Here is a 56,142-nt window from a genome sequence, read left to right as displayed (position 1 = left end):
GACGACACGGAGCCGTACGCCGTGTGGTTGCGCGCCGACGACGGCGCCGACGTCGACGACCTCGTCGCCGACCTGGAGGCCGCCGCCAGCGGCAGCGGGGCCGGCGTCACCCCGCTCGTGCAGCAGCGGGACTGGGTCGACACCCAGCTCGACGTCGTGGTGATGGCGGTCGTGGGCCTGCTGGGCATCGGCGTGCTCATCGCGCTCGTCGGCATCGGCAGCACGCTCGGCCTGTCGGTGCTGGAGCGGGCCCGGGAGAACGCGCTGCTGCGGGCGCTCGGCCTGACGCGCCGGCAGCTGCGGCGCACGCTCGCCGCGGAGGGGGTGCTGCTCTCGGTGGTGGCGACGCTGCTCGGCACGGCCGTCGGGGTGTTCTTCGCGGTGATCGGCGTGCGCGTCATGGTGCAGCCGGCCATCGGCGACGCCGCGCTCGTGCTGCCCTGGGGCCAGCTCGCGGCCGTCGTCGCCGTCGCCGCCCTGGCCGGGCTCGTCGCCTGCGTACTGCCCGCCCGCCGGGCCGCACGCATCAGCCCCGCGGCGGGGCTGACGGCGGACTGAGGCGCGGGCCCCGCGTCTCGCCGTACCCCACCCGGGGCGGGGCCCGACGTAGTCCCTGACGTTCCCGACGTCCCGACCGGCGTGTCGCGACGGTTTCGTCAGGGACTACGGCGTCCCGTGGGCGGAGGCTCAGCCGGCGAAGGCGTCCTTGCCGGGGCCGAGCACGGGCTCCCAGGCACGGACGGTCTGCTCGACGACGACGCCGATCGTGACGAAGGGGTCCTCGGCGGTCATCGCGCGCACCTCGTCGGCGGAGCCGCCGCGGAAGAGCAGCAGGGCGCCGGGGGCCTCGTCCGCGCCCCACGGGCCGGAGACGACCATGCGGCCCTCGTCGGCGAGGCCCGCGAGGTACTCCCGGTGGGCGGCGCGGTGCTCGTCGCGCAGCGTGACGTCGTCGGAGTAGGCGTAGGTGACGGCGTAGATCGAGGTCGACATGGCTCGATCCTCACACGCCGGACCCGCCACCCGCCCCGTGGCTAGGATCGCGAGGTGCCCCCCGCCACGGTCCCCGACGCCACCCACTGGCGCGACGTGCAGCTCCACGTGGTCACGGGCAAGGGCGGCACGGGCAAGTCCACGGTCGCCGCGGCGCTCGCGCTCGCGCTGGCCTCCACCGGTCGCAGCGTCCTGCTCTGCGAGGTCGAGGGCCGCCAGGGCATCGCCCGGATGTTCGACGTCGACCCGCTGCCCTACGAGGAGCGCCAGATCGCGAAGGGGCTGCCGGCCACGCCCGGTGCCACCGCCCCGGACGGCTCGCCCCGGGGCCCGGCGGGCACGGTGCACGCCCTCCACATCGACGCCGAGTCGGCGCTGCTCGACTACCTGGCGATGTACTACCGCCTCGGTCGCGCCGGCCGCGCCCTCGACAAGTTCGGCGTCATCGAGTTCGCGACCACGATCGCTCCGGGCGTGCGGGACGTGCTCCTCACCGGCAAGGTCTTCGAGGCGGCGAAGCCGGGGCGCCGCGGCAAGGGCGCCCGCCAGTACGACGCGGTCGTCCTCGACGCCCCGCCGACGGGCCGCATCACCCAGTTCCTCAACGTCTCCGACGAGCTCGCCGGCCTGGCCAAGGTGGGTCCCATCAAGTCGCAGGCCGACCTGATGATGACGCTGTTCCGCTCCTCGCGCACCGCGGTGCACTTCGTGACGGTGCTCGAGGAGATGCCCGTGCAGGAGACGGCCGACGGCATCGCCGACCTGCGCCGCACCGGCCTGCCCGTGGGCGGCGTCGTCGTCAACCTGACCCGCCCGGACGAGCTCGACGCCGAGGACCTCGCCCAGGTCATCGCGGGCACCGCCGACCCCGCCGCGCTCGCGGGCGACCTGGCCGCCGCCGGCCTCGAGGGCTCCCCCGACGACCTGGGCGCCCTGGCCGAGCACCTGCTGGCCCAGGGCCGCGACCACGCCGAGCGCCGGGCGCTGGAGGACTCGCAGCGGGCCCTCGTGGCCGGGTACGACGTGCCCACCTACGAGCTGCCCCGCCTCGCCGGCGGCGTCGACCTCGGCGGTCTCTACGAGCTCGCCGCCCACCTGCGGCGCCAGGGCATGGCATGAGGCACGTGACGAGGGAGGACGCATGACGGTCAGCAGCACCGACCCCGGCAGCGCGGCCGCGCGGTCGGCGACCCACCGTCGCAGCAGCCACCGCGTGGGCCCGCTGGCCGGCACCGAGGGCCCCGCGCCGTACCTCGACCTCGACGCGCTCCTCGACGACCGGGGCACCGGGATCGTCGTGTGCTGCGGCTCCGGAGGCGTGGGCAAGACGACGACGGCGGCGGCGCTGGCGATGCGCGCCGCCGAGCGCGGCCGGAAGGTGGTCGTGCTGACGATCGACCCGGCCCGCCGCCTCGCGCAGTCGATGGGCATCGAGGAGCTCGACAACACCCCCCGCCCCGTCACCGGTCTCGACACCTCGGCGGGCGGCAGCCTCGACGCGATGATGCTCGACATGAAGTCGACCTTCGACGAGGTCGTCGAGAGCCAGGCCAGCCCGGAGAAGGCGCGGGCCATCCTGGAGAACCCGTTCTACGTCGCCCTGTCGAGCTCGTTCGCGGGCACGCAGGAGTACATGGCCATGGAGAAGCTGGGCCAGATCCACCGGCAGGCGGAGGCGGACGGCACCTACGACCTCATCGTCGTCGACACCCCGCCCTCGCGTTCGGCGCTCGACTTCCTCGACGCCCCGGAGCGGCTCTCCAGCTTCCTCGACGGGCGGTTCATCAAGCTGCTGCTGGCACCTGCCAAGGGTCCGGCCCGCGTGATGAGCATGGGCTTCGGGCTCATCACCAACGCGCTGACCAAGGTGCTCGGCGCCCAGGTCCTCACCGACCTGCAGACGTTCGTCGCCGCGTTCGACACCGTCTTCGGCGGCTTCCAGCAGCGCGCGCAGCAGACCTACTCGCTGCTGCAGGACTCCCGTACGGCGTTCGTCGTCGTCGCCGCGCCGGAGCGGGACGCGCTGCGCGAGGCGGCGTACTTCGTCGAGCGGCTGGCCGACGACCGCATGCCGCTCGCCGGGCTCGTCGTCAACCGGGCGCACCCGCACCCACCGGTGGAGCTCAGCGCCGAGGAGGCGCTGGCGGCTGCGCAGCGCCTGGAGCGCCGCCGCGACGACGCCGGGTTGCACGACCCCGAGCTGACCGAGGGCCTGCTGCGGCTGCACGCCGACCACGTCCGCATCACGGAGCGCGAGGCGGCGCTGCGGGCCCGGTTCGCGGCCACGCACCCGGAGGTGCCGACGGCGGTCGTGCCCGCACTGGCCAGCGACGTGCACGACCTGGACGGCCTGCGGCGCGTCGGCGAGCTGCTCGCCCCCGGCTGAGCGGGACGGCGAGGCCCGGGACGCTCAGACCGCGGCGGTGGTGTGCTCGTTGCGCGCCGACTCCAGCACGTCGCGCCACGACGCGGCCGGGCGACGACGCAGCAGGGCGCGGCGCTCACGCTCGGTCATGCCGCCCCACACCCCCCACTCGATCTGGTTGTCGAGCGCCTCCGCGAGGCACTCGGTGCGCACGGGGCAGCCCTGGCACAGCTGCTTGACGCGGTTCTGCTCGGCCCCCCGCACGAAGAGCTCGTCCGGCTGCGCCTGTCGGCACACGGCCTTCGTCGTCCACTCCTCGACCCACATGTGACGTCCCCACCCCGTTCACGCCCGGTGCACGGCCCCACGCCCCGCACCCGGCTCTCCAACCCAACGGGACCAAGGTAAAGAAGTCGCAAGGTCCGCGGCAGACCCATTTGCGTCAACCGTGGTAGTCGGAAGGGACTAGGCCGTTGGTCCCGGGTGGTCCCGTGACCGGGACCGGGACGGGGCGCGGGGCCGGCGTGCGGGACGGGTCGGGAAAGGCCCCGACCCCGGGGCGGTCCCGTACCCTTGGGGACCATGTCCCCCTCCGCACCCGAGCGTCTCACGGCGGGACGCGTCGTGAAGCACCTCCTGGTGATGCTCGCGGCCTCCGTCGTGCTGGGCGTCGTCGTCTCCGGCCTCGCCCTGCCCTTCGCGGGCATGGCCGGCATCTCGGCCCGCAACGTCTCCGAGAGCGTCAAGGAGCTGCCGGCCGAGCTCGAGACGCAGGCCCTGCCGCAGCGCAGCCGGATCCTCGACGCGAACGACAACGTGATCGCGACGATCTTCGACGAGAACCGCGTCAACGTGCCGCTGACCCAGGTCAGCCCGTTCATGCGCCAGGCCATCGTGTCGATCGAGGACTACCGGTTCTACGAGCACGGGGCGCTGGACCTGCAGGGCACCCTGCGCGCGCTCATCGTCAACCAGGCCAACAGCGGCGTCGTGCAGGGTGGCTCCTCGATCACCCAGCAGATGGTGAAGCTGACACTGGTGCAGCAGGCCGGCGACGACGAGCAGGCCCGCGCCGAGGCGACGGAGGAGACGTTCAGCCGCAAGATCCAGGAGCTGCGCTACGCCATCGCGATCGAGAACACCTACTCCAAGGACTGGATCCTGGAGCGGTACCTCAACCTCGCCTACTTCGGCAACGGCGCCTACGGCATCCAGTCCGCGGCCCGCACCTACTTCGGCACGAGTGCGGCGGACCTGACGCTGCCCCAGGCCGCCCTGCTCGCCGGCCTCGTGCAGAACCCCGTCGGCCTCGACCCGACGGTCAACCCCGACCGCGCGCTGCAGCGGCGCAACGTGGTCATCGACCGCATGGCCCAGCTGAACGTCGTGACCGACGAGGACCAGCAGGCGGCCCGCTCCACCGACCTGGGCCTCAACGTCCGCGCGCCGTCCAACGGCTGCGTGTCGTCGGTCGCCCCGTTCTACTGCGACTACGTGCTGCGCTACCTGCTGGCCGACCCGTCCCTGGGCGAGAGCGAGGACGCGCGCCGCTCGCTGCTCTACGAGGGCGGCCTGACGATCCGGACGCCGCTCATCCAGACCTACCAGGCCTCCGCCGACGAGGCGGTCGCCGACGCGGTCGACCCGACCGACAACGCCATCGGCGGGCTCGCCATGGTGGAGCCGGGCACGGGCTACGTCCGGGGCCTGGCGCAGTCGCGCCCCATGGGCACGAACATGGAGGCGGGCCAGACCTACCTCAACTACACGGTGCCCGAGCGGCTCGGCGACTCCAACGGCTTCCAGGCCGGCTCCACGTTCAAGACCTTCGTGCTCGCGGCCGCGCTCGAGCAGGGCATCCCGGTCTCGTGGGGCATCAGCTCCCCCGAGCAGATCGCCGTCCGCGAGTCCACGTTCCGCGACTGCGACGGCGAGCCCTACGGCGGTTCGACCGCGTGGGAGCCGTCGAACTCCACCGACTCGGGCTACATGACGATGACGACCGGGACCCGGCTCTCGGTCAACACGTTCTACGCCCAGCTCACGCAGCGCACGGGCCTGTGCCAGCCGTTCGAGCTCGCCCGCGCCATGGGCGTCGAGCTCGACAACCCCACGGGCGAGGAGCAGCCGGGCCGCCTGGCCGAGCGGGTGCCGTCCTTCGTGCTCGGCGTCGCGGACGTCAGCCCCGTCGAGATGGCCGAGGCCTACGCGACCTTCGCCGGCCGCGGCGTCCACTGCGACGCCCTGCCGGTCGTGCAGATCTCCGACTCGGGCGGCAACGTCGTCAAGACCTACGACCCGACCTGCGACCAGGTGCTCACGCCCGAGGTCGCGGACGCCGTCAACGAGATCCTGTCGGGCGTGCTGGCCCCGGGCGGCTTCGCCGCCGCGCAGAGCCTGGGCATCGACGACGCGGGCAAGACCGGCACCACGCAGAACGCACGCTCGGTCTGGTTCGCGGGCTACACGCCCAACCTGGCGACGGTGGCGATGATCGCCGGCGCCAACGAGGTCGGCACCCCGATCTCGCTCGAGGGTCAGCGCGTCGGCGGGCGCCGGTTCGGCAACGTCTCGGCCTCCCGGTTCGTCGCCCCCATCTGGGGCGACGCGATGCGCGGGATCCGCGACGAGCTGCCCGGCGACGACTTCACGCCGTACAGCGCCTCGGCCCTGCGCGAGGCCGTCGGCCCGCCGGACCCCCAGGGCTCCGTCGGTCTCGGCGGTCGCGCCACCACCCGCATCAGCGGGGACGACGACTGACCCCGGCTGACGCCCGTACGACGACACGAGGCGCCCGTCCCCCTCGGGGGGCGGGCGCCTCGTCGTCCGTCGGCCCCTCGCGGGGCGGACCTCACCAGCCCGCGTGCTGGCCCGTGAGGTTCACCGAGCCGCCGACGTCGCCGTCGGCCAGGGCGCGGACCTCGCCGGCCACCCAGGCCTCCACGCCGTGCTCGGCGAGCAGTCGCAGGGCGGTGTCGACCGAGCCGGGGTCGGTGAGCGCCACCATCCCGACGCCGCAGTTGAGCGTCGCCTCGACGTCGGCCTGGGGCAGGTCGCCCACGCGGCGCACCAGGTCGAAGACGGGCTGCGGGGTCCAGGTGCCGCGGTCGATGGTCGCGGTCAGCTCGGCCGGCATGACCCGCTCGAGGTTCGCCGCGAGGCCGCCGCCGGTCACGTGGGCCATGGCGTGGGTCGCGGTGCCGCGGGCCAGCGCGAGGGCGGGCTTGGTGTAGATCCTCGTCGGCGTCAGCAGCTCGGCGCCGAGCGTGCCGCCCAGCTCCTCGACCTGGCGGTCGAGCTCCCACCCGGCGCCGGCGAGGAGCACGTGGCGCACGAGGGAGTAGCCGTTGGAGTGCAGCCCGCTCGAGGCCATCGCGATGACGACGTCACCGGGGCGCACGCGGCCGGGCCCGAGCATCTGCTCCGCCTCGACGACGCCGGTGGTGGCGCCCGCGACGTCGTAGTCGTCGGGGCCCAGCAGGCCCGGGTGCTCCGCGATCTCCCCGCCGACCAGCGAGCAGCCGGCCTCGACGCACGCCTCGGCGATGCCCTTGACGATCGCCGCGATGCGCTCCGGCACGACGCGGCCGGTGGCGATGTAGTCGGTCATGAACAGCGGCTCGGCGCCGCAGACGACGAGGTCGTCGACGACCATGCCGACGAGGTCGAAGCCGATGGTGTCGTGCTTGTCCATCGCCTGGGCGATGGCCACCTTGGTGCCCACCCCGTCGGTCGACGTGGCCAGCACGGGGCGGTCGTAGGCCTTGAGCGCGCTCGCGTCGAACAGCCCGGCGAAGCCGCCGAGCCCCCCGATGATCTCGGGCCGCCGGGACTTCTCCACCCAGCCCTTCATGAGGTCGATGGCGCGGTCGGCCGCCTCGATGGAGACGCCGGCGGCGGCGTACGCGTTCTCGGCGGGGTCGGTCACGTCAGCTGCTCCTGGGGGCCGGGTGCGGGAGTGCAGGTGGTGCGGGAGTGGGTCGGGCGCCGGGTACGACGGTCAGGGCCGGCGCAGCGCGTCGGCGGCGCCGCCCCCGGCGAGGGAGGCGGCGAGGCCGTCGACGTCGGTCGTCGTCGCGACCGGCGGCGAGCTCGGCGCGGAGCGCTGGATCTCCAGGACGTCCTTGCCCAGGTGGGTGGAGTCGGGCAGGTCGATGGGGTAGACCCCGTCGAAGCAGGCCCGGCACAGGTCGTCCTTCGGCACCGCCGTGGCGTCGATGAGGTCGTCCAGGTCGATGTAGCCGAGCGAGTCCGCGTCGATCGAGCGGCAGATCTCGTCGACGGTCAGGCCGTTGCCGATGAGCTCGGCGCGGGTCGCGAAGTCGATTCCGTAGAAGCAGGGCCACTTCACCGGCGGCGAGGAGATCCGCACGTGCACCTCGCGGGCGCCCGCCTCGCGGAGCATGCGTACGAGCGCGCGCTGCGTGTTGCCGCGCACGATCGAGTCGTCGACGACGACGAGCTTCTTGCCCTCGATGACGTCGCGCAGCGGGTTCAGCTTCAGGCGGATGCCGAGCTGGCGGATCGTCTGCGACGGCTGGATGAAGGTGCGCCCGACGTAGGAGTTCTTGACCAGACCGGTGCCGTACGGGATGCCGGACGCCTCGGCGTACCCGATCGCGGCGGGGGTGCCGGACTCGGGGACGGGGATGACGAGGTCGGCGTCGACGGGGAACGTCTTCGCGAGGCGGCGGCCGATCTCGACGCGCACGCTGTGCATCCGCTTGCCCGTCATCACCGTGTCGGGGCGGGCGAGGTAGACGAACTCGAAGAGGCAGTGCTTCGGCGCGGGCTCCGCGAAGGTGCGGCTGCGCAGGCCGTCGGCGTCGACGGCGACGAGCTCGCCCGGCTCGATCTCGCGGATGAAGGACGCGCCGACGATGTCGAGCGCCGCGGTCTCCGACGCGACGACCCAGCCGCGCTCGAGGCGGCCGAGCACCAGCGGGCGGATGCCCTGGGGGTCGCGCGCGGCGTACAGCGTGTCCTCGGTCATCCACACGAACGAGAAGGCACCGCGCACCTGGGGCAGCAGCTCGACCGCGCGCTCCTCGACGGTGGTGTCGGGGTGGTCGGCGAGCAGGGCGGTGACGACGCTCGTGTCGTTCGTCGAGTTCTGCTCGGGGCGGTGGACCTTGAGGTCGAGCTCGCCGTCGAGGACGCTGCGGTCGCGGACCATCTCGGCCAGCTCGGCGGTGTTGATCAGGTTGCCGTTGTGGGCCAGCGCGATCGAGCCGTGCGCCGTCGGGTGGAAGGTCGGCTGCGCGTTGTGCCACGTGCTCGCGCCGGTGGTGGAGTAGCGCGAGTGGCCGATCGCGACGTGGCCCTGCAGCGCGTCCAGCGTCGACTCGTCGAAGACCTGCGAGACGAGCCCCATGTCCTTGTAGACGAGGATCTGGCGCCCGTTGCTCACCGCGATGCCCGCCGACTCCTGGCCGCGGTGCTGCAGCGCGTAGAGGCCGTAGTAGGTCAGCTTCGCCACGTCCTCGCCCGGCGCCCACACCCCGAAGACGCCGCAGGCGTCCTGCGGGCCCTGGTCCTGGGGGTCGAGTGCGGCGGTCAGTCGACCGTCACCGCCCTTGCGTGTGCTCACGGAGTTGGCCACCCGGCCATGGTACGGCGCGCCCCGCCCGCCGGGCGACGTCGCGCCGTACCCGGACGGGTCACATCCGGCGCTCGCCCGCCCGGACGGCCTCGCGGATGCGGGTGTAGGTCCCGCAGCGGCAGATGTTGCGGATGCCGTCGAGGTCCGCGTCGCTGATGGCCCGTCCCTCGCGCTGCACCTTCCTCACCAGCGCGACCGCGGCCATGATCTGCCCGGGCTGGCAGTAGCCGCACTGGGCGACGTCGCGCTCCAGCCACGCCTCCTGCATGGGGTGGAGCTCCGCGCCGACGGTGGCGGGCAGGCCCTCGATGGTGGTGACCTCGTCGTCGGGCCCGAGGTCGCCGACGGGGACGGCGCACGGGTTGAAGGCGCGGCCGTTGACGTGCGACGTGCACGCCTTGCAGACGTTGATGCCGCAGCCGTACTTGGGGCCGACGACGCCCAGCAGGTCGCGCAGGACCCACAGGAGGCGGACGTCGTCCTCGACGTCGACGCTGACGGTCTCGCCGTTGAGGCGGAAGGTCTGACGGGGCACGGGAGGCTCCTCGGGGGCAGTGCCGGTGGGGCGGGCGGGCAGACGGGCGGGTGCGTGGGTCGGGTACGTCGGGGCGACGGGCGGGTCAGTAGGTGAGGCGCAGGCCGTTGGTCGGCGAGGCCGGGACCGGCGGCTCGAACGACTTGGGCTCGAAGGCCAGGTCGTCGAGGTGGTTGACCGGGAAGTGGGTCGGCATCGTGCCCGTGGCCCGAGCGTAGGCGCAGGCGACGGCGGCGAACGTGGCCGCGACCCCGGCCTCGCCCGCGCCGCCCGGCTGCGGGCTGTTCGACGGCATGACGTGCACCTCGACCTCGGGCGGGGTGTTCCACTGCCGCGTGTAGAAGTAGTTGTCCCAGCTGGCCTCGAGGAAGTGGCCATCACGCAGGTGGAGGCTGGAGGTCAGGGCGAGGGCGATGCCGTCGTTGATGCCGCCCTGCATCTGCGCCTCGAGGCCGCGCGGGTTGATCGCCAGGCCGACGTCGATGGCGAAGACCACCTTGGTGACGCGGGGGCCGGTGACCGCGTCGCGGACCTGGCGGCCCACGGTGGCCGGGCGGCAGTCGATCTCGACGAGGCAGGCCGACGCGCCCTTGTACTCCTTGTGGATGGCGATGCCCTGGGCGGTGCCCGGCTCCATCGCCCGCCCCCAGCGCCCGGCCTGCGCGACCCGGTCGAGCACGGCGGTCACGCGGGCGTTGCGGGAGAAGGCCCGGCGGAACTGGTAGGGGTCGCGGCGCATGTCGGCCGCCAGCCGGTCGACGACGAGCTCGGAGGCGGCGCGCACGTCGGGCGAGTAGATGTTGCGCATGCTGCCGGTGTTGAACCGGCCGTCGGACTCGGTGAGCGTCTGCAGAACCGCGCCGAAGTTGTAGGGCATCTCCTGGGTCAAGGTGAAGACGGTCTCGGCGAAGCCCAGGTTGCCCAGGCCCGCCGGCAGGTCGGCGGCGAAGCCCGTGATGGCCTCGCCCAGGCCGTGGCGGAAGTCCGTCTCGACGCTGGCGTGCGACTGCTGGAAGGCGACGACCTGGCCGCCCACGTGGGCGGCGCGGATCTTCGAGGTGCACATGGGGTGGGTGCGCCCGGCGCGCGCGTCGTCGGCGCGGTGCCACATCAGCTTCACGGGCACGCCCATCGCCTTGCTGATGAGCGCGGCCTCCATGGCGCCGTCGAAGAACAGGCGGCGGCCGAACGACCCGCCGCTCTGCGTGACGTTGACCCGCACCTTGGACACCGGCAGGCCGATGGCGGCGGCGATCTGCTCCTGGGCGATGACCGGGGACTTCAGTCCCGACCAGATCTCGGCCTCGTCGGCCCGCACGTCGGCGATGGCCGAGTTGGTGTCCATCGCCGAGTTGCTGCGGAAGTAGAACGTGACGTCGGCGTTGACGGTGCGCAGCAGCGGCAGGCTGGGCAGCGACGGCAGGGGCAGCTGGTCGCGCTGCAGGCGGGCGAGGACGGTCTCGTCGGACTCGCCCGTGACGGTGCCCGGGTCCCAGTCCGCGCGCACCGCGCGCACGGCGTCGATGCACTGCCCGAACGTGCGGGCGCGCACGGCGACGCCGAAGTCCATGAGCGCGACGTGGGTGACGCCCGGCATCCGCTCCACCTCGGCCACGTTGTGCACCCGCAGGGCGCGGCCGTTGAGATTCGGGGCGCGGCAGACCATGGTCGGCAGCGCGTCCGGCACCTGCAGGTCGGTGGTGAACTGCTTGCGGCCCGTGACGGCATCGAGGGCGTCGATGCGGTTCTGCGGGCGGCCGATCACGGGGTGGGAGGTGCGCTCGGCGAGCTCGACCTCCACGCCGCGGCTCTGGGCAGCGGCAGCCGGGCCGGCCAGCTCGCCGTACGTGACCCGGCGCCCGTCGGGGGCCTCGATGACGCCGCCCAGCTTCACCACCAGCTGGTCGACGGCGTCCCCGAGCTGCACCGACGCCGCCTCCAGGAGCGCGCGCCGGGCGACGGCGGCGGCGACCCGGATGGGGGTGTACGTCGAGATCGTCGTGTTGGAGCCGCCCGTGAGCTGGTTGAGCAGCAGCTCGGGGCGCGCGGGGGCGAGGGTGACCTCGACCTTGTCGACGGGCAGGTCGAGCTCCTCGGCGATGATCATCGCCGTCGACGTCGTGATGCCCTGGCCGACCTCGGCACGGGGCAGGGCGAACGAGGCCGTGCCGTCGGCGTTGATCGTGATGGAGATCAGGTTGCTCGTCGACGCGCCCGCGAGGGTGAGGAAGTCGTTGAGGTCGAGGATCTCCGGTGGCTGCGGCACCGTGGGGATGCCGTCGGCGCTCGCCGGGGCGGCGCCCACACCGAGCGGAGCCGCGGCCACCAGCGTCGAGCCGCTGAGCACGAAGCCCAGGAACGTCCGGCGGCGCACGCCGTCACCCCCGGCGCTGGTCCCCTCCCCTGCTGCCTCCCCTGCTGCGTCGTGCGTCTGGTCGGTCGTCGGTCGAGCCACTGCGTCCTCCGGAGTGTCAGCCGGCCGAGGCCGGTGCGGTCACTCCCTCCCGCCGCCAACGCTCGCATCCCGAGCGGTCGGTCCCAACCCGGGCGCGCCCACGATGTGACGCCGATCACTGGGCAGTCTGCACACCGGCACTCCCCGGAGAGCGGCCTCAGCGAGGGCCGCCCCCCACGACCAGGCCGGTCCTGAGTACGGCGATACAGGACAGGAGTGCCGGTGCCGCCACCAGGAGCACCTCTATGTCGGGCGAGAGGGCCAACGGGAGGAGGACGACCGTCGATCCTCCTGCGACGAGAACGCTCGCCCAGGCCCCCGCCACCAGGAGTCGGTGGGTGCCGCCGCTGCGCAGGTGACCACGCCCCCACGCCACCCAGCCGGCGAGCGCCAGGTGGAGCACCCCCCACACCAGGCCCGCTGCCGCGAGGAACATCCCGGCGAGGACGTTGCCCACCACCGCGTGCGGTCCTGGGAACAGGTACATCTGCAGGCCCCACGCGAGGGCCAGCGCGTCCACACCGGCCGAGACGACGAGCCAGCGCCCCAGCAACCGGGCCCGGGCGAGGAGGAGGACCCGCGCCGCGCGATCCGAGGAAGGGGGCGTCCGGGCCGAGGTCACGGGTCGAACGGTCCTCCTCGACCGCCCCGTCGGCCATGAGCACGGATGCTCAGCGACGCCTCAGCCCGCGCCCCCGAGCCGGTACGCCGCGAGCGCGAGCGACAGCTCGACCGGGGGCGTCGCCGCGCCCACCCGGCCGCCCGTGACCTGCCGGACGCGGCGCAGCCGGTTGAGCACCGTGTTGCGGTGGCACGGCAGCGCCTGCGCGGTGGCGGTCGTCGACCCGCCGAGGCGCACCCACGCCTCGAGCGTCTCCACCAGCGCCCGGCCCTCGTCCCCGGGCAGGTCGAGCAGCGGGCCGAGCCAGTGCTCCACCAGGCGGGCGGCGATGTCGGGCGAGGCCAGCACGAGCGCGTCGGGCAGGGCGTCGTCGAACGCCACCGTCGGCACGCCGCGGCTGGCGGCGATGCGCTGCGCCGCCAGCGCGTGGCGGAAGGCCTCCTCCACCTGGGCGAACCCGACGGCCACCCCCGAGGTGCCCACCGGGCCGCCCACCAGCGCGCGCAGGCCCGCCGAGAGGTCGGGGGCGACGAGCGAGCCGGCCTCGACGAGGCCCACGAGGCCGACGGCGCGCCGTACCCAGCTCGAGCGGTAGCCCGCCGCCCGCAGGTTCGCCTCCGCGCTGCGCGCCGCGGCCGACGGGGTGTCGCCGTGGGCGACCACGACGACGCACGGGGCGCCCGGGTGGAGGTCGAGCAGGCGACCCGCCTCGGCGGCGAACACGGGGTCGGTGCCGCGCCCGGCGAGCAGGTCCTCCCACAGGGCGGTACGGCGCTGCTCGTGCGCGCGCAGCGCCCCGGCCTCGGTCTCGTGGTACGCCGCCGCGACAGCCGCCGACGTGCGGTCCACGACCGCCCACAGCGACGTGCCGATCTCCCGCACGTCGTGGGCGTCGAGGGTGTCGCCGGCGTGGTCGAGGAGGTCCTCCCAGATCAGCCGCCCGCCCATGCGGAACGAGCGCAGCACGTCGTCGAGCGGCAGGCCCTGCTCGGCGCGCCGGTGCCCGGTGGCGCGGGCCGCGTCGTACCGGTCGGGGCCCCCGGCGCGCGCCGGGTCGAGCTCGGCCTCCAGCAGCTCGAGCACGCGGGCGACGTTGTCGAGGCAGGAGCGCCGCAGGTCGTCGTCGGCGAGGACGGGCACGTCGGCGTACCCCGCGTTCTCGGCCCGGATGACGGCGAGCAGGGCCTCGGCGAGCACGCCGACCCGCTGAGCGCGGTGACGCTCGAGGAACGTCGCGGTCGTCGCGCGCACGAGCGGCTCCCGCCGGCCGGCCCCCGACCCGCCCTCAGGCCCCCCGCTCGGCCAGGCGGGCCAGCAGGAGCGTCTCGGCGAGCAGCACCCGCTCGAACTCCGCGAGGTGCAGGCCCTCGTTCGGTCCGTGGGCGCGGGTGTCGGGGTCCTCGACGCCGGTGACGAGGACGGTGGCGTCGGGGAACGCCTCGAGGAACTCCGCGATGAACGGGATCGAGCCGCCGACCCCCATGTCGACGGGCACCGTGCCGTCCCACGCCTCGGCGAACGCGGCGCGGGCGACGTCGTACACCGGCCCGGTCGCGTCGATCTGCGTCGCCTCGCCGGTGTCGACGACGGTGACGGAGAGCTGCGCGCCCCACGGCACGTGCGCCTCGAGGTGGGCGCGCAGGGCGGCCAGCGCGCTCTCGGCCGTGTCGCCGGGGGCGATGCGCATCGAGAGCTTCGCGCGGGCGGCCGGGACGAGGGTGTTCGAGGCGCCGTCGACCTTCGGGGCGTCGAGGCCGGTGACGCTGAGGGACGGCTTGGTCCACAGCCGCTCGACCGCGGACCCGGTGCCGACGAACGCGACGCCGTCGGCGACTCCCGACTCGGCGCGCAGCCGCTCCTCGGGGTAGTCGACGTCGGCGGCCGGGCCGGCGTGCAGGCCGGCGACGGCCACGTCGCCGGCGTCGTCGTGGAGGGTGGCGAGCAGGCGCGCCAGCGTCGTGATCGCGTCGGGGACGAGGCCGCCCCACATGCCGGAGTGCACCGCGTGCGTCAGCGTGCGCACCTCGACGTCGACGCGCACGAGCCCGCGCAGGCTCGTGGTGAGGGCGGGCACGCCGATGTCCCAGTTGGTCGAGTCGGCGATGACGATGACGTCGGCCCGCAGCGTCTCGGCGTGCTCGGCGAGCAGGGCCGGGAGCGTGTCGGAGCCGACCTCCTCCTCGCCCTCGACGAACACCGTCACGCCGACGCCCAGGTCGTCGCCGAGCGCACGCAGGGCGCCGAGGTGGGCCACGACGCCGGCCTTGTCGTCGGCCGCGCCGCGACCGAAGAGGCGCCGGCCACCGGGCGAGTCGGCCTCGGTGGCCTCGAAGGGCGGCGTCGCCCAGTCGGCGTGGTCGCCCTCGGGCTGCACGTCGTGGTGGGCGTAGAGCAGCACCGTGGGCGCGCCCGCGGGCGCGGGGCGGGTCGCGATGACGGCGGGGGCCCCGCCCTCGGCGCTGACGATGCGGGTGTCGAGACCCTCGGCCTCCAGGAGCGCGGCCACGGCCTCGGCGCTGCGCCGTACCTCGCCCGCCCGGGCCGGGTCGGCGCTCACCGACTCGATGCGCACCAGCGCCTCGAGGTCACGGCGCACGCCGGGCAGCACGGCGGCCACCCGGCCGCGGAGGTCGTCGGTGGTGAGGTCAGCCATGCGTCCGACCCTAGCCAGGGGCGCACGCGGTGTCGGGCTGGCCCGACACCGGACCGTCCGGCTCACCGGCTGCCGGGCGGGACGGCGTTTCCCTAGCGTCGTCGTCATGACCCAGACTCTCGACGTGCCCCTCGCCGTACCGCCCGACGCCGCCCTCCCCGGGGCGTCGGCACCCGCGGGGCCGATGGGTCCGGCGGGTGGCGCGGCTGAGCCCCGCCGCGGCCTGGCCGCCCGGCTGGCCGCCGAGACCGGGTACGCCGTGTCCGCCCTGCCGCTCGCGGTCGTCACGTTCACGCTCGTGCTGGCCGGCGTCGTCGTCGGCGTCTCCCTGTCGTGGCTCGTCGTCGGGCTGCCCGTCCTGGCCGGCGCCGTGCTGCTGGCCCGGGGGCTCGCCCACGTCGAGCGGGTGCGGATGCGCACGGCGCTCAGTCGCCGGGCCCCCTCCCCGACCTACGCCCGGGCGCGGGAGGACGCCGGGTGGCTGCGGCGGGTGCTGACCGTGCTCCGCGACCCGCAGTCGTGGCTCGACGTGACGTGGGCGCTGGTCTCGTCGGTCACCGCCGTGGCGCTCGCCGCCGTCACGGTCGGCTGGTGGGCCGCCACGATCGGCGGGCTGACCTACGGGTTCTGGCAGCGCTGGCTCCCCGACACCGAGGGCGACACGCTCGCCGAGCTGCTGGGGATGGGTGCGGGCCGCGGGCCCGAGATCGTGCTCACCACCGTGCTGGGCGTCGTCGCCCTGCTGCTGCTGCCGTGGGTCGTGCGCATCGCCGTGGCCGCCCACGCCGGGCTCGCCGAGGTGCTGCTGTCGAGCCGCGCCAGCCTCCAGGCCGAGGTACGCCGCGCGACCGGCGGGCGCGACGCCGCCCGCGACGCCGAGGCGCGCTCCCTGCGCCGCCTCGAGCGCGACATCCACGACGGCCCCCAGCAGCGGCTCGTGCGCCTCGCCATGGACCTCGGCCGCGCGCGCCACCAGCTCGACCAGGACCCGGAGCGGGCCCGCGACGCCCTCGACGCGGCGTACCAGCAGGCGCGAGACGCGATCGACGAGCTGCGGGCCCTCTCCCGGGGCATCGCGCCGCCGCTGCTCATGGACCGGGGCCTCGGCCCCGCGCTGGAGGAGCTCGTCGCCCGCGCCGAGGAGCACGTCGACCTCGTCGTCGAGCCCGCGCTGGCCCACGGCCTGCCGCCGCACGTCGAGACCGCCGTCTACTTCGTGGTGGCCGAGCAGATGACGAACGTCGCGAAGCACAGCGGCGCCGGCGTGGTCGCCGTCGACGTGCTCACGGTGCCGACCGCCGACGGCGAGGCCGTCCGGGTGCAGGTCGCGGACGACGGCGTCGGCGGCGCGCACCTCGGCAAGGGCTCCTGCCTGGCCGGGCTCGAGCAGCGCGTGCGGGGCCTCGGCGGCACCCTGGTGCTGGACTCGCCCGCGGGCGGCCCGACGATCCTGCGGGTGGAGGTGCCGCTGCGTGGGTGACCCGACCGGGCGCGGCGGCCTGCGGGTCGTCGTCGCCGACGACTCCGTGCTGCTGCGCGAGGGACTGCAGCTGATCCTCGCCGACGCGGGCCACACCGTGGTCGCGACCGCGGGCGACGGCCCGGGCCTCGTCGCCGCCGTGCTCGCGCACTCCCCCGACCTCGCCCTCGTCGACGTCCGCATGCCCCCGTCCCACACCGACGAGGGGCTGCGGGCCGCGGTCGAGGTGCGCCGGCAGCGTCCGGACGCTCGGATCCTCGTGCTCAGCCAGTACGTCGAGGTGTCCTACGCCGACGAGCTGCTGGCCGCCGGCGAGGGCGGCGTGGGCTACCTGCTCAAGGACCGGGTGAGCGAGCTCGGCTCGTTCCTCGACGCGCTGCGCACCGTCGCCGCCGGCGGCACCGTGCTCGACCCGCTCGTCGTCGGCCAGCTGATGCGCCGGCGCCGCGACCCGCTCGCGGCGCTCACCCCGCGCGAGCGGGAGGTGCTCGCGGCGATGGCCGAGGGCCTCTCGAACGCCGCGGTCGCCGAGCGCCTGGGCGTCAGCGAGGGCGGGGTGGAGAAGCACACGCAACGGATCTTCGCCAAGCTCGACCTGCACGCCGACGACGGCCAGCACCGGCGGGTCAAGGCCGTGCTGGCGTTCCTGCGCTGAGCAGGTTCAGCGGTACGCCGCGGGGTCGGCGCCCAGCGCCGCGACCTGCTCGACGAACCAGGGGCTGAGCGCCCACGGCGTGCGCTCGACGGTCGCCCACACGTCCTCGACGCGGGCCCACGCGTGCTCGGCCACCTCGTCCGGGTCGGGGCGCAGCACGTCGTCGGTGCGCGCGACGAAGACGGGACAGATCTCGTTCTCCACGACGCCGCTCGCGTCGACGGCGCGGTAGCGGAAGTCGGGCAGCAGGCTGCGCACGTCGTGCACGTCGACGCCGAGCTCGCGCCGCCCGTAGCGGCGCACCGCCTCGGTCATCTCCTCGCCCGGCCGCGGGTGGCCGCAGTAGGAGTTCGTCCACACGCCCGGCCACGTGCGCTTGACCAGCGCCCGCCGCGTCATCAGCAGGCGGCCGTCGCGGTCGATCAGGTGGCAGGAGAAGGCCAGGTGCAGCGGCGTGTCCGGCCCGTGCACACCGACGCGGGGCGCCGTGCCGCGGGGCGTGCCGTCGTCGTCGACGAGGACGACGAGGTCCTCCTCGGCCGGATCGGCGGCGGAGGTGGACGACGCGGGGACGGGCGCAGGGACGGGCGCAGGGACGGGCGCAGGCACCCCGCCATCGAACCAGGCGCACCCAGCCCGGTCCGTCGCATGCGGGCGAGGACGCGGGGGTACCGGCCATCGTGGAACCGTCCCCGCGCCCCAGCCCCCGCCTCGTCGCGGGAGCCGCGGCGGCCCTGCCCGTGCTGTCGGCCGGGCGCTTCGCCGTCCGTCTCGCCCACGGCTGCCTGATCGCCGGACGACGCCGCAGCCGGCGCCTCGCACCCCTCCCGCTACCACCCGTCCCGCAGACTGCCAGGGCGGGCGCACCGGACCGGTGGTCGGGGCAGGTGACCCGCCACCCGGCCGCGTCCGCGCCACGGTGAGGACGAGAGGAGAGCGATGAGCGCCTGGTTGCAGGGACCGCGGCGGGGGACGGTGCCCCGTCCCCACCTGCAGTACGACGAGGTGGCCGACGCGAGCGCGTCGCTCGTCATCTCCTCCTACTCCTCCTCCTTCGGCCTGGCGTCCCGCCTGCTCGCCGAGCCGGTGCGCAGCGACGTCCGCAACGTCTACGCCCTCGTGCGCGTGGCCGACGAGATCGTCGACGCCCCCCGCCCGGACCAGGACGCCGACCAGCAGCGCGCCGCCCTCGACACCCTCGAGGAGGAGCTGCACACCGCGCTCGCCTCGGGCGCGAGCAGCAACCTCGTGGTCCACGCGTTCGCCCGCTCCGCGCGCCGCTGCGGCATCGACGCGTCGCTGACCACCCCGTTCTTCGCCTCGATGCGCACCGACCTCGACCGCACCGAGCACGACGAGGCCAGCCTGGCCGTCTACGTCCACGGCTCCGCCGAGGTCGTGGGCCTCATGTGCCTGCGGGCCTTCCTGGCCGAGGACCCGCACCGCCTGGCCCGGTACGACGACCTCGCCCCCGGCGCGCAGCGGCTCGGCGCGGCCTTCCAGAAGATCAACTTCCTGCGCGACCTGGGCGAGGACAACGACGACCTCGGCCGGCGCTACCTCGTGGGTCTCGACCCCGACCGCCCGACCGACGCCGACCGCGACCGGTGGCTCGACGACATCGACGCCGACCTGGCCGCCGCCGCGGCCGTCGTGCCGGCCCTGCCCCGCAGCAGCCGCGTCGCGGTGTGCACCGCCCACGACCTGTTCGCCGAGCTGTCGGCCCGCCTGCGTCGCACCCCCGCCGCGGCGCTGCGCCACCAGCGCGTGCGCGTCCCCGCGCCCGTGAAGGCCCGGCTCGCCGCGGCCGCCGTGGTGCGCGCCGGGCGCCCCCGCACGCCCGTGACCCCCGCCGTCGCCTCGTGAGCGCCGCCCCCCGCCGCGTCGTCGTCGTGGGCGGCGGCGTCGCCGGTCTCGCGACCGCCGCGCTGCTGGCCGCCGACGGCCACGACGTCGAGCTCGTGGAGAAGAACGCCGAGCTCGGCGGCCGCGCCGGCTCGTGGGAGGCCGACGGCTTCCGCTTCGACACCGGCCCCTCCTGGTGGCTCATGCCCGAGGTGTTCGACCACTTCTTCCGCCTGCTGGGCACCACGACCGAGGAGCAGCTCGACCTCGTGCGCCTCGACCCGGGCTACCGCGTCTTCTTCGAGGGCGAGACCGCCAGCGTCGACGTCGCCGCCGACGAGGAGCGGAACCGCGCGATCTTCGAGGGCATCGAGGAGGGCGCCGGCGACGAGCTGGCGGCGTACCTCGCCACGGCCCGCGAGACCTACGAGATGGCCGTGGAGCGGTTCCTCTACACGAGCTTCGACACCCCGGGCGCGTACGCCGCACCTGCCGTGCTCGCCCACGGTCCGCGACTCGCCGGGCTGCTGACGCGCAGCCTGCAGAGCCACGTCGCCTCCCGGTTCTCCGACCGCCGGCTGCAGCAGGTGCTCGGCTACCCCGCCGTGTTCCTCGGCTCGTCGCCCGAGCGCACCCCCGCGATGTACCACCTCATGAGCTGGCTCGACCTGGCCGACGGCGTGCGCTACCCCGACGGCGGGTTCACCCGGTTCGTCGAGGTGCTCGCCCGGCTCGCCCGCGAGCGCGGCGCGCGCCTGCGCACGGGGGCGACCGTGACGCAGGTGCTGACCGCGCCCCGGCGTACCGGCTCACCCCTCGACCGACGCCGGGCCGAGGTGACCGGGGTGCGGCTGCGCGACGCCGACGGCGAGGAGCACGTGCTGCCCGCCGACGTGGTCGTCAGCGCGACCGACCTGCACCACGTCGAGACCACGCTGCTGCCGCGCGACCTGCAGACGTTCCCGCAGGCGTTCTGGGACAAGGCGGTCTCGGGGCCGGGCGCGGTGCTCGTCTACCTCGGCGTGCGCGGCGAGCTGCCCGAGCTCGCCCACCACTCCCTGTTCTTCACCGAGGACTGGAAGAGCAACTTCGACGCGATCTTCGAGCAGCCGACGCGGGTGCCGACGCCGGCCTCGATCTACGTCTGCAAGCCGTCGGCGACCGACGACGCGGTGGCGCCCGAGGGGCACGAGAACGTGTTCGTCCTCGTGCCCGTGCCGCCGGACCCGGGGCTCGGGCGTGGCGGCCTCGACGGGGCGGGCGACCCGGAGATCGAGGCGACCGCGGACCGGGCGATCGCCCTGGTCGCGGAGTGGGCGGGCGTGCCCGACCTCGCCGAGCGGGTCGTCGTGCGGCGCACCGTCGGCCCGGCGGACTTCGTCGCCGACGTCAACGCGTGGTCCGGCGGCGCGCTGGGCCCCGCCCACACGCTGCGCCAGAGCGCGTTCTTCCGGGCGGGCAACCGCTCGCGCAAGGTGGAGGGGCTCTACTACGCCGGCCACAGCACGGTGCCGGGCATCGGTCTGCCGATGTGCGTCATCAGCGCCGAGCTGGTGCTCAAGCGCCTGCGCGGCGACCGCTCCGTCGGGCGCTCGCCCGAGCCCGGACCGGCGCCCGAGCATGCGCCCGCGCCCCGTGTCGACGACCGGGTCTGAGGCCCGCTGACCGATGGGCACGACCAGCGGGTCGGGTGGTGACCGCGCCGACGAGGCCTACGCCCACTGGTCACGCCTGCACGGGGGTCTCGACCCGCGCGGCTCGTGGTGGGTCTCGCGGTGGGTGCGCCTGACCCACGCCTGCGCGCGCCCGCTGGCCCGCCGCGGCGTGCACCCCGACGTCGTGACGCTGGCCGGGGTGCTGCTGACCGCGACGGTGCCCGCGCTGGCCGCCCTCGGCGCCGCGTGGCCGCTCGTCGCGGTGGTCCCCCTGGTCGGGGCGGCCGTGCTCGACGGCGTCGACGGGGCGCTGGCCGCGCAGACCGGCACCGACTCCGCGTGGGGCCGCGTGCTCGACGCGGTCGCCGACCGGTGCGCCGACCTGCTGCTGCTCGCGAGCCTGGGGGTGCTCGGCGCGCCGTGGTGGCTCGTCGCCGCGGTGGCGGGCCTGACGCTCCTGCTCGAGTACGCGCGGGCGGGGGCCCAGGCCGCGGGCATGACCGGGCCGGGGGCGGTCACCGTCTGGGAGCGGCCCTCACGGGTGCTCGTCGCCGCGTTCACCGCCGCCTCGTGCGCCGCCGCGTGGGCGGCGCGGGCGGCGGGCGTCGACGTGCTGCCGGACGTCGACGGTGCGGTGCTGGCGACGACCGGCGCGGTCGCCGGGCTGGGCCTGGCGCTCGTCGGCACCGCCCACGTGCTGCGCGCCGCGCGCTCCGCGCTGAGGTGACGCGGCTCAGCGTCGCGGCGGACCCACGAGCCCGGCCACGATCCGGGCCGAGAGCACGACGAGCGGAAGCCCGCCGCCCGGGTGCGACGAGCCCCCGACGAGGAACAGCCCCGGCACCGGCGAGGCGTTCGCCGGGCGCAGGAACGCGGCGCGCGCGCCGTTCGACGACGTGCCGTAGATGGAGCCCCCGGGCGTGAGCGTGCGGCGCTCGAGGTCGGCGGGGCTCAGCACCGTGCGGTGCCGCAGCGTCCGTCGTACGTCGGTCCCCCGCTCGGCGAGCAGGTCGAGCACCGCGTCCGCCCGGGCGTCGGCGAGCCCCGGCGCGTCCCAGTCGTTGCCGCGCCCCGGGTCGTGCGGCGGGGCGTTGACGAGCACGAACCAGGCGCTGGTGCCGGGCTCCGGCACGACGGTCGGGTCGTCGGGCGCGGCCACGTAGACGGTCGGCCGGTCGACGGGCCGCGGGCGCCCGCGCCGGCCGAAGACGGCGTCGAACTCGGCGTCGTAGTCCTCGGTGAAGAAGACCTGGTGGTGCGGGGTGCCGGCGGGCGGGTCCTCCACGCCGAGGAGCAGCGCGAGGCCGGACAGCGACGGGGTGGTGCGCCGTACCCGGGTCGCGGCGCGCCGCGCCGTCGCGCCGCGCACGAGGCGCTCGTAGACCTGGCGGGCGTCCGCGTTCGCGACCACGACGTCGGCCGGACGGCGGGTGCCGTCGGCGAGCACGACGCCGTCCGCGCGACCGCCCGCGCCCGTCGTCACCTCCACGACCTCGGCGCCCGTCTCGACCTCACCGCCGAGCGCGACGAGGCGCTCGACGAGGGCCGTGGCGATGCGCCCGAGACCGCCGGGGACGTACCACGAGCCCCACGCCTGCTCCGCCCACGGCACCGAGGCGAGCGCGGCCGGCGCGCGGCGCGGGTCGGAGCCGGTGTACGTCGCGTACCGGTCGAGCAGCACCACCAGCCGCGGGTCGTGCAGGTAGCGACGCCCCAGCCCGCGCAGCGACGCCCACGGCGCCACCGTGGTGACGTGGGAGAGCCGGCGCGAGAGTCGCACCATGTCCCCGACCCCGATCGGCGACTCGAGGAACGGCTCGTGGGTGACGTCCCAGATCCGGCGGGCGCGGTCGAGGAAGGCCGACCACTGGGCGCCGCGCCCGGGCCCCAGGGCCGCGTCGAGCGCGTCCGGCACCGCGGCGACGTCGCCGGGCAGGTCGAGCACCGTGCCGTCGGGGAACGTGTAGCGGCACGCCACGTCGAGCCGCTCGAGCGGCAGCACGTCGCGCAGCGGCGCCCCCGTGGCGGCGAACAGCTCCTCCAGCACGTGCGGCATGGTCAGCAGCGACGGGCCGGTGTCGAAGACGAACCCGTCGGCCTCGAGCACGCCGAGCTTGCCGCCGACCGCGGGCGCCTGCTCGAGCACGGTCACCCGGTGGCCGAGCGCCTGCAGCCGGACGGCCGCGGCGAGCCCGCCCACACCGGCGCCGACCACGACGACGCGGCTGCTCGGGCCCGTCCCCGCGCCGGTCACGCCGGCACCTCCACGGGGCGGCCCTTCCACCGCAGCAGGCCGCGCCGGCGGCCGACGACCGAGTCGGCGGTGAGGGCGCCGAACGCGACGACGGAGGCCGGGTGCGCGAGGGCGTCCGCGACCCTCCCGCCGGTACGACGCGCGACGAGCGCCCGGGAGGCGACGCCCGCGGCGTACCCGACGAGGCCCGCGCGCGAGCCGCGCAGCGCCGCCACCGGCGGCACGACGTAGGCGAGGGCGAACAGGGCCGTGACGGCCCCCGCCCCGGCGGGCGAGCCGAACGCCGCCCACAGCGACTTGCGGTAGCCGGCGCGCACGGCGGGCCACCCGTCGTACATCCGGCAGGTGGCGACCGCGCTGCCCTCGGCGACGACGCCGCGACCCCCGGCGCGCTTGACGGCGCGCAGGAGGCCGATGTCCTCGAGCACGTCGCCGCGCACCGCGCCGTGGCCGCCGGACCGGGCGTAGGCGCCGGTGTCGACGGCGAGGAGCTGGCCGTTGGCGGCCGCCAGGGAGGGGCGCGGCGACGTCTCCGCGAGGCCGAGGGGCAGGGTGCTCATCCACGACCACTGCAGCAGCGGCTGCACGAGCCGCTCGCCGACCCCGCCGACCTCCTGGCGCGGGTAGGGGCAGACGAGGTCGAGGCCGGTCGTGCGCAGCAGCGCGACGGTCGCGACGAGGGCGTGCGGCGCGAGGCGCACGTCGGCGTCGACGAAGACGAGGACGGCGGCGTCGGCCGCGGCGCGGGCCAGCTGGTGGCAGGCCCACGGCTTGCCCAGCCAGCCGGGCGGGGTGGGCTCGCCGGCGAGCACCTCGAGGCGGGGGTCTCCCGCGGCGAGACGGTCGAGGACGGCGCGGGTGCCGTCGGTGGAGCCGTCGTCGAGCACGAGCACCCGCACCGGGCCGGGCCAGCGGTCGGCCGCCGCGCGCACCGCGACGAGGCAGGAGGCGACGGCGTCGACCTCGTCGCGCACGGGCAGCAGCACGGCGAGCGGATCGGGGGCGACCGTGGCGTCCGGGTCGGGGGCGCGCAGGCGGCGGAGGTTGTCGAGGGTGAGGCCGAGCGAGGCCACTGCGATCCCGGCGCCGACACGGACGAGGACGCGGCCCGCACGGGCACGCCGTACCGCTCGGGGGCCCGTCACGACGTACGTCCCGTCACGACGGCTGGCCCTGGGGCTCGACGACGGGCCGGCCGGCCCGCAGCTCGCGCACGACACCGACGGCGAGGGGCACGGCGACGAGACCCATGACGATCCCGCCGACGAGCGCGACCGGGGGCCGGCCGAAGAAGGCGAGGTGGGCGAGGACGGACGAGGAGTAGGTCCACAGGTAGACCACGACCGGCACGGCGTCGTCGCGCAGGGGCGCCCGGGCCTCCTGCCGGCCGGGCACCAGTCGGTCGAGCAGCGCGACCATGAGCAGGGAGACGAGCAGCCACCCCGCGAAGTTGGTGAGCGGGATGCCCGTGACGCCGGGCAGCGTCGGGTGCGGGTCGGCCCACACCCAGTGGCCCGCGTCGACCATCTGCGGGTCGAGGAACACGTCCCACGCGGTGAGCGCCAGGGCCCCGACGAGCGCGGTGGCGACCGGGCCGCGGTGCCCGGCGAGGCGGCGGGCCACGACGAGCGCGGGCCACGCCATCATCACCCAGGCCAGGGGCACGAGGGCGGGAACGTCGAGCACCTCGAGCCCGAGGGTGCCCGTGTACTCGTAGGCCCCGAACGGGTAGCCCGTGCGCGTGCCGACCGCCTCGGCGATAAGGCCGCCGCCGCCCGCCACGACCAGCAGCGTGGCCGCCGTGCCCGGCCCGCGGGTCGCCGCGGCGTGCGTGAGCGAGGCCGACGCGAGCAGGAGCACGCTCGCGGTGGTCAGCAGGAGCGTCCCGCCGTCGGTGAACGGGAACGCCATCTGCACCAGGACCGTCGCGCCGGCCAGCACCCAGGCGGCCCGGGTCAGCAGCGGGGTCTGCGGGGTCGGCGAGGTGCTCGTCACGGGGTCCTCCCGTCGTAGGTGCCCACGACATCGTGCACGGCGAGCCGGGCGAAGAGCTCCTCGGCGTACCAGCGGGCGGGTTCGGTACGGCGGACCGCGGCGCGGTGGGCCGCCGACCCGTGGGCGAAGCGGGTGAGGGCCTCGGTGGAGTCCCACAGCGAGAAGGTGCCCTGCAGCCCGATCGGGGTCTCGCCCACGCCGAGCGCCAGCCGCAGGCCGGGGGTACCGGTGAGGTCGGCGACGACGGGCGGCACGGCGCGCCAGAACGACGGGGCGCGCGTGGGCCGCAGGCGGGCGCGGGTGATGGAGGCGACGGGCGCACCGGGCGCGTCCACGGTGGCGGGCCCGTCGTCCGAGGTCGCGAAGGGGCCGGCACCGAAGGGCTCGACCCCCGACCACCGCCCGCGCGAGGCGAGCGGGGTCATCGTCACCCGCAGCTCCTCGTGGCTGGCGTCGCGCCACGACCGCAGCGTCCGCGCCCGTGCGCCCGCGGCGGCGGCGTCCGCGTCCTCCCAGACGGTCAGCAGGGCCCAGTGCCGCGGGTCGGCGTCGCGCGGGGTGAAGGTGCGGGCGGAGCCGGTGCCGAGGAGCTTCGCGAACCGCAGGCCGGGCAGGCGTCGTACGGCGCGGGGGCCCACCGCCATGCGCCCCAGCGCGGGCAGCACCGCATCGACGCCCCACACGCGCAGCTCGACGACGGGGCTCACGCGAGCGCCTCGCGCCCGCCGCGCACGCGCAGGTCGAGGGCGCGGGTCGCGGTCCAGCCGAGCAGCACGAACACGTGCAGCACGTAGAGCCACAGGCCCACCGCGACCACGCCGCCGACGACGCCGAGCCCGCCGAACGGGATCCCGACGTCGACGGGCAGCGCGAGGAAGAGCTGGAAGCCGTGGAGGAAACCGGCCAGGAACGACCCGGTGCCGAGCGCCCCGGCTACCGCGACCCACGCCAGCGGCCGCTCGGGCATGACGACGACGAAGACCCACGCGAGCAGCACGGCGAGCACCAGCCAGACGGCCACGAAGCCCACCACGATCCGCACGACGCGGTCCACCGGGCCTCCTCCGCCACCCTCGGGCGCCAGCGGCACCAGTGCGTCCCCGGTTGCCAGGAACCCCCAGGCCAGCACCGGCAGCGCGAGGAGGGACGGCATGAGCGCGAGGCGCGCCCGCCAGCCGGTGAGGCGGTCGTCGTGCGGGGCGAGCTCGAGGGCCGCGCGCCGCAGGCCCTCGCCGTAGAACGAGGCGGGGAACAGCACGACGAGCGCGCCCAGCAGGCCCAGGTGGGTGGCTGCCTCGACGAGGGCGTCGTACGACGGACGCGCCCCCATGTCGGGCGGCACCAGCACGCGGAGCTCCAGCAGGCGGTCCTGCGCCGCGCCCGCGCCCGCGGTCCACGACGACGTCCACAGCGCGAGCAGCAGCCACGGCACGACGGCGATGCCGGCGAAGTAGGTGAGCGTCGCCGCGGCGGCCGACAGGTCACGGCCCTCCAGGAGACGGCGGGTGCCCCGCAGCAGGCCCTGGGCCTCGGCCACCCCGCTGCTCCAGACGCTCATCCCACCCCTGCTCCCGACCTCCACGACACCCGCAACAATGACGACATGGGCCAACTGACGTACGCCGCGATGCTCGTGTTCGTCCTCGTGGTCACCCTGCCACTGGAGCTGGTGCTGCGCACGCGGGTGTACGCGCGGGTGGTGCGGCTGGCGCTGACCCTGCTGTGCGTCGCCGTGCCGTTCGCGCTCTGGGACGTGGCGGCGGTGCACGCCGGGCACTGGGAGTTCGACCTCGCGCAGACCCTCGGTGTGGAGATCGGGCCCCTGCCGCTCGAGGAGTGGGCGTTCTTCCTGGTGGTGCCGCTGGCGTCGGTGCTCACCATCGAGGCGGTGCGCAGCATGCGTCCCGGCTGGCGCATCGGCGACGAGCGGGAGGAGCGGGCATGACGCACACCGAGGCCTCGCTGCTGGGCATCGCCGTCACCGTCGTGCTGGACCTGTGGGTGCTGCGCACCCGGCTGCTGACGCGCAGGGCGTACTGGGCGTCGTACGCCATCGTGCTGTTCTTCCAGCTGCTGACGAACGAGTACCTGACCTCCCGCGGCGTCTTCGTGTACGACGAGGACGCCATCCTCGGCTGGCGCATCGGCCACGCCCCCGTCGAGGACTTCCTCTTCGGCTACTCGCTGGTGACGCTGTCGCTGGTGTTCTGGGTGTGGTGGGGCCGCCGCGGCGTGCAGCCCGAGCCCGGCCCCGGCCCGATCCCCGCCGTCACCCGCCTGCTCGACCGCACCCGCCGCGACTGACTCGCCCCGGCCCCTGGTGGTCGAGCCGCGCGACCGTGCTCCGGTGGTTGAGGTGGCTCGCTCTAGCGAGCCCTCGAAACCACCCAGCCCGGGCCACCCGTGGTTTCGAGGGGTGCTAGCGCACCCACCTCAACCACCGGGCGCCGCGCACCCACCTCAACCACCGATGAGCCGCGCGGCCACCTCAACCACCGGGGCGCAGGCCCTCCAGCAGGTCGAGCGTCGCGGACCACGCCGGCGACGCCGCGTCGATGACGACGAAGTGGTCGCCGTCGACCTCGGTCAGAGTGGCGTCGTCGCCGGCGGCGACGGCGCGCTCGACGTACCGCAGCGACTGCGTGATCGGCACGATCCGGTCGTCCGTGCCGTGGACGCAGCGCACGGGCACGCCGAGCGGGAGGTGCGCGGTCGGGTCGGCCTGCGCGTAGGACTCGGGGTCCGCCGCGGCGTCCCCGCCCATGAGCGCCAGCACGTTCGGACGGGCGGTGGCGTCGTCGAGGGCGCCGGTCAGGTCGAGCACCCCGGCCTGGCTGACCGCGCCGGTCACCGCGACCCGCTCGGGCGCCCACCGCTCGAAGCGGCCGCGCGCGGCGGCCCAGACCGCCAGGTGGCCACCCGCGGAGTGCCCCAGCGTCAGGACGGTCGCGCGCTCGGCGTCGGTGAGGTCGTCGACGTCGGCCAGCGCGTCGATCCCGGCGGCCACGTCGTCCAGGGTCGCCGGGAACCCACCGCCGCCGCCCTCGCCGGAGCCGACGCGGCGGTACTCCAGGTTCCAGGCCGTCCACCCTGCCTCCGCCAGGCCGAGGGCCAGCGGGGCGCCGAGCGTCGCGTCGTACTCGGCCCGCCAGAACCCGCCGTGGATCACCACCACGACGCCCTTGGAGGCCGGACCGTCGGCCCGGCCGTCGACCGTCGTGCCGGGCGCGGGGCGGTAGAGGTCGGCGTACTGCGCGGGGTCGTCGCCGTAGGCCACCCGGCGCGGGGTCAGCACGTCGCTGCCCGGGATCGGCGTCGCGTCGTCCGGCGGCGGCTCGTCCGCCGCGCCGGGCAGGCCGTCGTCGGCGCACCCGGCGAGCCCCGCCAGCCCGAGCGCCGCCCCGACCGTGCCGAGCGACCCCGCCAGCACGCCCCGCCGCGACACCCGCGCCGCTCGTTCAGTCCCACCTGCCCTGCCTCCCACGCTTGGCCTCCGATCGTCGCGTCTTCGCCGCCAGGCGCCGGCGCTGCGACCCCCGGGTGGGCTTCGTCGCCCGACGCGGAGCGGATGGGGGTGCCGCCGCCTCGCGCAGCAGCGCCAACAGCCGCTCGCGCGCGGCCCGGCGGTTGTCGCGCTGCGCCCGGTGCTCGCTCGCGACCACGACGACGGTGCCTCCGACGAGACGCCCGGCCAGTCGCTCGAGCACCCGTTCACGCAGGTCGTCGGGCAGCGACGCGGCCCGCGCGACGTCGTACGTCAGCTCCACCCGGCTGTCCGTGGTGTTGACGCCCTGCCCGCCGGGGCCCGACGCCCGCGAGAACCGCTCGGCCAGCTCGCGGGCCGGCACCCGCCAGCGGCGGGTCACCTCCAGGTCGTCGTCGAGGTCCATCGCGGGCTCAGCGCAGCGGGAGGTACGGCGACAGGTCGGTGCGCTCGCCGCTCACCGACACGCGGGGCTCGCTGCCCCAGGGGCTCTCGCCGGTCGCGAGGCGCAGCCACGTGTCGGCGTCGGTCTCGACGACGGCCGGCGGCGTGCCGCGGGTGTGGCGGACGCCCTCGACGACCTGCACGGCGGCGTACGGCGGCACGCGCACCTCCACCGACGCCCCGGGCGCACGCTCCTGCAGGAGGGCGAGGTAGTGCTTGACCAGCAGCTTCAGGTCCGCGCGGTCGGCCCCGCCGGAGCGCCACCGCGCGAGGGCGTCGGAGACGGCGGCGGGGTCGGCGGGCACGAGACGACGGGGCACCTGCCCATCGAAGCACGCGCCGCCGACCCCGCCGAACCCGCTCGGGGCGACCCGGAGGGTCAGTTCGGCTCGTTCTCCGGGTTCGGCTTCGCGTTCGGTCCGGCGGTGCCCTCCTGCGCGTGACCGCTCTCGGCCTCCGGGTACCCCGCGGTCGCCTGGTCCGGGATGATCGGCGTGTCGGCCTCGGCCGGGTCCATGGCGCTCACCTCGGACACCTGGCCCTCGCTCTGGGCGTCGTCCTCGGGGCGGTTCTTGCTCTCGCTCACGGGCTTCTCCTCGGTGGTCGACCACGTCGCCCGCGGACGCGGACGACACCGCCCATCGTCCGGGCGGGGGCAAACCCCGGCCGGGCTCAGCCCAGCGCGGCCGGCAGGGTCGCCGCCCAGGCCTCGCGGGCCTCGGCGACGGACACCGCGAAGGAGCCCTCGACGACGAGCTCGTCGCCGCCCGTGCGGCCGACGACCGCGGCCGGCACCTCGTGCACCGTCGCGCGGGCCAGCAGCTCGGTGAGGCCGTCGGCCGGCACGGAGACGAGCACGCGGCCGGTCGACTCCGCGAAGAGCGCCACGAACGGGTCCTCGTGGACCGCCGTCACGTCGACCGTCGCGCCGATGCCGCGGTGGAAGCTCGACTCGGCGAGCGCCTGCGCGAGCCCGCCGTCGGAGAGGTCGTGGGCCGAGCCGGCGACGCCGACGAGGTCCGCGAGCAGCCCCGCGAGCCGCTTCTCGCCCGCGAGGTCGACCTGCGGGGGCCGGCCGCCGAGGTGGCCGTGCACGACGTGCGCCCACTCCGAGCCCGACAGCTCCTCCCGGGTCTCGCCGAGCAGCACGAGCACCTCGCCCTCGGCGCCGAAGCCGGTCGGCGTACGACGGGTGACGTCCTCGATCACGCCCAGCACCGAGACCACCGGTGTCGGCAGGATGGCCGTCTCCCCGGTCTGGTTGTAGAGGCTGACGTTGCCGCCCGTGACGGGCACGCCCAGCTCGAGGCACGCGTCCTTCAGGCCGCGGCACGCCTCGGCGAACTGCCACATGACCGCCGGGTCCTCCGGCGAGCCGAAGTTGAGGCAGTCGGAGACCGCCAGCGGCACGGCGCCGCCGGTGGCGACGTTGCGGTAGGCCTCGGCCAGCGCGAGCTGCGCCCCGGCGTACGGGTCGAGCTTGGCGAAGCGGCCGTTGCAGTCGGTGGCGACCGCGACGCCGAGGTTGCTCTCCTCGTCGACGCGCACCATGCCGGAGTCGGCCGGCTGCGCGAGCACGGTGTTGCCGCGCACGTAGCGGTCGTACTGGTCGGTGATCCACGACTTGTCGCACAGGTTGGGCGAGGCGACGAGGCGCAGCAGCGTCTCCCGCAGCGCGTCGCCGCCCGCCGGTCGCTCGAGCGCCTCGGCGGCGTCGGCCTGCAGGCCGTCCTGCCACTCGGGGCGCGCGAACGGGCGCTCGTACGTCGGACCGTCGTGCGCGACCGAGCGCGGGGGCACGTCGACGACGCGCTGGCCGTGCCAGTCGATCTCCAGCCGGCCGGTGTCCGTGACCTCGCCGACGACCGTGGCCTCGACGTCCCACTTCGCGCAGATGGCGAGGAACGCCTCGACGTCGTCGGGCTCGACGACGGCCATCATCCGCTCCTGGCTCTCGCTCATGAGGATCTCCTCGGGAGCCAGGGTGGAGTCGCGCAGCAGCACCTGGTCGAGGTCGACGTGCATGCCACCGTCGCCGGCGCTCGCCAGCTCCGACGTCGCGCACGACAGGCCCGCCCCACCGAGGTCCTGGATGCCGGCGACCACGCCGGCCGCGAAGAGCTCGAGCGTGCACTCGATGAGCAGCTTCTCCATGAACGGGTCGCCGACCTGCACGCTCGGGCGCTTGGCCGGCCCGTCGGCGTCGAACGTCTCCGAGGCGAGCACCGAGACGCCGCCGATGCCGTCGCCGCCGGTGCGCGCGCCGTACAGGAGCACCTTGTTGCCCGTGCCGCTCGCGTTCGCGAGGTGGAGGTCCTCGTGGCGCAGCACGCCGACGCACAGCGCGTTGACGAGCGGGTTGCCGAGGTAGGTGGCGTCGAAGACGGCCTCGCCACCGATGTTGGGCAGGCCGAGGCAGTTGCCGTAGCCGCCGACGCCGGCCACGATCCCGGGCAGCACCCGGTGGGTGTCCTCGGCGTCGAGCGGGCCGAAGCGCAGCGGGTCCATCACGGCGACGGGGCGCGCGCCCATGGCGAGGATGTCGCGGACGATGCCGCCGACGCCGGTCGCGGCGCCCTGGTAGGGCTCGACGTACGACGGGTGGTTGTGCGACTCGACCTTGAAGGTCACCGCGTAGCCCTGGCCGATGTCGATGACGCCGGCGTTCTCGCCGATGCCCGCGAGCATCCGGCCGGCCCGCGTCTCCTGGGGGATCTCGGAGAACTGCTTGAGGTGCACCTTCGAGCTCTTGTAGGAGCAGTGCTCGCTCCACATGACGGAGTACATCGCCAGCTCGCTCGACGTGGGGCGGCGCCCGAGGATCTCGCGGATGCGGTGGTACTCGTCCTCCTTGAGGCCGAGGTCCGCCCACGGCTGGTCGCGGTCGGGGTCACCGGCCGCGCGCTCGACCGTGTCGAGGTTCTGCAGGGGCACGGCGGGGGCGGCAGCGTCCGTCACGGGCGGCATCGTATCGCCGCGCCTCCCCGCTCCCCGCCGCCGTCCCGCCGCAGCGGACGCGGACGGGCGGACAAGTCGGCGGCGCCGCCATGCATAGACGCGCGCGCACCTGGGAAAGGGAGGTCGCCGGTCCTCGGTGGGGGGGCGTCGCGGCAGGGCTCGGGGGGCCTTGCGACGCGCCTTCGACGGGGGTCCGGAATGCTACGTTGCCGAACGCACGGCTGCCGCCGCCCGCGTCCGATCCGAGGAGTCCTCGCATGTCGAACCCGTCCGATCCCTCTCCGCAGCAGGGTGGGTACCCCCAGCAGCCGCCGCCGGGCGCGCCGGGGTACGGCGCACCTCAGGGCCAGCCGGGCTACCCCCAGAACCAGCCCCAGGGTCAGCCCCAGGGGCAGCCGGGCGGGTACGGCCAGCAGCCCCCCGGCTACGGGCAGCAGCCCGGCTACGGCCAGCAGCCGCCGTACGGCCAGCCGGGCCCGCAGGGCTACGGCCAGCCCGGGTACGGGCAGCAGCCCTACGGCCAGCAGCCCGGCTACGGCGCGCCGTCCACCCCCGCCGTGCCCAAGGTCAACCCGCTGAAGGGCTGGCCGATCTCCGACTACGTCCGCGACGCCGGCGCGTTCCTCGCGCTCCTCGCGCCGCTGTGGATGCAGTGGGACGCGGACGACGACGGCCACGACCACTGGTGGGTCTGGATCTCCGTCATCATCGGCATCTTCTCGCTCGCGATCCCCTACCTCGCCAAGGCGCGGATCCTGCCGCTCGCCGGTCAGCAGGTGTTCCTGGCGAAGGCGGCCCTCCTCCTGCCGTTCGCCGGCAGCGTCGTCGCGGCGCTGGTCAACGAGCTCATCTCGGGCGGTGACGCGGCCGACGGCGGCATCGGCGTCGGCATCGCGATGGGTGTCGCGGGCGCCGTGCTCGCCCTCTCCCCCCGTGCCGCCCAGGAGACCGACGGCGCGCCCGCGCAGCCCTCGGACGGCCTGTGGTGGCGCGTCACGACAATCACCGCGTTCGTCGCCATCGGCCTCGCCGTGCTGACGACGCTCCTGTGGATCGTGAAGGGCCTCATCGACGAGGCGGACCTGTTCGCCTCCGTCCTCGGCTTCTTCGTCATCCTCCTGCTCTGGGTCGCGATCCCGCTCGTCTGCCTCGTGTGGCCGACGCTGGGCCTGCTCAAGCGCTCGGAGGAGTCGCGCCTGGTGCTCGCCACGATCGGCTTCACCGGCCTCGTGTGCGCGATGTTCACCGGAGACGGCGACGGCATCTTCGGCGCCATCCACGAGAAGTGGTTCTTCCCCGGCTCCAGCGTCCTCGTCCTCGGCGCCCTCGCCGCGCTGCTCGTGTCGCGCCCGGTCGTGCGGGCCACCCGCCCGCAGGAGCCCTTCTGGGGCTGGGTGGGCACCGCCAAGCTGGCGCTGCTGATCTCGGGCACCGTCATCGCCATCACCGTCGTCGCCACGCTCCTCGGCCTGATCGAGGACGACGCGTTCGGCGGCGGCACCGTGGTGCCGCTCGTGCTCGGCGTGATCGCCGCGGCGCTCGCCTTCATCCCGGCCCTCACGATGCTGTCCGACCCCCGCAAGGGCCGCCTCGTCGTGCTCGGCATGGCCGCCGGCGTCTTCGTGCTCGGCATCGTCTTCATCGCGGTCCTCAACGGCTCCGACGACGCCAGCCCCCAGGGCATCGCCGCGCAGCTGACCCACGCCATCGCCGGCGTCCCGGAGGACTTCCGCGGCGACGTCGAGCTCACCGGGTTCGTGCAGACCTTCTTCACCGTCTACCAGTCCGGCGCCTGGCTGGGCCTGCCGGTGCTGGCGATCGTGGCGCTGACCGTGCCGCCCGCCATCCGCAGCGTGCTCGGCTCGATCGTGCCGCAGAACACCGGCGCCCAGCAGCACGGCCAGCACGCCCAGCCGGGCTACGGCCAGCCGGGCCAGCAGTACGGCGCGCCCCAGGGCGGCTACGACCAGGGCGGTCACGGCCACCCCGGCCAGCAGTACGGGGCGCCGCAGGCCCAGCCGGGCCAGCAGTACGGCGCGCCGCAGGGCGGGTACGGGCAGGGCTACGGCCAGCCCGCGCCCGGCCAGCCCGCCCCCGGCCAGGGTGGCTACGGCCAGCCGGGCCAGCCGGGTCAGCCGGGCCAGCACCAGTACGGCGCGCCCCAGCCCGCCCCGGGCCAGGGTGGCTACGCCCAGCCCGGCCCGTACGGCGCGCCCCAGCCGGGCCAGCCGGGCCAGCCCGGTGAGGACGAGGCGACCGACCGCACGATGGTCCGCCCGCCCAACGACACGCAGCAGTTCTCGCGACCGCAGGACCCGCCGCAGCAGCCCTGACGCACCGCACGACCCCGACGCGGGCCGGCCGCACCACCACGACGTGGGGTGCGGCCGGCCCGCGTCCGTCGTACGGGGCGGGTGTCGGGGGTGCGACACGCGTCTCTCGCCGGGCGTACGACGACGGGGACCACCCCCATCCGGGAGACTGGCCCGGTGAGCGACCTCTTCTGGCCGGGTGACGAGCGGGCGGGTGCCCTCTTCACCGACGCTGCCCTCCTCGAGGGGATGGTGGCGATGGAGGCGGCGTGGTCGGCCGCGCTCGCCGCCCGCGGGCTCGCGCCCGCCGCCGCGGTGGTGAGCGCCGACGACCTGCTCGACGGGCTGACCCCCGACGACATGGCCGGGGTGGTGGTCGCGGCCGAGGCCGGCGGCGACCCGGTGGTGCCGCTGGTCGCGATGCTGCGCAACCGGCTGGTGGTGGCGGGACGGGACGAGGCCGCCCACTGGCTGCACCAGGGCCTGTCGGGCCAGGACGTGGTCGACACCGCCCTCATGATCTGCGCCGGCACGACGCTGCGGCGCCTCGAGATCGAGCTCGGCGTGCAGGTCACGGCGATCACGGCGCTGGCCGGCGCCCACCGCGGCACCCTCATGGTGGGCCGAACCGTCACGCAGCACGCCGTGCCCACGACCTTCGGGGCGCGCGCCGCCGGCTGGCTGGCCGGGGTGAAGGACGCGCGGGCCTCCGTCGCGTTCGCCCACTCGATCCTTCCCGCCCAGGTGGGCGGGACGGCCGGCACGCTGGCCGCGACCGTCGAGCTGGCCCGGCTCCGGGGTGTCCGCGACCCGGTCGACGTGGCGTCGAAGGTCGCCGCCGACGCCGCCGCGACCCTGGGCCTGCAGCCCTCGCCGCCCTGGTTCACGAGCCGCTTCCCGGTCACCCGCGTCGGCGACGCGCTCGCGACGACGTGCTCGGCGATGGGCCACGTCGCCGCCGACGTCGTGACCCTGACCCGCCCCGAGGTCGCCGAGGTTTCCGAGCCCGTGGCCCCGGGCCGCGGCGACTCCTCGACCACCCCGCACCAGCAGGTGCCCGTCCTCGCGACCCTGGTACGACGCGCCGCGATCACCGCCCCCGGGCTGGCCGCGACGCTGCACACGGCGGCCGGCCTGGCGAACGACGAGCGCTCCGACGGCGCGTGGCACGCCGAGTGGGCCACGCTGCGCGACCTGGCCCGCCGCACGGTGGTCGCGGCCTCCCACCTGTCCGAGCTCGTGTCCGGACTGCGCGTCGACGTGGTCACGATGGGCGAGCGCGTGCGGGCGGCCGAGGGCGTCCTGCGCGAGCGCGACGCGGTCCGGGTGCTGCTCGAGGGCGGCGACGGCTCGCCCGCCAGCGTCCCGGAGGAGGCGACCGGTGGCGGCGACCCCGCGTCGTACCTGGGGATCATCGACCCCGTCGTGGACCAGCGGATCAAGCCGTGAGCGTCCCGCACCTCGGCGCCACCGAGCTCGGCGCGCCCGGGCGCGGGCCCGTCCTGCTGCTGGGCCCGACGCTCGGCACCTCGGCCGTCACCGCGTGGGGCCCGTGCGCCGAGCTGCTCGCCGACGACTTCCACGTCGTCGCGTGGGACCTGCCCGGCCACGGCGCGAGCCCGGCGCCGGACGACGCCTTCACCGTCGCCGAGCTCGCGAGGGCCGTCCTCGCCCTCGCCGAGCGGCTGCTCGTGGCCCGCGGCGAGGGCAACGGCACGTTCGCGCACGCCGGCGTCGGCGTCGGCGGCGCGGTCGGCCTGCAGCTGCTCCTCGACGCGCCCGGCCGGGTGTCGTCGGTCGCGTCGCTGGGCGCGGCGGCACGGATGGGGACGCCCGACGGCTGGCAGGAGCGCGCCGCCATGGTGCGCGCCTTCGGCACGGAGACGATGGTGGAGGAGGCGGCGAAGCGCTGGTTCGCGCCGGGGTTCGCCGAGCGGGAGCCCGAGCGGGCGGGGGCGCTGCTGGCCGCGCTGCGCGGCGCGGACGCGCACGGGTACGCCGCGGTGTGCCGGGCCCTGGCCGCCCACGACCTGCGCGACCGGCTCGGCGGCGTGGCCGCGCCGCTGCTGGCCGTCGCGGGCGCGGACGACGAGACCGTCCCGCTGGCGGACGTCGAGGCGGTCGCGGCGGCCGTCCCGCACGGCCGCGCCGTGGTGCTCGACGACGTCGCCCACCTCGCGCCCGTCGAGGCCCCCGCGCTCGTCGCGGACCTCCTGCGCGACGCCCTGCTGAGCGGGCCCGTCGTCACCGAGTGGCAGCGCCGCGCGGTCGGGGCGACCGTGCGGCGCCAGGTGCTCGGCGACGTCCACGCCGACCGCCTCGAGGCTGCGACCACCCCCTTCACGGCCGACTTCGAGGACCTGGTCACGCAGTACGCCTGGGGCGGGGTGTGGAGCCGGCCCGGGCTGGACCGGCGTACCCGCGCGCTGGTCGGGCTCTCGGCGCTCGTGGCCAGCGGGGCCCACGACGAGCTCCCCGCGCACGTGCACGCCGCCCTGGGCAGCGGGGTCAGCGTCGAGGAGCTCGCCGAGGTGTTCCTGCAGAGCGCCGTCTACTGCGGCGTCCCCGCGGCCCGGGCCGCGTTCCGCGTGGCCCAGGACGCGTTGGCCGACGCCGGCGTCGAGCTCTGAGGCCTCAGTCGAGGCAGAACTCGTTGCCCTCGGGATCGGTCATGACGATGAACCCGTTGCTCGTCGGCGGGTCCGGCTCGTGCCGCTCCCGGCGCGTGGCGCCGAGGGCCACCAGACGCTCGCACTCCGCCTCGAGCGCGGCCATCCGCTCGTCGCCCTCGAGGCCGGGTGCGGCCCGCAGGTCGAGGTGCAGCCGGTTCTTGGCGGTCTTGCCCTCGGGCACGCGCTGGAAGTAGAACCGCGGGCCGGTCCCGTCGGGGTCGTGGCAGGCCGAGGCGTCGTTGCGGCGCTCCGCCGGCACCTGCCACGCGTCGAGCGCCTCCTCCCACGTGGCGAACCCGCCCGGCGGGGCGTCGCGCTCGTAGCCCACCGCCGCGCACCAGAAGGCGCTGAGGGCCGCCGGGTCGCCGCAGTCGAAGGTCACCTGGATCGTGCGCGCCACGGCGCACCTCCCGTCCTCGGGGACCGACGACGCCGCGGGCGCCAGTCGGCCGTGCGTCGCGCGGGTGCCGGGCCGTCCGTCGGGTCGGACGGGGGCAGCACCCCCGCCCACCGCGTGTACCGCTCCTCTGGGTCCATGGCCCCACCGTGGCAGGCCTGCAGGACTGTTCCGGTCCGCTATCCGTGGCAGGATCCCCGCATGGCCGACGGCACGACCCACCGCGTCCTGCGCCTCCTCGGCCTGCTGCAGGCGCGGCGCACCTGGACGGGACCCGAGCTGGCCGCCGAGCTGGGCGTGACCGACCGCTGCGTGCGCCGCGACGTCGCGCGGCTGCGCGAGCTCGGCTACCCGGTCAACGCCTCGCAGGGGGTGGGCGGTGGGTACCAGCTGGGTGCCGGTACGGCACTGCCCCCGCTGCTCCTCGACTCCGACGAGGCCATCGCGACGACGCTGTCGCTGCTCCTCGCCGCCGGCGGCACCGTCACCGGGGCGGCCGACGCGACCCTGCGCACGCTGGCGAAACTCGACCAGGTGCTGCCCCCGCGGCTGCGGGCGGAGGTCCGGGCGATCGCCGAGACCACGGCCATCCTCGACCGCGGCGGCACCGACGTGGACGGGGGCGACCTCATGCTGCTGGCCCGCGCCACGCGGGACCGCCTGCGGGTGCGCTTCGCCTACGAGCGGGCCGACGGCAGCCGCGCGGAGCGCGACGTCGAGCCCTCGGGGATCGTCGCGACCGGACGGTGGTGGTACCTCCTGGCCTGGGACACCGCGCGCGACGACTGGCGCACCTTCCGCGTCGACCGGCTCTCCGCGCTCGTCGTCACGACGTGGCGCTGCGCGCGGCCCGCCCACCCCGACCCCGCGGCGTACGTGCAGGGGGCGGTCACCACCGCGCCGTACCGGCACCGCGCCCGCGTCCGCGTCGCCCTGCCGCCGGAGCGGCTCCGCACGCTGGTCGGACCGGGTACGGCGAGCGTCGAGGCCGACGCCGAGCCCGGCTGGTCGCTCCTCGTCGCCGGCGCCGACGACCTCGACTGGATGGCGCTGCGGCTCGCCGAGATCGACGCGCCGCTCGAGGTGCTGGAGCCGCCGGAGCTGCGCACGACGGCCGCCCGGCTCGCGGAGCGGCTGCGGGCGATGGCGGGGTCAGCGGGCTGAGCCGCGCCCGCCGCGCCCGTCGCCGGGCAGCCACGGCCGGTCGCAGCCGTGCCACGCCGGCCGGCGCACCTCACGCACGCGACGGGCGTCGGGCTGCCGCGGCGCGGGGCACCGGGGCGCGACGGCGGCGGGCCGCCGGGCGCGGGGGCGACGCCGGTGGATCACGGCTGCGCCCCGTCCTCCGTGCCGGCGCCCTCGGCCCGGACCACCGCCGTACCGGCGCCGGACCCCTCGCCCGGCTCCGTGCCCACGACGCCCGTCGCCACGGCGGCGAGCACGGCGGCCGAGGCCGCCCAGCGGGAGGTGACGAGCACGGTACGGCGACGCCTCCGCCCGGCGGCACGCTGCGGGTCGGGGGTGGTGGGGTCGGTCATGCTCACCGAGGGTGCCGGGTGATCCTGAGGCGGCCCTGAGGCGCGGCTGTGCGGGTCAGCCGACCGGCGGACCGACGAGCAGCGCGACCCCGGTGAGGACGGCCACCGCGACGACGCCGGCACCGAGGCCCTGGAGCGGCTTGCGCACCAGCCAGGCGACGAGCTTCTCGCCGGGGCCCGCCGGGGCGGCGCCGCGCAGGCGCCACTGCTCGGGCAGCGCGCGGCGCTTCTCCATCGCGAGGTCGAACCAGACGGTGAAGAACGGCGGGATCGCCGCGGCGAGGCCGAGCAGCGTGCGCCCGACCGACCAGCGCGCGTCGACCGCCACGACGATCGTGGTGAGGACGTAGGCGATGAACGCGACGCCGTGCACCATGCCGCCGACGCTGACGACGGCCTCGGTCGTCTCCGTGACGTACTTCAGGAACATCCCGAACAGCAGCAGGGCCCACGTGCAGGCCTCGGCGACGGCGACGACTCGGAACAGGCGGCGGGGCGACATGGCCCGGAGTCTACGACGCTGTGTCGTAGATGGGCCAGGCGTGGGTGGGCCAGGTGCACGGATCGCGGCGATCGCGGTGTGAAGGGCCGATCCAGGGCTTCCCCGCGACCGATCGCCGCGATCCGGGTCAGGCGGCGGCGCGGTCGACCGCACGCCGTACGCACTCACGGACCCAGCCCGGGTGGAGCATGACCTGCCACCAGGTGAACCGCAGCACCAGCCACCCGTGGGCGACGAGCACCGTGTAGCGCCAGCAGTCGCGCTGGAACGCCTCCTTGTCGGAGTGGAACTCCCACGAGTCCGCCTCCAGCACGATGCGGCGTTCCCGATCGACGACATCGGGGTGCACGACCTCGGGGTCACCGCCGGTCAGCCCCAGTCCGCCCACCTCCACCCCGCCCTGGGGCACGGCGTCCAGTCCTGCCTCGAGCGCGATGCCGCGGAGCACGGACTCGAACGGGTTGGCCGCCAACGGCGAGGCGGCGGCGACCACCCGGCGTACGGCGGGCCCTCCCTTCCCGCGCACCTGGCGGGCCGCGCGGTCGAGGGCGTCGCGTTCCACCCCGTGACGGAGGGCCGAGTCGGCGACCGCCAGCGCGGTGGGGAAGGGGAGTCGGCGCCCGCAGTCGAGCACCGTGCGCACCGGGCTCGTGGCCGGCCCGTGCTCGCCGGCCAGGTCGGCGTAGAACAGCTCGACGCCCCCGGCCGGACCGAGCGCGTGGCGGCCGCGGTGGACCGTGACCCAGCACCGCTCGTCAGGCGGGACCTCCCAGCCGTGGTCCCGGGCGGCGCTCAGGTGCGAGAGGACACCCCGCAGGCGCGCCGCCTCACGGCGGTCGCGGTCGAGCACGGGCAGGCGGTAGACACTGCGGCGCACCTCGACGACGCGGCCGTCCGCGACGGCGGCCTGCAACCGGTGCCGGGTCGTGAGGGTCAGGAGGTCCGCCCGGGTCGCGACACCGCCGCGCACGCTCAGTGCCTCCACGGCGTCGAGACGGGGTTCGTCGGTCACACGGCGAGCCTGGTCAGCGCAGCGGCGACGCGCGACCTCTCCTCCACAAGCACGGATCGCGGCGATCAGGCGCGGAGGACACCTGCCGGAGGCGTCCGCGGGCCCGATCGCCGCGATCGGTGTCGGCGGGGGTCAGGCGAAGACGCGCTCGGCGAGCGAGGTGAAGAACCCCAGCCCGTCGGTGCCGGGGCCCGTCAGGGTCTCGACGGCGTGCTCGGGGTGCGGCATGAGGCCCACGACGTTGCCGGCGGCGTTGGTGACGCCGGCGATGGCGCGCTGCGAGCCGTTGGGGTCGGCGCCGAGGTAGCGCGCCACGACCTGGCCCTCGCCCTCGAGGCGGTCGAGCGTGGCCTCGTCGGCGACGAAGGAGCCCTCGCCGTTCTTCAGCACGACGGTGATCTCCTGGCCGACCTCGAACGCCGAGGTCCAGGCGGTGCTCGCGTTCTCGATGCGGAGGCGCTGGTCGCGGCAGACGAACTTCTGGTGGTTGTTGCGCACCAGGGCGCCGGGCAGCAGGTGGGACTCGCACAGCACCTGGAAGCCGTTGCAGATGCCGAGCACGGGCATGCCGCGCTCCGCCGCCTCGACGATCGTCGTCATCACGGGCGAGAACCGGGAGATCGCACCGCAGCGCAGGTAGTCGCCGTACGAGAAGCCGCCCGGGAGCACGACGGCGTCGACGCCCTGCAGGGACTCGTCGCCGTGCCACAGCGCGACCGCCTCGTTGCCGCCGATGCGCACGGCGCGCTGGGCGTCGACGTCGTCCAGCGAGCCGGGGAAGGTGACGACGCCGATCCTCATGCCTGGTCCTCCACGCGCACGGTGTAGTTCTCGATCACGGGGTTCGAGAGCAGCGTCTCGGCCGCCTTCTCGATGTCGGCGAGCACCGCGTCGGTCACCTCGGCGACCTCGAGCTCGAACCGCTTGCCCTGGCGCACCTCGGTGATGCCGGTGAAGCCGAGGCGCGGGAGCGCACCCGCGACGGCCTTGCCCTGCGGGTCGAGGATCTCGGGCTTGGGCATGACGTCGACGACCACACGGGCCACGGGGCGCTCCTCGGTTCACGGGATGGGGTGCGGGGGCGATTCTAGGCCGGACGGGCCCGATCCCCCGCAACCGGACCATCCCGTGGAGCCCCGCCCGCGCGCCTGCGGGGACACGCCCGGGAGGGGGTCGCGCCGCCCTCCCCCTGTGCGAGACTCGGCCGGGTCCTCGCCCCCGATCCAGGTGCTCCGACCGCTGCTCATGACGCCTCCCACCGTCACCCTCCCGCAGCCGGCCCGCCCGGCCGTGCCCCCGCGATCCCTCTCGGCCGACCCCCCTCCCGGGCCGGACGCCGGGAGCGCTCCGGGGGCTCCCGCGACCGTCGACGCCGCGACCGACGCCGCCCGCCCCCGCCGCGTCCGCGCGATCGACGGGCTGCGCGGCCTGGCCGTCGCGGCGGTCGTGGCCTACCACCTCCTCCCGGGCCACGTGCCGGGCGGCTACCTGGGCGTCGACGTCTTCTTCGTCATCTCCGGCTTCGTCATCACGGCCGCGCTGGTGCAGCAGCGCCGGGTCGAGGGCCGGGTGCGGCTGGCCCGCTTCTGGGTACGGCGGACCCAACGCCTCCTGCCCGCCCTCGGCACCCTGCTGCTCGTCGTCTCCGCCGGCGCCGCGCTCGTGGGGCCGTCGGTCAGCGGGCGCCTGCGCGAGCAGGTGCTCGCCGCGCTGACGTTCACCGGCAACTGGTTCCAGGCGCGCGCGGAGTTCTCCTACTTCGACCACACCGACCCGCCGCTGCTGCAGCACCTGTGGTCCCTGGCGGTCGAGGAGCAGTTCTACCTGGTGTGGCCGCTCGCGCTGCTGCTCCTGCTCCCGGTGGTGCGCCGGCCCCGCACCCGCGTGCTGGTCGTCGCGGCCGGGGCGCTCGCGAGCGCCGGCGCGATGGCGGTGCTCCACACCCCCGGCGAGGACCCGAGCCGCCTCTACTTCGGCACCGACACCCACGGCTTCGGCCTCCTGCTCGGCGCCGCCGCCGCGCTCGCGGTGCCCCTGCTCACGGGGACGCCGTCCTCGCCCCGCGTGGCGACCGTGCAGCGGGCGGTGACCTCGCCCGTCGTACCGGTCGTCGCGGCCCTCGGCGTCACCGCCGCGGTCGTGCGGCTGCCGGACGACCACGCGGTCGCCTACCAGGGCGGGATCGCGGCCGTCTCGGCGCTCACCGCACTGGTGCTCGTCGGCCTCGTGGTGCGCCGCGGCGGCCCGGTGCGCGCGGTGCTCGCCACCCGCCCGGTGGTGTGGCTGGGCGAGCGCAGCTACGGCGTCTACCTGTGGCACTGGCCGCTGCTCGTGCTGCTGCGCGGCGCGTTCCCCGACGCCCCGGCGTCGGTGCGGGCGGCGCTCGTCGTGGCCCTCACCCTGCTGGCCGCGACGCTGAGCTGGCGGTACGTCGAGCGGCCGGTGCTGCGGCACGGCTTCCGCGGGGCCGCCCGGCGGGCCTGGGCCGTGCTGGCCCGTGACCTGCGGGTGCGCGGCGGCGTGGCGGGCGCGGTGCTCCTCGCGCTGGTCGTCACGGCGGGCCACGGCCTGCGCACCGCCCCCGAGCGGGGCGAGGTCGAGGACCTCGTCCGCGCCGGCCAGGAGGCGCTCGCGGGGGCGGGCACGTCGGGCGGCAACCCGTCCGGCGCCGTGCCTCTGCCGCCGTCGCTGGCGGGGGCCACCCCCGCCGAGATGGGCGCGCAGACGGTCGTGATCGGCGACTCGGTGACGCTCGCGGCGGCCCCGGGCCTGCTCGCCGAGATGCCCGGCGTCGGGGTGGACGCGGCGGTGGGACGACAGCTCGCCGAGGCGCCCGCGATCATCCGTGCGCTGCGGGAGGCGGGCCGCCTGCGGCCCTACCTCGTCGTGGCGCTCGGCACGAACGGGGAGATCAGCACCGCCGACCTCGTCGGCGTGGTGCGGGAGATGGGCGAGGGCCGCCGGCTCGTGCTGGTGACGGCGCACGGCGAGCGCGACTGGATGCCGGGCGTCAACGCGACGCTGCACGCCTTCACGCAGGCGCACCCGTGGATCGGGCTGGCCCGCTGGGACGCGGCGGTACCCCGGGTCGCCGACTTCGCCGCCGACGGCATCCACCCCGGCGAGCAGGGCGGCACCGTCTGGGCCCGCACCGTCGCCGACACCCTCCGCGCCCTGCCCTGAGGTCGCCGGTCCGCGGGTCGGGGCCGGGTGCGACTGGGTCCGGGCGGGCACACTGGAGCCATGTCCCAGCCCGTGCCCCCGGTCGCCGCCGGCCTGCTGTCCCTCGAGTTCCCGCAGTCGCTGGCGGTGTACGACGACTACGCCGCCGCCCAGAAGGCGGTGGACTTCCTCTCCGACCGCGAGTTCCCGGTGCAGAACTGCATGATCGTCGGCACCGAGCTCAAGCAGGTCGAGCGCATCACGGGCCGCCGCACCTACCCGAAGGTGGCCGCCGCCGGCGCCGCCTCGGGCGTGTGGCTCGGCCTGTTCCTCGGCCTGCTCTTCTCGTTCTTCGTCGAGGAGGGCCTGCTGTCGATCCTGCTCTCGACGGTGCTGCTGGGCGTCGCCTTCAGCGTCGTCTGGGCGGTGCTGGGGTACGCCGCGACCGGCGGCCGCCGCGACTTCAGCTCCGTCAGCACCGTGGTGGCGACGAAGTACGAGGTGCTGGTCGAGCACAAGCACGCCGGGCAGGCCCGCGAGATCCTCGCGGAGCTGCCCGGCGCGCTGCCGAGCCCGTTCGCCTGAGCGCTCAGCCGAGCTCGCGCTTGAGGATCTTGCCGGTCGCCGTCATCGGCAGGGCCTTCACGATCTCGACCTGACGCGGGTACTTGTACGCCGCGAACTGCTCCTTGCCCCAGGCCACGAGCTCCTCGGGGGTCACGGAGGCGTCCTTCTCGAGGATCACGTACGCGCGGATCTCCTCGCCGTGGGACTCGTGGGGGACGCCGATGACCGCGGCCAGCGACACCGCCGGGTGGCTCATCAGCACCTCCTCGAGCTCGCGGGGGTACACGTTGTAGCCGCCGCGGATGATCATGTCCTTGGCGCGGTCGACGATGTAGTAGAAGCCGTCGGCGTCCTTCTTCGCGAGGTCGCCGGTGCGGAACCAACCGTCGTGGATGGCGTCGGCCGTCGCGTCGGGGCGCCCGTGGTAGCCCTTCATGACGTTGGGGCCCTTGATGGCGATCTCGCCCACGGCGTCGGGGTTCGCGGCGAGGTCGACGTCGGACCAGTCGGCGTTGATGAGCTTCATCTCGACGTCGGGGATCGGCACGCCGATCGAGCCCACGCGCGGCTCCTGGCCGTAGACGGAGAACGACGCCACCGGCGAGGTCTCCGACAGCCCGTAGCCCTCGAGGATCGTCGCGCCGAAGCGCTCCTGGAACGCCTTGTGCACCTCGACGGGCAGGGCCGACCCGCCCGCCACCGCCACGCGGAGGTTGGCCGCGATGGTCGCGACGTCGACCGACTCGTCGAGCGCGCCGAGCAGGCCCCAGTACATCGTGGGCACGCCGCCGAAGAAGGTCACCCGCTCCTTCAGCATCAGGCCCAGCGCCGGGGCGGCCTCGAAGCGGGGCAGCATGACGACCGTGCCGCCGTACGCGAACGCGCCGTTCTGGATGACGGTCTGGCCGAACGAGTGGAAGAGCGGCAGCACGCAGAGGTAGGTGTCGGGGTTCTCCGCGTCGGCCCCGAACAGCCGCTCGCCCGTGAGGGCGTTCGACAGCATGTTGGAGTGGCGCAGCTCCGCACCCTTGGGCTGACCCGTGGTGCCCGAGGTGTAGAGGATGACCGCCGTGTCCTCGTCGTCCGCGGCGTGCGACGCGAAGGTCGGCGCCTGGCCGGCCATCCCCTGGCCCAGCGTCTCCGTGCCCTCGATGGGCGACGGGGCGGCCGGATCGGCGGTGATGACGAAGAAGTGCTCGCAGGCGTCGGTGGCGTCGAAGCCGGCCTTGCCCTCGGTGCCCATCGGCAGCTCGGGGGTGCCCTGGAAGCAGAAGTAGGCCTTCGCGCCGGAGTCGCCGAGGTGGTAGGCGATCTCGCGCGACTTCAGCAGCACGTTGAGCGGCACCACGGTCGCGCCGGCCTTGAGGATGCCGTAGTACACGATCGAGAAGTACGGCAGGTTCGGGCAGGTCAGGGCCACCTTGTCGCCCGGGCCGATGCCCCGCGCGACCAGCAGGTTCGCGACCTGGTTGGCCGCGCCGTCGACCTGGGCGTAGGTCAGGCGGGTGTCGCCGAGCACGATGGCGTCACGGGTCGGGTAGCGCTGCGCGGATCCCTCCAGCAGGGAGGACAGGTTCGTCATGCGGCCCAACCTACTGGGAGGTAGTGAGCGCCGTCACTGCCCCCGGGCGAGCACCTTCGCCGCGCGTCGCAGGTCGGAGCGCAGGGCGGCCGGGGCGACGAGGCGCAGGGCCAGCGCGACGGGCTTGAACGGTCCCGGCACCTCGACGTGGGCGACGGCCCGGGCGTCCGTGCCGCCGTCGGTCCGCTCGACGTACGTCATCGCCAGCGTGGCGCGCACGGAGCGCCACGTGCCGCTCTCCACCCAGCGGTACGGCGGCTCGCTCGCCTCCACCCGCATCCGCGGCGCGATGCCGGGGACGGCGGTGACGTCGCGCCAGCTGCTGCCCGCCGCGCCCGGGTGGTCGCCGAGGGCCTCGACGTCCTCGACGCGGCGCAGGCTCGACTGCCACGCGGGCCGGTTCGCCGGGTCGGCGAGGTAGGCGTGGACCGCGTCGACGGGGGCCGCCACCGGCACGGTCACGTCGGCGATCAGCGCGAGGCGTCCCGCCACGTCAGAACCGCTCGCCGGTGAGGCGCTCGTACGCCTCGACGTACCGCGCGCGCGTCAGCGCCACGACCTCCGCGGGCAACGGCGGCGGCTGCTCCCCCGACGCCTTGTCCCAGCCCGACTCGGGACCCGTGAGCCAGTTGCGCACGACCTGCTTGTCGTACGACGGCTGCGTGCGGCCCGGCTGCCAGTCGTCGGCGGGCCAGTAGCGCGAGGAGTCCGGCGTCAGCACCTCGTCGGCGAGCACGATCGTGCCGCGCTCGCCCTCGCCGGCGGCGCGGCCGAACTCGAGCTTGGTGTCGGCGAGCAGGATGCCGCGCTCGCGCGCCAGCTCCTCCGCGCGGGCGTAGACCCGCAGCGTGAGGTCGCGCAGCGCGGCGGCGTCGTGCGCCCCGACGGTGGCCACCACCGCGTCGTACGACACGTTCTCGTCGTGGTCGCCGAGGTCGGCCTTCGTCGCGGGCGTGAAGATGGGCGCGGGCAGGCGCGAGCCGTCCTCGAGCCCGGCGGGCAGCCCGATGCCGCAGACCTCGCCGGTGGCGCGGTAGTCGGCGAGCCCCGAGCCCGTGAGGTAGCCGCGCGCCACGCACTCGACCGGGAACATCTCCAGGTCGGCGCAGATGACGGCGCGGCCCGCGACGGCGGCCGGCACGTCGGTGGAGACCACGTGGTGGGGCACCAGGTCGGCGAGCTGGTCGAACCACCACAGCGACATCCGCGTCAGGATCTCGCCCTTGTCGGGGATCGTGGAGGACAGCACGAAGTCGTACGCCGAGATCCGGTCGCTCGCGACCATGAGCAGGCGCCCGGCGTGCTCACCGGCGTCGATGCGGTAGAGGTCGCGGACCTTCCCGGAGTGGACGTGCGTGGCGCCCTCGATGACCGGGGCCGGCGGGATGTTCGCGATCACGAGGCCCGAGCCTAGTCCGCCGTCGGCGTGCCCCGCCCCGGGCGACCACCGGCCCGGCCGCGGCGCGACCAGGGCGCCGGACGCCCCTGCAGCCACCACTCGAGCCGGCGGGTGATCCACGGCAGGCCGAGGTAGACCATGAGCGGCGTCGCGACCAGCGTCTGCAGCAGCACGCGCCACGCCGGCGCCACGTCCGGCAGCCAGCGCGCCCCGGCCAGCGACAGCACGAGGCTGAGCGGCAGGAACACCACGAAGATCGACACCGCCTGCTTCCAGCGCGGCGGCGGGGCGGGCGGCAGGCCGGGGTAGGCCACGTCGTGGTGCTCCGGCGGGTCGAACCAGCCCTCGATGCCCGTCATGCGCTGCACCCGGAACTCCCCCACCAGTCCCTGCGCCGCCCCCAGCCACCAGCGCCGCTGCTCGGAGGCCTCCCAGGCCGCGAGCGCCTCGGCGTCGGCGAAGCGGTAGAGCATGTGCCAGGCCTCGTCGTCCTCCGCGGACCGCACGAACCCGTGGCCGAGGAAGCCCGGGAACTGCTCCGCCAGCGCCGTCCCGGCCCGGATCCACGCGGTCATCTCCGCGGAGCGGGCGGGGTCGACGTACCGCGTCGCGGCGACCGTCACCGGCTGCGGGGCTGCGGGTGCGCTCATGGCCGCCCATGCTCCCAGGGCCGGGCACGCCGTAGGCTCGCGGCATGTCGGTCGTGAAGATCAACGCCATCTCCGTGCCGCCGCAGGCCGGGGCCCAGCTCGAGGAGCGGTTCGCCGCCCGCGCCGGATCGGTGGAGGGCCAGCCCGGCTTCCTCGGCTTCCAGCTGCTGCGGCCCACCGCGGGCGAGACCCGCTACTTCGTCGTCACCCACTGGGCCGACGAGGAGTCGTTCGCCGCGTGGCGCGACGGCGACGCCCGGGCCGCGCACGCGACGCCGGAGGGCGAGGCGCCGCGCAAGCCCGTCGCCACCGGCGCCGACCTGCTCGAGTTCGAGGTCGTGCTGGACGTGGCGCCGAAGGGCTGAGGCCCCGGCGCCACGCGCCCGCACGGGTGGCGGCTCAGCAGCCGCCGCAGTTGTAGTAGGTGACGTCCCAGTGGCTGCCCTCGCGGGCGTACTCGTTGCCCGACCCGGAGCGGTAGAGCGCCGCCCCGTCGCTGCGCTGGCCCACGTAGGTGAACGTGCCCGTCACGTACGACGTGAGGCACGTCGTCAGGGCGAAGTCGAGCTTGTAGCCGTTGTAGTGCGAGTAGGTGCCGCCGGCGTGCCCGACCTCCGTGCCGCCGGTGACGGTCAGGGCGCAGCCCGTCGCGCTGCGCAGCGTGCGCGCGCCGTCGATCGTCGTCTGCCGCACCCCCTCGAGCGAGGTGCAGGTCGGCACGTTGCGATCGCTGCACCCGCCGGACGAGGAGATGGCGATGCCGGCCGACCTCAGCTGGGCGGCCGCGTCGGCGTGGCTGACGGCCGAGGCCGGCGGGGCGGAGGCGAGGGCCGCGCCGGCGGCGAGCACCGCCGTACCGAGGAGGGCGCCGAGGCGGCCGGTACGGCGGGCGCCGCGTCGGTCGGGCCGGGCGGGGGCAGGTCCGGGGGCAGGGGTGGTCGTGGTCGTGGATCCCGAGATGTCCATGACGCCCATTCGAACCTCGGCCGCGCGGGGGTGGCAACCCCCGCCGGGGTGGGCTCGGCCGGCGTCAGAGGATGTCGCCGGGCACGTACGCCGCGGCGTCGGGGTGGGCCTCGACGACCCGCTCGACCTTCGCGACGACCTCGGCCACCTGGGCGACGGCAGCGCCCGTGAACTCGATCGGGTCGGCCACCAGGCCGTCGATCTGCTCGCGGGTCAGCCCGAGGCGGGCGTCGGCCGCGAGCCGCTCGTACAGGTCGTTGACGGCCAGGCCCTGGCGCATCTCCAGCGCGACGCCGACCGCGTGCTCCTTGATGGCCTCGTGCGCGCTCTCGCGGCCCACGCCGTTGCGCACCGCGCTCATGAGGACCTTCGTGGTGGCGAGGAACGGCAGGTAGCGGTCGAGCTCGCGCTGGATGACCGCGGGGAAGGCGCCGAACTCGTCGAGCACGGTGAGGAACGTCTGGAACAGCCCGTCGGTGGCGAAGAAGGCATCGGGCAGGGCCACGCGTCGTACGACGGAGCAGGAGACGTCGCCCTCGTTCCACTGGTCGCCGGCGAGCTCGCCGACCATCGAGAGGTGGCCGCGCAGCACGACCGCGAGGCCGTTGACGCGTTCGCAGGAACGGGTGTTCATCTTGTGCGGCATCGCCGAGGAGCCGACCTGGCCCTCCTTGAAGCCCTCCGTCACCAGCTCGATGCCGGCCATGAGACGGATGGTGGTGGCCAGGTTGGACGGCGCGGCGACGAGCTGCACGAGGGCGGAGACGACCTCGAAGTCGAGCGAGCGCGGGTAGACCTGGCCGACGCTGGTGAGCACGTCCTCGAAGCCGAGGTGGGTGGCGACGCGGTCCTCGAGCTCGGCGAGCAGCGCGGGGTCGCCGCCGAGGAGGTCGAGCATGTCCTGCGCCGTGCCGACGGGGCCCTTGATGCCGCGCAGCGGGTAGCGCGCGAGCAGCTCCTCGACCCGGCGCACGGCGACGAGCAGCTCGTCGGCGATCGTCGCGAACCGCTTGCCGAGGGTGGTGGCCTGGGCCGCGACGTTGTGGGAGCGACCGGCCATGACCGTCGTCTCGTGCTCGGTGGCCAGCCGGGCGAGGCGGGCGAGCGCGGCGACGGCGCGGTCCCGCACCAGCTCGAGGGAGAGCCGCACCTGCAGCTGCTCGACGTTCTCGGTCAGGTCGCGCGAGGTCATGCCCTTGTGCACGTGCTCGTGGCCGGCCAGCGCGCAGAACTCCTCGATGCGGGCCTTCACGTCGTGGCGGGTCACGCGCTCCCGGGCCGCGATGGAGGCCAGGTCGACCTGGTCGACGACGGCCTCGTAGGCCTCGACGACGCCGTCCGGCACCTCGATGCCGAGGTCGCGCTGCGCCTTCAGGACCGCGATCCACAAGCGCCGCTCCAGCACGATCTTGTGCTCGGGGGACCAGATCGCGGCGAGGTCCGCCGCGGCGTACCGGGTGGCGAGGACGTTGGGCACGGATGCGCGGGTCACGCGCCCGATCCTCCCACGGGACCTCCGGCCCCCCACCTCTCGCCCGGTCGGGGGTGGCGGGGCGTGGGAGGAGGGGTCAGGATGGACGGAGGTCGCCGGGGACCCGCCCCCGGCGGCGTCTCGGCGCAGAGGAGTCCCCCCGTGCGGAAGTTCCTGACCGGCCTCGTCCTGTCCCTCTCCCTGGTCTCCGGGGCGTTCCTCGTCGCCCCACCCCCCGCGGTGGCGGCACCCACGACGACCCTGGCGTTCGTCCCCGCCACCGTCGCCGTCGGCCAGCAGGCGAAGGTCGAGGTCCGCTCGTCGTTCGTGCCGGTGCGCGGCAACTTCCGCCTCCAGGAGCTCCGCGGCTCGAGCTGGGTGACGGCGGCCGAGCTGCCGTCGTACCAGAACTACGGGTTCACCATCCCGGCGGGCAGCACCGTCGGCACCCGCACCTTCCGCGTCGCGGCGAAGGCGGACTCGCGCACCTGGGTGTTCAGCCGGAACACCACCCTCACCGTGGCGCGCGGCACGACGGCGCTCACCACGACCACCCCGCAGGTGCGCCCCGGCGGGACCATCGGCTTCGAGGCGCGCTCGTCGTTCGTGCCCGACGCCGGCTCGTTCCGCCTCCAGGAGCGGCGCAGCGGCGCGTGGACCGACGTGGCCGAGCTGCCGTCGTACCGCAACTACGGCTTCACCCGCCCCGCCGGCTCGACCGTCGGGGTGCGCACCTTCCGCACCGTCGCCACGGTGGGCGGCACCTGGGTGGGCAGCTCGTGGGCGAACGTCACGGTCGGGGACCCGGCCCCGCCGACGGACGACCTGACGGAGGCCCGCAACCGCATCGTGGCCGACACCAACGCCGCCCGCGCCGAGGCGGGGCTGCGTCCGCTGGGCCAGCTGGCCGGGGCCCACGACGTCGCCCAGGGCTGGGCCGCGCAGATGGCGCGCACCGGCCGGTTCGAGCACAACCCGGACTACGCCCGGCAGATGCCGGCGGGCTGGACGCGCGTCGCGGAGAACATCGCGTACGGCTACGGCGTGACCGGCGTCGTCGACGCGTGGATGGACAGCCCCGGCCACCGGGCCAACATCCTCGGCGACTTCACCCACATCGGCGTCGGCGTCGCGACCGACGCCAACGGTCGGCCCTACTACGTGCAGAACTTCGGGAAGTACTGACGCCCGGGGCAGCCGGGGCCGTCGGGGCTAGCCCTGCTCGGCGGCCCGGGCGGCGATGTCGGTGCGGTGCTGGGCGCCGTCGAAGCTGACGCGGCCGACGCCGTCGTACGCCGCCGCGCGGGCCCCGGCGAGCGAGTCGCCGACCGCGGTGACGGCGAGCACGCGGCCCCCGGCGGTGACGACGTCGGCGCCGTCGCGGGCGGTGCCGGCGTGGATGACGTGCACGCCGTCGACGGCCTCGGCGTCGGCGAGACCGCGGATGACGTCACCCGAGGAGGACGTCTCGGGGTAGCCGCCCGAGGCCAGGACGACGGCGACGGCGGCGCCGGGCTTCCAGCGCGGCGGCTCGACGTCGGCGAGCGTGCCGGTGGCCGCACCCATCAGCAGCGGGGAGAGCGGCGAGTCGAGCAGCGCCATCAGCGGCTGCGTCTCGGGGTCGCCGAAGCGGGCGTTGAACTCCACCACCCGGGTGCCGCGCGAGGTGAGCGCGAGGCCGGCGTAGAGCAGGCCGGAGAACGGGGTGCCCCGCCGGGCCATCTCGTCGACGGTCGGCTGCAGCACGTCGCGCAGCACCTCGTCGACGAGGTCCGCGGGCGCCCAGGCCAGCGGGGTGTAGGCACCCATGCCGCCCGTGTTGGGCCCCTCGTCGCCGTCGTGGATGCGCTTGAAGTCCTGCGCCGGCTGCAGCGGGTAGACCCGGTCGCCGTCGGTGATGGCGAAGAGCGAGACCTCGGGGCCGTCGAGGAACTCCTCGATGACGACCCGCTCGCACTGGGCGGCGTGGGCCAGCGCGGCGTCGCGGTCCTCGGTGACGACGACGCCCTTGCCGGCGGCGAGGCCGTCGTCCTTCACGACGTACGGCGCACCGAACTCGTCGAGGGCGGCCGCGGCCTCCTCGGGGGTCGTGCAGACGCGGGCCTGCGCGGTGGGCACCTCGGCGGCGGCCATGACCTCCTTCGCGAACGCCTTCGACCCCTCGAGGCGCGCGGCCTCGCCGGACGGCCCGAAGCACGCGATGCCGGCCTCGCGGACGGCGTCGGCCACGCCGGCGACGAGCGGCGCCTCGGGCCCGACGACGACGAGGTCGACGGCGAGACGCTGGGCCAGGGCGGCGACGGAGGCCGGGTCGAGGGGGTCGACGTCGTGGAGCGAGGCCACGGACGCGATGCCCGGGTTGCCCGGCGCGGCGTGCACCTCGGCGACCCCCGGGTCGAGGGAGAGGGCCCGGGCCAGCGCGTGCTCGCGCCCGCCGGTGCCGATGACCAGAACCTTGAGGGGGGTCGTCACGGGCGCCGATCCTAACGGCACCGGCGGCCGGGCGACGGGTGTGCCGGGGCCCGTGGGCGGGCAGGAAGGACGCATGCGCGCCTCCTCCCGTCGTACCCCCCGCCGCGGCGCGGTGCGGCTCCTCGCCCTCGCCATCCTCCTCGGGCTCCTCGCCACGGGCTGCGCCTCGGTCGACGAGGACGCGGTGGCGGCGCTCGAGGAGCTGGACGGCGTGGAGTACGCCGGCTCGAGCTGCGACCTGTCGGACTGCCGCATCGACGTGCGGGTCGACGGCGCCATCACGGCCGACGACCTCGAGGCCGTGCTGGTGGCCGGCCGCGGGACCGAGGTGGACGAGGTGCACGTCCGCCTCGACACCGACGAGGACGCCGACGAGCCCGCCGTGGCGGTGGCCCTGGACGATGAGAGCGACGAGGCGGCCGACGGCCGGATCGCGGCCCTGGCCGTGGCTGCACGCGACACCGCGGGCGTGGCGACCGCCCAGGTGGCCCACGGCGGCGAGGGCGCGGGGATCGAGCTGTCGACCGACGACGCCCGCCCCGTGTGGGACGTCGCCGAGGACCTCTGGACGCAGGTCGAGCCGCTCCCCACCCCGCGGCTGGTCGCCAGCGGCGGCAACGTCGACACCGGCGAGCGGAGCCGGCTCATCGCGGACGGCGAGCTGCCGGTCGCCGGGATAGAGCTGGTGCGCGCGCTCGAGGCGTCGGGCGCCCCGGGGTACACCGGCGCCCGCGTCGACGCCGACGGCGTGCTGGTCGGGGCGGGAGGGCTCGACGCGGTGACCGCCCTGGAGGCAGCAGTGGCCGCGGCGCCAGGGGCGGAGGAGGTCGACGTCGAGGTGGTCGTGGCCGACAACGTGCTGGCCTACCGCGGGGACGAGGCGGGCGGTCCGGGGTCGGGGGGTGCGAGCACCGCGCCCGACCGGGAGGACGCCACCGAGGAGGACCGCCGCGCGCTGCTCGCCGCCCTCGGGGCCGCGCCCGGGGTGTCCGCCGGGGTGGAGGGCGCCGTCGTGCAGGTGGGCGCGGACGACCTGGCGACCGCCGCCGACGCCGTCGACGCCGCGCGCGCCGCCGAACCCGACGTGGCCACCCGCGTGCCCGTCACCGTCGAGGTGGACGGGGACGTCGTCGAGCTCGGTACGGCGGGCAGCACCGACCTCGTGCGCCTCGCCGCCCTGCTGCGTGCCGACCCCGCGACGACCACGATCGAGATCGAGGCGAACGATCCCGAGGACGAGCTCGAGCCGCCGTACGACACCGAGGCCGACGTGCTCGTGGAGGTGGCCGCACCGGACCTCACCACCGGCGTCCGCTCGGTCGCCGCCGTCGTGGGGTCGTGGCCGGGTCAGGCGGAGTCGCTCTTCGTCGCCGTCACCGCCGTCGACCCGGAGGGCCGCTCCCCGTCGGTCCCCCTCCGCGTCGACCGCGAGGCCGGCACGTGGGTCGCCAGCGGCACGCGCGGCACCGAGGAGACCATCGCGACCGGCATCGCCGCGTGGGAGGCGGGCGTCGCGGGCCGGTAGGACGCCGCCCCGGCTCGCACGCCTCCGGTGGTTGAGGTGGCCCCGCCTCGCCGGTGGTTGAGGTGGCCGCCCCAGCGGCCCTCGAAACCACGCCGTTGTTCCCATGGTCGAGGTGGCCCCGCCTCGCCGGTGGTTGAGGTGGCCGCGCGCTGGGCCCGGTGGTTGAGGCCGCGCTGCTCCGGTGGTTGAGGTGGCCGCGCTAGCGGCCCTCGAAACCACGACCGGGGTCGACCGGCTCAGCGCGAACCCACTCTGACCTGCGAAAACTCGCCCTGTGGAGTAGTGCGCCGCACGGCCAGAACTGTCGGTGCTTCCTGGTGTGATGGGTCCATGACCGAGACCGCGCTGCACCCCCTCGCCGGGGTCGTCGCACGCGTCCACGAAGACCTCGACGACGGCTTCGAGCTCGGTCTGCTCACGCTGGGCCCGGCCGAGACGGGCGCCGCGATCGTCGAGCTCGAGCGGGCCGCGAACCGCCTCGCAGCGTTGCAGTCGCGGCTCCTGGCCCACGCCTCCGACGTGCGGGTCGAAGACGAGACGGGTGCGCCCTCGACGGCGGTGTGGTTCGCGACCGCCACCCGCGTCCCGCGCGCCGAGGCCCACCGCCGCGTCCGTGCCGCGGTCGCCACCGAGGAGCAGTACGACGCCCTCGCCGCCGCAGGCACCTCCGGCGCCGTTTCGCCCGGTCAGGTCGAGGTGGTGGTGCGGGCGCTGGACGACCTGGGCGAAGGCGTCACCGCGGAGATCAGGGCCGAGGCGGAACGCACGCTGGTCGGGTTCGCCCATCAGCACGACGCCAAAGCCCTCCGCGTGCTGGGCCGCCGGATCCTCGACGTCGTCGCCCCCGCCGTCGGGGAGGCGCGTGAGGCGGAGCTGCTGGCGCGCGAGGAGCGCGAGGCCGCCGCGAAGATCCGACTCACCATGCGCGAGGACGGCCACGGTTGCGTCCACGGCCGGTTCACGGTGCCGGAGATGCACGGCGCGATGTTCGCCAAGATGCTCGACGCCATCGCCTCGCCGCGGCGCGCTCACCTGCGTGATGAGGCCGCCGACGCCCCTGCCGACCCGCGCCCGTCGTGGGAGCGGCGCGGCCAAGCGTTCGTCGAGCTCATCGAGCGGATGCGCGACGCCGACCTCCCCGACGCAGCCGGCGCCGGCGCCACCGTCGTCGTCACCATGCAGGTCGACACCCTCACCGGCGGTCTCGCCGCGGCGTCGCTCGACACCGGGCACCGCATCTCACCCGGCGAGGCCCGCCGCCTCGCCTGCGGCGCCGATCTCGTCCCGGCGGTGCTGGGTACGAAGAGCGAGGTGCTGGACCTCGGCCGGTCGGCGCGGTTCCACAGCAAGCCCCAGCGCATCGCGATGATCCTGCGCGACCAGCGCTGCACCGCCGAAGATTGCGACGCACCACCCCACTGGTGCGAGGCCCACCACGACGACCCCTGGTCACGCGGCGGACACACCACCGTCGAACGCGGACGGCTGCTCTGCTGGCGCCACCACCGCGTCGCACACGACCCGACGTACCTCACCGAGACCCTCGGCACCGGCAAACTGCGGTTCACCCGGCGGAACTGAGCAGCCCGATTCGCCCGAGTCGTGGTTTCGAGGGCCGCTAGCGCGGCCACCTCAACCACCAGACAAGCGCGCCACGTCGAGCTCCGGGACCTCTTGGTGGTTGAGGTGGGTTGCTCCGGCAACCCCTCGAAACCACGCCCGGGTTCCCTCGTGGTTTCGAGGGCCGCTAGCTGTGATGTCCAGGGACGTTGGTCAGCCTGGTGATGGGTGGGTGGCCGCCGATGGCGGTGTGGGGCCGGTGGTGATTGTAGAAGTGCAGCCAGGTCTCGAGGGTGTCGTCGCGTTGCTGGGTTGAGGGGTAGTGGCGGGCGTAGGCCCAGCCGTCGGCGAGGGTGCGGT

At 75.3% G+C, this 56,142-nt stretch carries 55 protein-coding genes (1 of these 55 only partly in view); 21 read left to right on the top strand and 34 right to left on the bottom strand.

The features are described 5' to 3' along the window. Window positions 1-558: the final stretch of an ABC transporter permease gene (locus INN71_RS10790; protein WP_277498818.1), read on the top strand. Its footprint begins 2,004 nt before the window's first position; the window shows 558 of its 2,562 coding nt (coding positions 2,005-2,562); its start codon lies beyond the left edge, outside the window; its stop codon occupies window positions 556-558. 129 nt (window positions 559-687) lie between these two features. On the opposite strand, the gene INN71_RS10785 is transcribed toward INN71_RS10790, so the two are convergent. Beyond that, window positions 688-993: a YciI family protein gene (locus tag INN71_RS10785; RefSeq protein ID WP_277498817.1), complete on the bottom strand. Its 306-nt coding sequence runs from the start codon at window positions 991-993 to the stop codon at window positions 688-690. A 54-nt stretch (window positions 994-1,047) separates the two neighbouring features. Between INN71_RS10785 and INN71_RS10780 the strand changes: the two genes are divergently transcribed. Both INN71_RS10780 and INN71_RS10775 read left to right on the top strand, forming a co-directional pair. Then, window positions 1,048-2,112 carry an ArsA-related P-loop ATPase gene (locus tag INN71_RS10780; protein WP_277498815.1) on the top strand — a complete coding sequence of 355 codons (1,065 nt, stop codon included), beginning with the start codon at window positions 1,048-1,050 and terminating at the stop codon, window positions 2,110-2,112. Between the two features lie 22 nt (window positions 2,113-2,134). Continuing rightward, window positions 2,135-3,379 (top strand): ArsA-related P-loop ATPase, encoded by a 1,245-nt coding sequence (locus tag INN71_RS10775; protein ID WP_277498814.1) that lies wholly within the window; start codon window positions 2,135-2,137, stop codon window positions 3,377-3,379. 24 nt (window positions 3,380-3,403) lie between these two features. On the opposite strand, the gene INN71_RS10770 is transcribed toward INN71_RS10775, so the two are convergent. Further along, window positions 3,404-3,685: a WhiB family transcriptional regulator gene (locus INN71_RS10770; protein ID WP_277498813.1), complete on the bottom strand. Its 282-nt coding sequence runs from the start codon at window positions 3,683-3,685 to the stop codon at window positions 3,404-3,406. A 255-nt stretch (window positions 3,686-3,940) separates the two neighbouring features. Here INN71_RS10770 and INN71_RS10765 point away from each other — a divergent pair, with 255 nt between their 5' ends. Beyond that, complete coding sequence (locus tag INN71_RS10765; RefSeq protein ID WP_277498812.1) at window positions 3,941-6,118, top strand: transglycosylase domain-containing protein; 2,178 nt, start codon at window positions 3,941-3,943, stop codon at window positions 6,116-6,118. Between the two features lie 91 nt (window positions 6,119-6,209). Here INN71_RS10765 and purM read toward each other — a convergent pair whose 3' ends face one another. The 7 genes from purM to INN71_RS10730 form a co-directional block, all read right to left on the bottom strand. Next, on the bottom strand, window positions 6,210-7,286 hold the full coding sequence (gene purM / locus INN71_RS10760; RefSeq protein WP_277498811.1) for a phosphoribosylformylglycinamidine cyclo-ligase: 1,077 nt from the start codon (window positions 7,284-7,286) through the stop codon (window positions 6,210-6,212). A gap of 72 nt (window positions 7,287-7,358) precedes the next feature. Next, complete coding sequence (gene purF, locus INN71_RS10755) at window positions 7,359-8,960, bottom strand: amidophosphoribosyltransferase (RefSeq protein WP_277498809.1); 1,602 nt, start codon at window positions 8,958-8,960, stop codon at window positions 7,359-7,361. A gap of 58 nt (window positions 8,961-9,018) precedes the next feature. After that, window positions 9,019-9,495, bottom strand: a complete 477-nt coding sequence (locus INN71_RS10750) for a (2Fe-2S)-binding protein (RefSeq protein ID WP_277498808.1) — start codon at window positions 9,493-9,495, stop codon at window positions 9,019-9,021. 85 nt (window positions 9,496-9,580) lie between these two features. After that, window positions 9,581-11,869, bottom strand: a complete 2,289-nt coding sequence (locus INN71_RS10745) for a molybdopterin cofactor-binding domain-containing protein (RefSeq protein ID WP_277498804.1) — start codon at window positions 11,867-11,869, stop codon at window positions 9,581-9,583. A gap of 238 nt (window positions 11,870-12,107) precedes the next feature. After that, window positions 12,108-12,572, bottom strand: a complete 465-nt coding sequence (locus INN71_RS10740) for a hypothetical protein (protein WP_277498802.1) — start codon at window positions 12,570-12,572, stop codon at window positions 12,108-12,110. 60 nt (window positions 12,573-12,632) lie between these two features. Next, window positions 12,633-13,823 (bottom strand): CdaR family transcriptional regulator, encoded by a 1,191-nt coding sequence (locus INN71_RS10735; protein WP_277498801.1) that lies wholly within the window; start codon window positions 13,821-13,823, stop codon window positions 12,633-12,635. A gap of 34 nt (window positions 13,824-13,857) precedes the next feature. Then, the gene (locus INN71_RS10730; protein ID WP_277498799.1) at window positions 13,858-15,225 is read right to left on the bottom strand and encodes a dipeptidase; all 1,368 of its coding nucleotides are present in this window, start codon (window positions 15,223-15,225) and stop codon (window positions 13,858-13,860) included. 106 nt (window positions 15,226-15,331) lie between these two features. On the opposite strand from INN71_RS10730, the gene INN71_RS10725 reads away from it, so the two are divergent. Both INN71_RS10725 and INN71_RS10720 read left to right on the top strand, forming a co-directional pair. After that, complete coding sequence (locus INN71_RS10725) at window positions 15,332-16,705, top strand: sensor domain-containing protein (RefSeq protein WP_277498796.1); 1,374 nt, start codon at window positions 15,332-15,334, stop codon at window positions 16,703-16,705. A gap of 19 nt (window positions 16,706-16,724) precedes the next feature. Beyond that, on the top strand, window positions 16,725-17,360 hold the full coding sequence (locus tag INN71_RS10720) for a response regulator transcription factor (protein ID WP_277498867.1): 636 nt from the start codon (window positions 16,725-16,727) through the stop codon (window positions 17,358-17,360). A 6-nt stretch (window positions 17,361-17,366) separates the two neighbouring features. On the opposite strand, the gene idi is transcribed toward INN71_RS10720, so the two are convergent. Then, window positions 17,367-17,969: an isopentenyl-diphosphate Delta-isomerase gene (idi, locus tag INN71_RS10715; RefSeq protein ID WP_277498794.1), complete on the bottom strand. Its 603-nt coding sequence runs from the start codon at window positions 17,967-17,969 to the stop codon at window positions 17,367-17,369. Window positions 17,970-18,299: 330 nt separating this feature from the next. Here idi and INN71_RS10710 point away from each other — a divergent pair, with 330 nt between their 5' ends. The 3 genes from INN71_RS10710 to INN71_RS10700 are packed head-to-tail and all read left to right on the top strand — an operon-like array spanning window position 18,300 to window position 21,587. Further along, window positions 18,300-19,226 carry a squalene/phytoene synthase family protein gene (locus tag INN71_RS10710; RefSeq protein ID WP_277498793.1) on the top strand — a complete coding sequence of 309 codons (927 nt, stop codon included), beginning with the start codon at window positions 18,300-18,302 and terminating at the stop codon, window positions 19,224-19,226. Beyond that, window positions 19,223-20,860, top strand: coding sequence for a phytoene desaturase family protein (crtI, locus tag INN71_RS10705; protein WP_277498790.1), 1,638 nt, complete (start codon window positions 19,223-19,225; stop codon window positions 20,858-20,860). The genes INN71_RS10710 and crtI overlap by 4 nt, the downstream gene beginning before the upstream one ends. Before the next feature lie 13 nt (window positions 20,861-20,873). Beyond that, entirely contained in the window at window positions 20,874-21,587 is a 714-nt protein-coding gene (locus tag INN71_RS10700; protein WP_277498788.1) for a CDP-alcohol phosphatidyltransferase family protein, read from the top strand. A 6-nt stretch (window positions 21,588-21,593) separates the two neighbouring features. On the opposite strand, the gene INN71_RS10695 is transcribed toward INN71_RS10700, so the two are convergent. Genes INN71_RS10695 through INN71_RS10675 form a run of 5 tightly spaced genes read right to left on the bottom strand, consistent with a single transcriptional unit; the run spans window position 21,594 to window position 26,667 of the window. Next, window positions 21,594-23,114, bottom strand: coding sequence for an NAD(P)/FAD-dependent oxidoreductase (locus INN71_RS10695; protein ID WP_277498787.1), 1,521 nt, complete (start codon window positions 23,112-23,114; stop codon window positions 21,594-21,596). Next, window positions 23,111-24,259, bottom strand: a complete 1,149-nt coding sequence (locus INN71_RS10690) for a glycosyltransferase family 2 protein (protein WP_277498786.1) — start codon at window positions 24,257-24,259, stop codon at window positions 23,111-23,113. The genes INN71_RS10695 and INN71_RS10690 overlap by 4 nt, the downstream gene beginning before the upstream one ends. Before the next feature lie 13 nt (window positions 24,260-24,272). Beyond that, window positions 24,273-25,109, bottom strand: a complete 837-nt coding sequence (locus INN71_RS10685) for a carotenoid biosynthesis protein (RefSeq protein WP_277498785.1) — start codon at window positions 25,107-25,109, stop codon at window positions 24,273-24,275. Further along, a complete protein-coding gene (locus tag INN71_RS10680) occupies window positions 25,106-25,816 on the bottom strand; it encodes a hypothetical protein (protein WP_301800291.1) in 711 nt (236 codons plus the stop codon). The genes INN71_RS10685 and INN71_RS10680 overlap by 4 nt, the downstream gene beginning before the upstream one ends. After that, complete coding sequence (locus INN71_RS10675; RefSeq protein WP_277498781.1) at window positions 25,813-26,667, bottom strand: YhjD/YihY/BrkB family envelope integrity protein; 855 nt, start codon at window positions 26,665-26,667, stop codon at window positions 25,813-25,815. Before INN71_RS10675 ends, INN71_RS10680 begins: the two co-directional genes overlap by 4 nt. 45 nt (window positions 26,668-26,712) lie before the next feature. Between INN71_RS10675 and INN71_RS10670 the strand changes: the two genes are divergently transcribed. Beyond that, on the top strand, window positions 26,713-27,054 hold the full coding sequence (locus INN71_RS10670; RefSeq protein WP_277498780.1) for a lycopene cyclase domain-containing protein: 342 nt from the start codon (window positions 26,713-26,715) through the stop codon (window positions 27,052-27,054). Next, the gene (locus tag INN71_RS10665) at window positions 27,051-27,413 is read left to right on the top strand and encodes a lycopene cyclase domain-containing protein (protein ID WP_277498779.1); all 363 of its coding nucleotides are present in this window, start codon (window positions 27,051-27,053) and stop codon (window positions 27,411-27,413) included. The genes INN71_RS10670 and INN71_RS10665 overlap by 4 nt, the downstream gene beginning before the upstream one ends. A 184-nt stretch (window positions 27,414-27,597) precedes the next feature. Here INN71_RS10665 and INN71_RS10660 read toward each other — a convergent pair whose 3' ends face one another. The 5 genes from INN71_RS10660 to purL form a co-directional block, all read right to left on the bottom strand. Beyond that, window positions 27,598-28,554 carry a S9 family peptidase gene (locus tag INN71_RS10660; protein ID WP_277498777.1) on the bottom strand — a complete coding sequence of 319 codons (957 nt, stop codon included), beginning with the start codon at window positions 28,552-28,554 and terminating at the stop codon, window positions 27,598-27,600. Between the two features lie 13 nt (window positions 28,555-28,567). After that, entirely contained in the window at window positions 28,568-28,999 is a 432-nt protein-coding gene (arfB, locus tag INN71_RS10655) for an alternative ribosome rescue aminoacyl-tRNA hydrolase ArfB (protein ID WP_277498775.1), read from the bottom strand. Window positions 29,000-29,006: 7 nt separating this feature from the next. Next, window positions 29,007-29,357, bottom strand: coding sequence for a sterol carrier family protein (locus tag INN71_RS10650; RefSeq protein WP_277498773.1), 351 nt, complete (start codon window positions 29,355-29,357; stop codon window positions 29,007-29,009). 59 nt (window positions 29,358-29,416) lie between these two features. Further along, on the bottom strand, window positions 29,417-29,623 hold the full coding sequence (locus tag INN71_RS10645) for a hypothetical protein (protein WP_277498772.1): 207 nt from the start codon (window positions 29,621-29,623) through the stop codon (window positions 29,417-29,419). Window positions 29,624-29,709: 86 nt separating this feature from the next. After that, window positions 29,710-31,995, bottom strand: a complete 2,286-nt coding sequence (gene purL / locus INN71_RS10640) for a phosphoribosylformylglycinamidine synthase subunit PurL (protein ID WP_277498771.1) — start codon at window positions 31,993-31,995, stop codon at window positions 29,710-29,712. A 257-nt stretch (window positions 31,996-32,252) separates the two neighbouring features. Between purL and INN71_RS10635 the strand changes: the two genes are divergently transcribed. The 3 genes from INN71_RS10635 to INN71_RS10625 all read left to right on the top strand — a co-directional run bounded on the left by INN71_RS10635 (window position 32,253) and on the right by INN71_RS10625 (window position 36,937). After that, window positions 32,253-34,328: a hypothetical protein gene (locus tag INN71_RS10635; protein ID WP_277498769.1), complete on the top strand. Its 2,076-nt coding sequence runs from the start codon at window positions 32,253-32,255 to the stop codon at window positions 34,326-34,328. A 156-nt stretch (window positions 34,329-34,484) separates the two neighbouring features. Next, the gene (locus INN71_RS10630) at window positions 34,485-35,756 is read left to right on the top strand and encodes a lyase family protein (RefSeq protein WP_277498768.1); all 1,272 of its coding nucleotides are present in this window, start codon (window positions 34,485-34,487) and stop codon (window positions 35,754-35,756) included. Further along, window positions 35,753-36,937, top strand: a complete 1,185-nt coding sequence (locus INN71_RS10625) for an alpha/beta fold hydrolase (RefSeq protein ID WP_277498767.1) — start codon at window positions 35,753-35,755, stop codon at window positions 36,935-36,937. Before INN71_RS10630 ends, INN71_RS10625 begins: the two co-directional genes overlap by 4 nt. 4 nt (window positions 36,938-36,941) lie before the next feature. Here the strand turns inward: INN71_RS10625 and INN71_RS10620 are convergent, their stop codons facing one another. Next, on the bottom strand, window positions 36,942-37,379 hold the full coding sequence (locus INN71_RS10620; protein ID WP_277498766.1) for a VOC family protein: 438 nt from the start codon (window positions 37,377-37,379) through the stop codon (window positions 36,942-36,944). 198 nt (window positions 37,380-37,577) lie between these two features. On the opposite strand from INN71_RS10620, the gene INN71_RS10615 reads away from it, so the two are divergent. Next, window positions 37,578-38,540: a YafY family protein gene (locus INN71_RS10615; protein ID WP_277498764.1), complete on the top strand. Its 963-nt coding sequence runs from the start codon at window positions 37,578-37,580 to the stop codon at window positions 38,538-38,540. Between the two features lie 161 nt (window positions 38,541-38,701). Here the strand turns inward: INN71_RS10615 and INN71_RS10610 are convergent, their stop codons facing one another. From INN71_RS10610 to purS, 5 genes are all read right to left on the bottom strand, one after another. After that, complete coding sequence (locus INN71_RS10610; protein WP_277501205.1) at window positions 38,702-38,914, bottom strand: hypothetical protein; 213 nt, start codon at window positions 38,912-38,914, stop codon at window positions 38,702-38,704. Window positions 38,915-38,969: 55 nt separating this feature from the next. Next, window positions 38,970-39,416 carry a DUF3817 domain-containing protein gene (locus INN71_RS10605; RefSeq protein ID WP_277501206.1) on the bottom strand — a complete coding sequence of 149 codons (447 nt, stop codon included), beginning with the start codon at window positions 39,414-39,416 and terminating at the stop codon, window positions 38,970-38,972. A gap of 127 nt (window positions 39,417-39,543) precedes the next feature. Then, on the bottom strand, window positions 39,544-40,428 hold the full coding sequence (locus tag INN71_RS10600) for a hypothetical protein (protein WP_277501207.1): 885 nt from the start codon (window positions 40,426-40,428) through the stop codon (window positions 39,544-39,546). Window positions 40,429-40,560: 132 nt separating this feature from the next. After that, the gene (gene purQ, locus INN71_RS10595) at window positions 40,561-41,229 is read right to left on the bottom strand and encodes a phosphoribosylformylglycinamidine synthase subunit PurQ (RefSeq protein ID WP_277501208.1); all 669 of its coding nucleotides are present in this window, start codon (window positions 41,227-41,229) and stop codon (window positions 40,561-40,563) included. Continuing rightward, window positions 41,226-41,474, bottom strand: coding sequence for a phosphoribosylformylglycinamidine synthase subunit PurS (purS, locus tag INN71_RS10590; protein ID WP_277501209.1), 249 nt, complete (start codon window positions 41,472-41,474; stop codon window positions 41,226-41,228). The genes purQ and purS overlap by 4 nt, the downstream gene beginning before the upstream one ends. Before the next feature lie 199 nt (window positions 41,475-41,673). On the opposite strand from purS, the gene INN71_RS10585 reads away from it, so the two are divergent. Both INN71_RS10585 and INN71_RS10580 read left to right on the top strand, forming a co-directional pair. Beyond that, on the top strand, window positions 41,674-43,611 hold the full coding sequence (locus INN71_RS10585; RefSeq protein WP_277501210.1) for an acyltransferase family protein: 1,938 nt from the start codon (window positions 41,674-41,676) through the stop codon (window positions 43,609-43,611). 60 nt (window positions 43,612-43,671) lie between these two features. Next, the gene (locus tag INN71_RS10580) at window positions 43,672-44,175 is read left to right on the top strand and encodes a general stress protein (protein ID WP_277501211.1); all 504 of its coding nucleotides are present in this window, start codon (window positions 43,672-43,674) and stop codon (window positions 44,173-44,175) included. A gap of 4 nt (window positions 44,176-44,179) precedes the next feature. Here INN71_RS10580 and INN71_RS10575 read toward each other — a convergent pair whose 3' ends face one another. Genes INN71_RS10575 through INN71_RS10560 form a run of 4 tightly spaced genes read right to left on the bottom strand, consistent with a single transcriptional unit; the run spans window position 44,180 to window position 47,788 of the window. Further along, a complete protein-coding gene (locus INN71_RS10575; protein ID WP_277501212.1) occupies window positions 44,180-45,739 on the bottom strand; it encodes a long-chain fatty acid--CoA ligase in 1,560 nt (519 codons plus the stop codon). A 33-nt stretch (window positions 45,740-45,772) separates the two neighbouring features. Next, window positions 45,773-46,231 (bottom strand): SRPBCC family protein, encoded by a 459-nt coding sequence (locus INN71_RS10570; RefSeq protein ID WP_277501213.1) that lies wholly within the window; start codon window positions 46,229-46,231, stop codon window positions 45,773-45,775. A gap of 1 nt (window position 46,232) precedes the next feature. After that, the gene (locus INN71_RS10565; protein WP_277501226.1) at window positions 46,233-47,135 is read right to left on the bottom strand and encodes a phosphoribosylaminoimidazolesuccinocarboxamide synthase; all 903 of its coding nucleotides are present in this window, start codon (window positions 47,133-47,135) and stop codon (window positions 46,233-46,235) included. 14 nt (window positions 47,136-47,149) lie between these two features. Next, entirely contained in the window at window positions 47,150-47,788 is a 639-nt protein-coding gene (locus INN71_RS10560; RefSeq protein WP_277501214.1) for an antibiotic biosynthesis monooxygenase, read from the bottom strand. A 44-nt stretch (window positions 47,789-47,832) separates the two neighbouring features. Here INN71_RS10560 and INN71_RS10555 point away from each other — a divergent pair, with 44 nt between their 5' ends. After that, a complete protein-coding gene (locus INN71_RS10555; protein ID WP_277501217.1) occupies window positions 47,833-48,153 on the top strand; it encodes an antibiotic biosynthesis monooxygenase in 321 nt (106 codons plus the stop codon). Between the two features lie 34 nt (window positions 48,154-48,187). Here INN71_RS10555 and INN71_RS10550 read toward each other — a convergent pair whose 3' ends face one another. Both INN71_RS10550 and purB read right to left on the bottom strand, forming a co-directional pair. Further along, window positions 48,188-48,754 carry a hypothetical protein gene (locus INN71_RS10550; RefSeq protein ID WP_301800282.1) on the bottom strand — a complete coding sequence of 189 codons (567 nt, stop codon included), beginning with the start codon at window positions 48,752-48,754 and terminating at the stop codon, window positions 48,188-48,190. A 64-nt stretch (window positions 48,755-48,818) separates the two neighbouring features. Then, window positions 48,819-50,246 (bottom strand): adenylosuccinate lyase, encoded by a 1,428-nt coding sequence (gene purB / locus INN71_RS10545; RefSeq protein ID WP_277501220.1) that lies wholly within the window; start codon window positions 50,244-50,246, stop codon window positions 48,819-48,821. Between the two features lie 141 nt (window positions 50,247-50,387). On the opposite strand from purB, the gene INN71_RS10540 reads away from it, so the two are divergent. Continuing rightward, window positions 50,388-51,410 carry a CAP domain-containing protein gene (locus tag INN71_RS10540; RefSeq protein WP_277501221.1) on the top strand — a complete coding sequence of 341 codons (1,023 nt, stop codon included), beginning with the start codon at window positions 50,388-50,390 and terminating at the stop codon, window positions 51,408-51,410. A 27-nt stretch (window positions 51,411-51,437) separates the two neighbouring features. On the opposite strand, the gene purD is transcribed toward INN71_RS10540, so the two are convergent. Beyond that, entirely contained in the window at window positions 51,438-52,697 is a 1,260-nt protein-coding gene (purD, locus tag INN71_RS10535; protein ID WP_277501222.1) for a phosphoribosylamine--glycine ligase, read from the bottom strand. Window positions 52,698-52,770: 73 nt separating this feature from the next. Between purD and INN71_RS10530 the strand changes: the two genes are divergently transcribed. Together INN71_RS10530 and INN71_RS10525 are read left to right on the top strand one after the other, a co-directional pair. After that, entirely contained in the window at window positions 52,771-54,222 is a 1,452-nt protein-coding gene (locus tag INN71_RS10530; protein ID WP_277501223.1) for a hypothetical protein, read from the top strand. 330 nt (window positions 54,223-54,552) lie between these two features. Then, window positions 54,553-55,803 (top strand): HNH endonuclease signature motif containing protein, encoded by a 1,251-nt coding sequence (locus tag INN71_RS10525; RefSeq protein ID WP_277501225.1) that lies wholly within the window; start codon window positions 54,553-54,555, stop codon window positions 55,801-55,803. A gap of 166 nt (window positions 55,804-55,969) precedes the next feature. Here the strand turns inward: INN71_RS10525 and INN71_RS10520 are convergent. After that, window positions 55,970-56,142 (bottom strand): integrase core domain-containing protein (locus INN71_RS10520; protein ID WP_277501228.1); only part of this gene is annotated, 173 nt, incomplete at its 5' end.

Source organism: Nocardioides sp. ChNu-153 (genome assembly GCF_030466625.1).
GTDB lineage: Bacteria > Actinomycetota > Actinomycetes > Propionibacteriales > Nocardioidaceae > Nocardioides.
The sequence above is the reverse complement of the archived record's forward strand: the minus strand, read 5'-3'. Positions and strand labels throughout refer to the sequence as shown.

What these genes read in the sequence shown, in the direction of transcription:
- INN71_RS10610 (WP_277501205.1), bottom strand. Translation starts at nt 38,914, where the DNA reads ATGACCGACCCCACCACCCCCGACCCGCAGCGTGCCGCCGGGCGGAGG.
- INN71_RS10585 (WP_277501210.1), top strand. Translation starts at nt 41,674, where the DNA reads ATGACGCCTCCCACCGTCACCCTCCCGCAGCCGGCCCGCCCGGCCGTG.
- purQ (WP_277501208.1), bottom strand. Translation starts at nt 41,229, where the DNA reads ATGAGGATCGGCGTCGTCACCTTCCCCGGCTCGCTGGACGACGTCGAC.
- INN71_RS10575 (WP_277501212.1), bottom strand. Translation starts at nt 45,739, where the DNA reads ATGACGAACCTGTCCTCCCTGCTGGAGGGATCCGCGCAGCGCTACCCG.
- INN71_RS10700 (WP_277498788.1), top strand. Translation starts at nt 20,874, where the DNA reads ATGGGCACGACCAGCGGGTCGGGTGGTGACCGCGCCGACGAGGCCTAC.
- INN71_RS10725 (WP_277498796.1), top strand. Translation starts at nt 15,332, where the DNA reads ATGACCCAGACTCTCGACGTGCCCCTCGCCGTACCGCCCGACGCCGCC.
- arfB (WP_277498775.1), bottom strand. Translation starts at nt 28,999, where the DNA reads ATGGACCTCGACGACGACCTGGAGGTGACCCGCCGCTGGCGGGTGCCG.
- INN71_RS10730 (WP_277498799.1), bottom strand. Translation starts at nt 15,225, where the DNA reads ATGGCTGACCTCACCACCGACGACCTCCGCGGCCGGGTGGCCGCCGTG.
- INN71_RS10665 (WP_277498779.1), top strand. Translation starts at nt 27,051, where the DNA reads ATGACGCACACCGAGGCCTCGCTGCTGGGCATCGCCGTCACCGTCGTG.
- INN71_RS10785 (WP_277498817.1), bottom strand. Translation starts at nt 993, where the DNA reads ATGTCGACCTCGATCTACGCCGTCACCTACGCCTACTCCGACGACGTC.
- INN71_RS10615 (WP_277498764.1), top strand. Translation starts at nt 37,578, where the DNA reads ATGGCCGACGGCACGACCCACCGCGTCCTGCGCCTCCTCGGCCTGCTG.
- INN71_RS10675 (WP_277498781.1), bottom strand. Translation starts at nt 26,667, where the DNA reads ATGAGCGTCTGGAGCAGCGGGGTGGCCGAGGCCCAGGGCCTGCTGCGG.
- INN71_RS10770 (WP_277498813.1), bottom strand. Translation starts at nt 3,685, where the DNA reads ATGTGGGTCGAGGAGTGGACGACGAAGGCCGTGTGCCGACAGGCGCAG.
- INN71_RS10555 (WP_277501217.1), top strand. Translation starts at nt 47,833, where the DNA reads ATGTCGGTCGTGAAGATCAACGCCATCTCCGTGCCGCCGCAGGCCGGG.
- INN71_RS10580 (WP_277501211.1), top strand. Translation starts at nt 43,672, where the DNA reads ATGTCCCAGCCCGTGCCCCCGGTCGCCGCCGGCCTGCTGTCCCTCGAG.
- INN71_RS10550 (WP_301800282.1), bottom strand. Translation starts at nt 48,754, where the DNA reads ATGGACATCTCGGGATCCACGACCACGACCACCCCTGCCCCCGGACCT.
- INN71_RS10530 (WP_277501223.1), top strand. Translation starts at nt 52,771, where the DNA reads ATGCGCGCCTCCTCCCGTCGTACCCCCCGCCGCGGCGCGGTGCGGCTC.
- INN71_RS10765 (WP_277498812.1), top strand. Translation starts at nt 3,941, where the DNA reads ATGTCCCCCTCCGCACCCGAGCGTCTCACGGCGGGACGCGTCGTGAAG.
- INN71_RS10670 (WP_277498780.1), top strand. Translation starts at nt 26,713, where the DNA reads ATGGGCCAACTGACGTACGCCGCGATGCTCGTGTTCGTCCTCGTGGTC.
- INN71_RS10525 (WP_277501225.1), top strand. Translation starts at nt 54,553, where the DNA reads ATGACCGAGACCGCGCTGCACCCCCTCGCCGGGGTCGTCGCACGCGTC.
- INN71_RS10560 (WP_277501214.1), bottom strand. Translation starts at nt 47,788, where the DNA reads ATGAGCGCACCCGCAGCCCCGCAGCCGGTGACGGTCGCCGCGACGCGG.
- INN71_RS10710 (WP_277498793.1), top strand. Translation starts at nt 18,300, where the DNA reads ATGAGCGCCTGGTTGCAGGGACCGCGGCGGGGGACGGTGCCCCGTCCC.
- INN71_RS10775 (WP_277498814.1), top strand. Translation starts at nt 2,135, where the DNA reads ATGACGGTCAGCAGCACCGACCCCGGCAGCGCGGCCGCGCGGTCGGCG.
- INN71_RS10635 (WP_277498769.1), top strand. Translation starts at nt 32,253, where the DNA reads ATGTCGAACCCGTCCGATCCCTCTCCGCAGCAGGGTGGGTACCCCCAG.
- INN71_RS10605 (WP_277501206.1), bottom strand. Translation starts at nt 39,416, where the DNA reads ATGTCGCCCCGCCGCCTGTTCCGAGTCGTCGCCGTCGCCGAGGCCTGC.